Source organism: Promicromonospora sp. NPDC023805 (assembly GCF_040639635.1).
GTDB lineage: Bacteria > Actinomycetota > Actinomycetes > Actinomycetales > Cellulomonadaceae > Promicromonospora.
Genome location: NZ_JBFAAH010000036.1, coordinates 1 through 48,977 on the forward strand (window position 1 = coordinate 1; position 48,977 = coordinate 48,977).

A 48,977-nucleotide genomic window follows, 5' to 3' on the forward strand; every position below is an offset into this window, starting at 1 on the left:
CGATACTCTCGGCCGTCCTGAGTAGTGAATTGGTGAACGAGCCTGTGTTGTTGCCGGGGTGTCCACCTCGCTGCCTGTCTACTTCGCGGCGTGACTCAAGGCCAGGGTGCGCAAAAGGGTCATTTCTACACCAGAACCCCTCGTGAACTCCATGCTTGGCCGTGATTTTTCCCGAAGTTCACCCAGGCCACGCCGGGCCGCGTCCGCCGTGTGACAGCCCCACCCGGGTGAAGATTGGGTGGTGAGCGCACCACCCCGCCCCAGCTCGGCCACCCGCACTCCCGGCGCCCGGACGAGCCGACCGGCCAGCAGGCCGACCGCCCGCCGCAGCCGGCTGGTCGAGGAGCCGACCCAGGCGGAGCACGAACCGCCGACGGTCTCCCACATCGTCGCCGGTGTCCTCGCGGCCGGTCAGGCGCTCGTGCTGTCGCTCGCCGTGGTGGTCCTCCCCGCAGTCGTCGCCTACCTCGTCGGCACAGCCGCGACGTCCACGGCCGCCGGCACGCCCGGCGACGGCGCAGAGGTCCGCTCGGCCGTCGACGTCGCGATGGGCCTCTGGCTGCTGGGCCACGGTGTCCCGCTCACTGCCGACACGGTCACCGTCTCCCTCGCGCCGCTCGGCGTCACGGGCCTGGCGCTGTTCCTCACCTACGTCTCGGCCAAGCGCTTCGCCACCACCTCGGTGGCCGCGTGGGCCGCAGGCACCGCCACCTACGCCCTCTGCACGACGGCGGTGGCCGCCATCGCGGGGAGCGCACCCGGCTGGACGTTCGCGACAGCGCCCCTGGCCGGCCTGTTCATGGGCGGCCTCGGCATGGCGCTCGGCATCCTGGCGCGTCCGGATGCTCCGGCGGCCACGGAGTTCGGCGAGCGAGCGGAGGCACTGGTGCACCGGGTCACCGGCGTCGACCTGGTGCCCGCGACGCTGCGGCTCGGACTGCGGGGCGGAACTTTGGCCAGCGCGCTGCTCCTCGGCGGTGGAGCGCTCCTCGTGGCGGCGTGGGCGCTGGCCGGGCGTGCCACGTCGTCGGACATCATCACCGCTCTCGAACCCGGCTGGACCGGCGGGATCGTGTTCGCCGTCGCGCAGCTGGCGTTGCTGCCCAACATGGTGCTGTGGGCGATCGCCTGGCTCGCGGGGCCGGGTTTCGCCATCGGCGAGGGGACCAGCTTCACGCCGTTCGGCACGATCTCCGGACCGCTGCCCGCCATCCCGCTCCTCGGCGCGCTGCCGGGGGAGGACTGGGCCAACCCGGTCAGCGCCTGGGCACCCGTGCTCGTGGTCGTGTGCGGGGTGGCGGCGGGCCTGTTCGTCTGGCGCCGGCTGGAGCCGTCGCTGGTTCGCTGGTCCGACGTCGGATGGGTGCTCGGCGGGATAGTCCTCACCCCGGCCGTCGTCATGCTCCTCGGGCAGTGGATGGCGGCGGGTGCGGGCGGTCCGGGCCGGCTGGCCGACGTCGGCGCGAACGCGCTGCTGACCGCCGGCCTCGTGGCCGCGGAGATCGGTGGGGGAGCTGCCGCGGTGCTGCTCGGCGCCAAGCTGGACGCCGTCGGCCTGCCCGCGCGCCTGCGGGACCGGGTCGAGGAGGTTGGGCAGGGTCCCGAGAGCTCCGTCGTCGACCTGCTGCATGACGAAGGATCAGGCGACGTCGACGCCCCCGAGCGATCCGAAGGAGCCGGCGACCCCGACCGCTCCGAGCCCGACGGACCCGATCCCGACGGATCTGTCGAGCCCGACCGACCCGGCGAACCAGACGGACCATGGGGTCCTGACCGGAGCAGGTGGCCCGACCGGCCCGAGTCTGACGGACCCCAGCCCGAGCGGCCCGAGCCCGGTCGGCCCGTCACAGGAGCAGACGACCCCGCGCCTGCGTGAGCCCGCGTCAACGCTCCGCACGTGGGGGCGCGGTACCAGGCGGTTTCTGGCCCAGCGGTGGCGGGTCGTTGTCGCGGTGGTCGCGGTGGCTGCCGCGGTCGTGCTGGTCGCGCCTGTCGGGATGGGTCTCCTGGTACGGGCTGACGCTTCCCGGCTCGTGGACGAGGCCGACAGCCTGCATGCGGACGGGAACTGTGCCGGTGCCATCGCGGCGCTGGACGAGCTGGATCCGCCGCACCGCCGGGAGAGCAAGTACCTGGGCGTCAACTTCGTCCAAGGGTTCCCGGAGGAAGCCTTCCCGCTGTTGGCGAAGGCGCTCGACGAGAACCCGGAGGAGTCGCAGAGCGTCCGCGGCCTCATGGAGGCGTACCTCGAGCGTTTTTCGGCGGAGAACGCCCGCTACGGCGAGTCGAACATCGAGGAGGGCTATTGCATGACCCGTGACGAGCATCTTGACCTGCTCGACGGCGGGTGGACACAGCCCGAGCTCGCCGAACCGATCGCCCGGACGGCCGACCTGCGCGACGAGTGGCTTCTCGCCTGCGCGGACGAGACGGCCGGTGCCGAGCCCCTCGCCATGGAGTCGACGGAGCTCGGCTCGATGGCCGGCCTGGAGTCGTTCATCGACGTCGAACCGTTGAAGGACGCGCGTGCCTTGTACGACGAGTACCTCGAGGAGTACGGCGACGAGCCTTCCGCCAAGCAGGCCGGGCAGTCGCGCGACCAGATCGTCCGGGTCCTCGACCATGTGCGGAAGGACGCAGAACGTTCCGCCCGGCACGAGTGTGCCAGGGACAAGGCCGTCGTCCGTGCCGACCGCCCGGCCGACGGGTCCGACCACGGGGCCTGTTCCGACGGAAGGTGTCAGGTGTGGGTCGAGGAAGGTGAGGTGCTGACGTTCGGCGGACCTGGCGGGCCCTACGAGATTCTGCTCGCGAGCGTGGAGGACGGCTCCGCCGACATGAGCCTGGGCGGGATGCTCTACTCGTACGCCAACACGAGCGGGAGCATCTCGATGGGCGACAGCTATGCAACGTGGAGCAGCGAACCGCGTGGCGAGCTGACGCTGAACGGCGAGGTCGCGGTCGGTGTGGACGGCGTCCGCGGAGGCCGGGCGACCCTGAGCGTGTGGCGCGTCGGCTGACGGCGCCGCCCGCGGTCCGGTCCACGTAGGCTGGGTCTCGTGCAGACGCCCTCCGGTCACCCCGTCGAGTCCAGTTCCGCCAAGCGTCTGGTCGTGCTCGCCTCTGGCGGCGGATCCAACCTCGGTGCGCTCTTGGCCGCGCACGACGACGCCGCCTACGGCGCGCGCGTGGTCGGCCTCGTGACGGACCGTCCGGACGCCGGCGCGCTCGATCTCGCGCGCGCCGCGGGTGTGGCCTCCGCCGTCGTCGCCATGAAGGACTTCGACGATCGTGCGGCCTGGAACGACGGCGTGCTCGAGGCCGTCTCGGTGTTCCAGCCGGACTACCTGGTCCTGGCCGGGTTCATGCGCATCCTCGCGCCGAGCGTCGTGCGGAAGTTCGAGGGACGCATGATGAACACGCATCCTGCCCTCCTGCCGAGCTTCCCCGGGGCGCACCCCGTCCGCGACACGCTTGCTCACGGCGTCAAGGTCACCGGCAGCACGGTGCACCTGGTGGACGACGGCGTGGACACCGGCCCGATCATCGCGCAGACGGTGGTGCCGGTCCTCGATGACGACGACGAGCCGACCCTGACCGAACGGATCAAGGTCGCCGAGCGGGCGCTGCTCGTCGAGACCGTAGGCCGCATCGCTCGCGAGGGCTTGTACGTCGCGGGCCGGAAGGCCTCGATCGGCCGCTGAGTTCCTGGCGGGACGCGCGACGGTACGCCGACCTTCCCGAATGTGTCGTCTGGTGTGCTTGGAGACCTTCAGTACAATTAATTCGAGAGAAAATTGTACCTCGGGCGTAGGCTCGCACCATGGCAACACTTTATGGTCCGGATCCCGTGGTGGAGGCACTGCAGGAGGCACTGGCGATCCTGGCGGACGGCGGCGCGGTGGTCGAGCATCAGCAGCTAGACCTCAAGGAAGAGGCAGGTCGACGTGGTCCGGGCGGTGTCGTTCTGCCAGGGTCGGCGCGCAACGACGTGGCGGCGCGAGCGCTGGCGGGAGAGTGCGCCTGTATGGCGAACACTCCTGGTGGTGGGGCACTGCTCGTCGGTGTTGCGGACGACTCCACCCTCATCGGTACCGAGCTCGACCCGGAGTGGCTGCGCGCCCGCATCTTCGAGCTGACGCAGCGGCGGATCACCGTTGATGCGAGAGACGTCTTCGTCCGTGGATCGCGACTTCTCGCGGTGCGGGTCGTGGAAGCGATCGAGCCTGTTCGGTGGAACGACCGGATCAGCTGGCGGGTGGCAGACCGGTGCGTCGAGATCGACGCGGCAACGTGGCATGAGCGCCGCGCACACGGGCTCCTGGTCGACTGGTCCGCACAGCCGAGCAATGTGCTGAGCGAGTCGGCACGCCCTACGGCGGTCGAGATCGTACGGACCTTCTTGCGTGAGTCGGTCGACTCGAGCGCGAACGACCTCGCCGAGGCGGCAACGCCTGACCTCCTTCGTCGCCTCAACGCCGTGACCGGAGACGGGCATCTCACGAACGCGGGGTTCCTTGTCTTTGTCGGAAGGGGCATTCCAGCGATCGACTACATCCGGCGTGACCGAGCCGGAGCGGACAGCACGGACCGCGTCCGTGACGCGGGACTCTCGCTGATCGAGGAGCTGCAGGCGGTCTTCAGTACCGCGCGCGCTCACAATCCGATGGTCCACGTGAGTCAGGGGCTCGCCATCGGGCAGACGCGCCGGATCCCCGAGCGGACACTGCGCGAGGCGGTCGTGAACGGCGTGGCGCACCGGGAGTGGGGAGTTGACGACCTCACGGTTGTGGAGCACCTGGGAAACAGCCTCAAGGTGACGAGTCCTGGAGCGTTCTTCGGCGGCGTCACTTCGGACAACATCATCAATCACCCCTCCCGGTCCAGGAATACCGCGCTGACCGAGCTGCTCGCGGCCATCCGTGTGGCTGAGCGGGAAGGAATCGGTGTCGACCGCATGGTCGCTGACATGCTTCGCCTTGGTTATCCGCGACCCGAGATCACGGAGACACCGTCGCCGACCGTAATCGTCTCGCTGATCGCCGAGACGGTCGACGAGGGCTGGATGACGTGGCTCGCCGCGTTCAGCGACCCAGGTACCCCGCGTAACCTGCGACGCCTGATGGCACTCGACCTCTTGACCCGGCAGGGATGGATCGACCTGGCAACGCTCGCCACGTCACTTCAGGTGTCGGAGGGGGAGGCTCTGCCCGTGGTTGAGGAGCTCCTTGGGTTGACCGTTGCGCGCTCACCGGTGATCACTCCCGTGGACGGCGTTCCTGATGGCATGTCCGAGGCCTGGGCCTTGGTTGAGGGTGCGCGCAAGGCGCTCGACAGCGGATACGGGTCTCGCGCGCCGCGGCGTGCCCGGGCAAGTCGGGAATCGGTAGCGCTGAGCTACGTCCGCGCTCGGGGCCGCATCAGCTCGACCGAGCTCGGATCGCTCCTGAGCGCGCATCCGACCAACATGGGCCGGCTTCTCAGGAGCCTCGAAGATCAAGGGCTGATCGAGCCGTCGCGGCCGAATCGTCGCGGAGCCGGCCTCTATTACCTCCCGAGGGTCAGTTCGTAAGAGACCGCCTCGCCGGGGTGGTTGCGGACATTTCACCCGTTCGATGCGCCTAACGGCTACGTTGTGCCGCGTGGCCGCTGAGACACCGACCGTAGATACTCCGAGCGCTGCGATCCCAGTGGCAGCGACCCCGTCGATACCCGACGTCCCGCTCCGGCGGAACCGCGCCTACCTGCTCCTGACCACCGGGCGGTTCGCGCAGGCGATCGGGGCGGGCGTCGGTACGTTCGCGGTGCCGCTGCTCGCGTTCGAGCTCACCGGATCGGTCGCGCAGGCGGGCCTGATCAGCGGGATCGGCCAGGTCGGCGCGCTGGTGGCGACCCTGCCGGCGGGCGTCGTCGCGGACCGGGTGGACCGCCGTCGGCTGCTGGTGCTCGCTGCCACCACGGGAACTGCACTCTGGGTGACGGCGCTCGTGGCCGGCCTCGCCGGAGCCCTGAGCGGCTGGCACCTGGCGGCGGTGCTGTTCGGCTCCTCGATGGTGAGCGCGTTCGTGAACCCCGCGTCGGGGGGTGCGCTGCGCGCCGTCGTGCCGCCTGCCCAGATGGCGAACGCCATGGCCGTGAACCAGGGGCGGATGGCGGCGGTCGGGCTGTTCGCGGGGCCGATCGGGGGACTGCTCTACGGCATGGCCCACGTGCTGCCGTTCGTGGCCTCCGTGATCGGGCACGCGGTAGAGGCGGTAGCGGTCTCGCTCGTGCGCGAGCCGCTCAACCGCGAGCGGACCGAGCTGAGCCACCCGCTGGCCGACCTGCGCGAGGGGCTGCGCTTCGTGGGCGCCGTGCCTCTCTTCCGCGCCGTGCTGGTGCTGATCACCCTGCTGAACCTGACGGCGATCTCCCTGATCGTGGTCGTCAACCTGGAGCTCGTCCGGACCGGCACCGATCCCCGGCTCATCGGGCTGGTCGACGCGTGTGCGGGCATCAGCATGCTGGCGGGAGCCGTCGTCGCCGGACCGATCGTGCAGCGCACCAGGGTGGGCCGGTTCGGGCTCCTGACCATCGGCCTGCTCGTCGTCGCCCTGGCTGTCATGGCGCTCGCGCCGACCTACTGGGTCTTCGTCTCGATGCTGGCGTTCGGGGTGTTCCTCTACCCGGCGCTCAACGCGGGCTTCACCGGGTACCTCACGGTGATCGTCCCGGACCGGATGATGGGCCGCGCCACGTCCCTGCTCGGGCTGACCGGGCTGATCGCCGCGCCGGCCGCACCCGTCCTGGGCAGTGCGCTGCTGGAGGGCCTCGGCATCGGCGCCAGCCTGTGGGTGATGGTGGGGGCGATGGTGTGCGTGCTCCTGGCGCTCTGCTGCACGCGGCCGCTCATGCGGATCGGCAAGCCGGACACCTGGGCGGCCGACGTGGTCGAGTGGCCGACGCCGCGCACGCCGTCGGTCACCCGGTCCGAAGCCGTCAGACCGCTGACCAGCCGCCGTCCGAGGCGATGATCGCGCCGTTGAGGTTCACCGAGTCCTTCGACAGGAGGAAGGTGATGGAGGCGGCCAGCTCCTCGGCCATGGCCAGGCTCGGGATGTTGGCCTGGTAGGGCCGCAGGACGGCGGCGCCGAAATCGGCGGCACCGGGCACCGGGATGCCCGTGGCGACTCCGCCGGGCGCAACGGCGTTGGTGCGGATGCCGCTCTTCGCGTACATCACGGCGGACGACTTGGTCAGGCCGACCACCGCGTGCTTGGAGGCGGTGTAGGCGACGCCCGCGGCCGAACCGCGCAGCCCGGCCTCGGAGGCGACGTTGACGATGCGCCCCTCCTTCGCCGCCAGCATGCTCGGCACGACGGCGCGGGTCAGGCGCATCGTGCCCTCAAGGTTCACGCGCAGCACGCGCTCCCACAGGTCGTCGCTGACCTCGTGGACCGCGGACATGTCGTCCATGATCCCTGCGACGTTGGCCAGCGCGTCGATGCGGTCGCCCGCGGCGAGGACGATCCGCTCGACGTCGCCCTGGTCGGAGATGTCGCCCGCGACGGGGATCACCTCGGCCCCGGCGGGGAGGTCGGTCAGCGCGGCCGCGAGCTCGTCGAGCTTCTCCTTGGAGATGTCGGCGGCGACGACCCGGCCGCCCTCGCGCGCCACGCGGGTGGCGACGGCCCGGCCGATGCCGGACGCCGCGCCCGTGACGACCACGGTCTGGCCGGCGAAGCGGCCGGCGGTGAGCTGCTCGACCCAGCCGGCCGGCTGCTCGCTGTCGGAGTCCGCGTCCGCCTGGGCGGCCTCGTCGGGCGCCGCTTCCCGGTAGGCCCCGACCAGAGCGTCGAGCGCCTCGGCGGGGAACTTGCCGCCGGACATGGCGACGAGCTGCCCCAGCGGCAGGCCGCGGGCGGGGGCCAAGGAGTCCGGCGTCGCCCCGCCCTGCGCGAGGAAGCCGGCGAGGATCTGACCACCGACCGGGTGATCCAGCCATTCGCCGACGGTGGAGTGAACGGTCAGTGCCATGGTGCGCTCCTGGGACGGGGACGATACCGGACAGTGTTGTCCGGTATCTAGGATAGCGCCATGACCGGTGTACTTCGCGACCCTCGACGCGGCGGCGTCCCGCACATGGCCGCGCGCCGCGGGGGAGTGCCCAACCTGGGGCCGCGCGCCGCGGCGGGCAACCGCGCCGCGCTGCTGGCGGCGGCTCGTGAGGTCTTCGGGTCCGCCGGGACCGGCGCGCCGCTGAGCGCGGTCGCCAAGCGCGCGGGTGTCGGGCAGGGCAGCCTCTACCGGCACTTCCCGGAGCGGATCGACCTCGTCGTCGCCGTCTTCGAGGAGCAGGTGGCCGCTGTGGAGGAGCTCGCGGCGACCCCCGGCGTCGGGCTGCCCGACCTGCTCGGGCTGGTCACGCGCCATGCCGTCGAGTCGGTCGGGTTCGTGGACCTGGTCCGGTCAGGCGTGCCCGACGGGCGGCTGGCCGACCTGGGTGACCGGGTCGCCGTCGCGCTGGGGACCCGGCTCGAGGATGCGAGGGCTGCCGGTGACGCCCCGCCCGGGACGACGTCGGACGACCTGCTGCTCGCCGTCTCGATGGTGGCCGGCGGGCTGTCCGGGGTGGCAAGGGACGACCGGGTGCCCAGGGCTGCGCGGGCCTGGGAGCTGCTGGGATTCGAGGTGCGGATCCCGGCCTGAGGGCTACGCGCTGCGGGCCAGTGCGCCGGTGCGCCGGAACGTGCTCGGGCTGACGCCGCGCACCCGCTTGAACGCCACGCTGAAGGCGAACGGGTCGGAATAGCCGACGACGCGGGCGACCTCTGCGACGGTCGCGCTCTCGCGTTCGGTCAGCAGGTCCGCGGCGAGCGTCATCCGCCAGCCCGTGAGGTAGGTCAGCGGCGGTTCGCCGACCAGGTCGGCGAACCGCTTGGCCAGGGTGGACCGGGACACCCCCGTCCGGGCGGCCAGCGTGGCGACCGACCAGGACGCCGCAGGCTCGGCGTGCAGGAGGCGCAGGGCGTCACCGACCACCGGGTCCCGCTGGGCGGCGTACCAGGCAGGAGGCTCGCCGTCGGGCCGGTCGAAGTAGTCGCGCACCGCGCAGACCAGCAACCAGTCCAGCAGCCGGTCCAGGACCACCTGCTGCCCAGGGGTGTCGGTGGCGACCTCTGCGGCAAGGTGGTCCAGCACGGCGTCGCTCGCGCCGCCCGCACCGACGCGCAGCACCACGGGCAGCGCGTCCAGCAGCCGCCGGCTGATCTCCCCGCGTACCGGGTAGGCGCCGACGACGAGCGTCGTCGCGCCCTCGCCGCAGCCGCTCCAGCCGCGTCGGTACCTGGTCCCGCCCAGCTCGGGCACCGCGCAGTGCTCGCCGCACGCCACCGGTTCGGCGGTCGTGCCGACCTCGTCGACGAACAGGAACGGCGCGGGGCCGCGCACGACCGCCGTCTCGCCGGCGCGCAGCTCTACCGGCGGCTGGCCCTCTGTGACTATCCAGCCCGCTCCGCTGATGGCCGCGCACAGCGTCAGCGGCGCACCGTCGACGAAGTCCAGCGCCCAGGGCGGCGACAGGGTCGAGCTGCCGAACAGCGAGCCCTGGGCGCGCATCCCGCGGAAGAGATCACCGAACGAGTCCATCCACCGAGGTTAGACGATCACAAAGGTAATCCGGCTCATCGCCCATGGATACGTCCGGTCAGGTCGCGTTGAATCGCTGTCATGACCACCAGCGCGAGCCTGACCACCGAAGACCTCGAGTTCCTCGCCCGCCCTCTGCACGGGTTCCTGTCCGTCGCCGGACGCACCACCGTCGAGGCCGACGGGGCGCACGAGCTGGGCGCCCGGCTCGCGGCTCGCTACTGGGACCTCGACGACCCGGCCCAGGCCAGGAGCCTCGCGACGATCCTGGCCGGCGAGCTGACCCGCGTCGTCATCCACCCGGAGACCGTCCACCGCTACGTGTACTGACGTCCGGCTACACTTCTTGTGGCCGTGACTGGCGAGGGTGGGTCACCACCGGGGAGCGGCCGAGCGACCCGTGATGCGCGCCGCCCGCCTGGGTGCCAGGGTTTTCCGCGAAGCTCACTCCGAGGAGAACCGCCATGTCCGGCGCCCCGTCCACACCCGATGTCCAGCTCACCGACAGCTCGCAGCGCCCCGTCCGGCGCGCCCTGCTGAGCGTCTACGACAAGACCGGCCTGATCGAGCTCGCCACCGCCCTGCACGACGCAGGGGTCGAGCTGGTCTCCACCGGCTCCACCGCGTCGCGCATCGCCGACGCCGGGATCCCCGTCACCCCCGTCGAACAGCTCACCGGGTTCCCCGAGTGCCTCGAGGGCCGGGTCAAGACCCTCCACCCCCGCGTGCACGCCGGCATCCTCGCCGACACCCGCAAGCAGGACCACCTCGACCAGCTCGTCGAGCTCGAGATCGCGCCGTTCGAGCTGGTCGTCGTGAACCTCTACCCGTTCGCGGCCACCGTCGCGTCGGGCGCCGGGCCGGACGCCGTCGTCGAGCAGATCGACATCGGCGGGCCGTCCATGGTGCGCGCCGCGGCGAAGAACCACCCGTCGGTCGCCGTCGTCGTCGACCCGGCGCGGTACGCCGACGTCGTCGCCGCCGTGCAGGCCGGCGGCTTCACCTACGCGCAGCGCAAGGCGCTCGCGGCGGCGGCGTTCGTGCACACCGCCACGTACGACGTCGCGGTGGCGTCCTGGATGGGCTCCGTGCTCTCGCCCACCGACGCGGTGGACGGTGCAGAGGGTCCCGTGTCCACGGGCTTCCCGGCCTGGGCCGGCGGCACCTGGGAGCGTGCGGACGTGCTCCGCTACGGCGAGAACCCGCACCAGCGGGCCGCCCTCTACACGCGCGGCGACGGGGTCACGGGCCTGGCCCAGGCCGAGCAGCTGCACGGCAAGGCCATGAGCTACAACAACTACGTCGACGCCGACGCCGCGTGGCGGGCCGCCTGGGACCACGAGGGCCCGGCGGTGGCGATCATCAAGCACGCCAACCCGTGCGGCATCGCCGTCGGCGCTGACATCGCGGAGGCCCACGCGCGGGCCCACGCGACCGACCCGGTCAGCGCGTTCGGCGGCGTGATCGCCGCCAACGGCGTGATCTCCGCGGCGGCGGCCGCGCAGATCGCCCCGGTGTTCACCGAGGTCGTCGTGGCGACCGGCTTCGAGCCGGAGGCGCTGGAGATCCTGCGGGCCAAGAAGAACATCCGGCTGCTGGTCGTCCCGGAGGCGCCGTCCGGTGCTGTCGAGACCCGGCCGATCTCCGGTGGGCTGCTCATGCAGGCGACCGACCGGTTCCAGGCCGACGGCGACGCCCCGGAGAACTGGACGCTGGCGACCGGCGCGGCAGCGGAGCCCGAGGTCCTCGCCGACCTCGCCTTCGCGTGGAAGGCCGTGCGCGCCGCCAAGTCGAACGCCATCCTGCTGGCGCACGACGGTGCGGCTGTGGGTATCGGCATGGGCCAGGTGAACCGTGTCGACTCGTGCCGTCTCTCGGTCGAGCGCGCGAACACCCTGGCCGACGGCACCGAGCGGGCCCGTGGCGCCGTCGCGGCGTCCGACGCGTTCTTCCCGTTCGCGGACGGCCTGCAGGTGCTGCTCGACGCCGGGGTCACCGCCGTCGTGCAGCCGGGCGGCTCGATCCGCGACGAAGAGGTGATCAAGGCGGCAGAGGCGGCGGGCATCACGATGTACCTCACGGGCACCCGCCACTTCGCCCACTGACCCCCGGCCCCACTTTGAGGTCTAAGTTTCTCCGCCCTGAACCGATTCAGCAGGGAGAAACTTAGACCTCAAAGAAGACGGCCACGGGCGGCGGGATGCGCGCCGAGGATGGCCGGCTGGCCGTGGTCGTCGTATGCCCCGGCGATCCAGCCTGATTGGCGGAGCAGCTCGGACAGGGTAGTGGTCATGCGGGAGCGGATGTCCTTGCCCGTGAAGCGCAGGATCCGTGAGCCACCGGCCGACACCAGCGAGTTCTGCCTGTTTCGGTCGCGGAAGACGGCTTCGGGCGTGCCGTGCACCTCGGCGCCGTCGATCTCGACGAGGAGCCAGGTTCCGTCCGGGAGCCGCCAGGCGAGGTCGATCCGGCCCAGGAACCTGCCGTTCGTGTCTCGGACCACCAGCTGGAGGGCATCTGGCGGGATGCCGGCATCGAGGCAGGCCAGCCGCGCCGCGGACTCGAGAGGTGACTCCGACCGGCCATCTGCCAGACACCACCAGGGATGCGTCGCCTCGACGTTCCTGTGCCCGCGGGCGAGCTCGTGCGCGCGGGCAAGGTCGTCGACGGTGATCTTCCCGGCATGCAGCAGGTCATCCATGACGGCGACCGCGTCGTCCCGGCGCAGCTGCGCGACGCCCCGTGCAAGTGCGTGCGTGACGCTCGCGATCCGGAACGTGTCGCGGAGCTCGGTCGTGGCCAGGTTGCCGAGCTTGCGGAACACGATCCCGTCCCGCGGCGGCCGCCACTTTCCGTCCGGAGCTACCACCTCGGGCCGAATCGTGCGCGGAAGGCCCTTGGCCTCATAGAGCGCGAGAGCGCAGACGCCGACCGCCGTCGAGCCCGGGCCGCCCGCGAGAAGACCGAGCCACGCGGGGCGTCGTCGGAGGTGATCCAGGACGTCGGCCCGCGACCTCTGCTCCGGAGGAACCAGGACGGTGTCGAACACACCCTGGGTGACCCGGGTCAGGCGGCACTGGCGCACCAGCCGGTAACGCCACGAGGCGTCCACGCCGATCTCGTCAAGCTGCTTGGCGGAGATCAGCCCTTCCTGCCCGGAGGCGATGACCTGCAGCTGCGGAGGCAAAGCTCTGAGCGGTCGCATAACCCAATAACAACACGCAACCACCCCCAACATTGACGAAGCACCAGCACCCTGTGGATACCGGTTCCGTATGCCTCCCTTTGAGGTCTAAGTTTCTCCGCTCTGAAACGGTTCATAGCGGAGAAACTTAGACCTCGAAGGGGGCGGCGACGCCCGGGAGCGGCGAGGGAAGATGGCCGCCGGGATCGGTCAGACGACGGCGTCCCTGAGCTTGGCCGCCGGGTCCAGGGCGCGGTCCAGCTCCAGCTCCAGCGGGACGCCCCGGTTCATCAGCTTGCGCACCTGCCCGACCTCGCGGGGCGAATCGACGAGCAGTACGGCCCGGACGGTCGCCACCCGGTGGCCGTCCGTGGTCTGGCGGGGATGCCGGTCCAGCGCGTTCTCCAGGTAGAGCGCGGCCCAGCCGCCCGACGCCGCGGGGTCGCCCCGCAGCACCACCTCGTCGAACGGGGACGGTGCGCCGAACAGCGCCAGGTCGTGCCCCAGCTGCTGCGAGAAGACGTACGGCGCGTGTGCCGGGATCGGCGCGAGCCCGAGCCGCGCGCGCACCCGCTCCGGCTCGGCGGCGCGCTCGTCGAGCCCGAGCAGTGCCCGGACCGTGACGTCAGGGTCGTGCAGGGCCGCCGACCAGTGCCCGCCCGGGACCGGCCCGAACACCGGGTGCTCCCGCGTCGCGATGTCGCCCACCGCCCAGACCCGGCGCAGCGCGTCGAGGTGCAGCCCGCCCGCCGGGTCGGTGGGGGAGCGCAGCCCCATGAATCGGCCCGCGCGGTTGACCCGCAGCCCGCCGTTCGACTCACGGGGCAGGGTGCCGGCGAGCCAGCCCGACGCCGGCCGCGCGCCGACCGCCGCCAGCACCAGGTCCGCCTCGAGCACGTGGCCGTCGGCCAGCGTAACGCGCGCGCCGTCCTGCGTGTCCTCGTGCGCCCCGGGCAGCACCTGGTCGACGGCGACGCCCGTGACCAGGGTGACCCCTGCGGCGTCGTACCAGGGGGTGACCAGGCCGCCCACCCGCCGACCGAGCTGCCGTTCCAGCGGAACCGGACCCGCCTCCACCACCGTGACGCGGGCGCCGGCGCCCGCGGCGACGCCGGCTACCTCCGCCCCGATCCAGCCGGCGCCCACCACGACGAGCCGCATCCCGGGCGCGAGGGCCGCGCGCAGCCGCTCGGCGTCCGCGGCGGTGTGCAGGGTGACGGCGGCCTCCCAGCCCGCCGGCCGGACGGGCTCGCTGCCGAGGGCGAGCACGACGACGTCGGCCGTCACGTCGTCGCCCGACGCCGTCCGTACCACCACGCGCTCCCGGTCCACCGAGAGGTGGACCGCCGGATCGGCGAGCCGGAGGTCGTCGGTGAGGGCGGCCAGGTCGATGCCGAGGTCGTCGGCGAGCCAGACCGGCTCCGTACGCTTGAGCAGCTCCTTGGACAGCGGCGGCCGGTCGTAGGGCGGCAGGCCCTCCGCCCCGAGCAGCGTCACATGACCCTCGAAACCGTGCTTCCGCAACGCCGCGGCGGTTTGTGCACCGGCCAGTCCCGCACCCACGATGACGACGCTGCTGGGGACCTGTGCTGAAGGCGTGGGCATGGACCTCACGGTAGCTCGGAGGGTCGCCAACCTGGGAACGGACTGGTATTCAGGTTGCAAGCAGGTCACGGCCCTGCAGAATCGCGACGTTTCGGTTGTAGTCTCGTGCCGTGGATCTCAGTGAGACGCGGACTGCCTCCGGCGCATCGGGTGGCGCTACGGCGCTCCTCGAGCCGGTATCCGCCGGAACGGCTACGCTCGAACGAACCGGAGAGGCACGTCTGACGACTGCCACCACGACGACGACCAGCCAGGAGCTCGACCGCAGTGAGCCCTCCAGCGGCGAGGCATCCGATATGACGTCACCCGAGCCGCAGCGGAGCAATCTCGCGATCTGGCTCGTGCTGATCGGCGTCGCCCTCTCGGTGCTGCTCGGCCTGACCGCCGGGGCACGCGTCGGGGCGATCGGCATCGGTGTGGTCCTCGTGGTCTGCGCGATCTTCCGCGCGGTCCTCGACAGCCCGGTCGGGCTCGTCATCCGCACACGGACCGTCGACATAGTGCTGTACGGCGTGACGGCGGTGCTGATCGGCATCCTCGCCGTGGCGACGCCCAGCATCTGACGCCGTTCCGCCGGGCGGGCGCCCCGCCGGGCGGCCGGAGCCGCCCGGCGTGCGTCAGCGGTCCGCGCCCTTGAGGGAGCCCGTCACCGGCTTCTCCGACTCGACGACGCACAGGATGCGCCGGTCGCCCTCGGCCCAGCTCTCCTCCGACGGCGCGATCGGCCAGTACAGCAGCTCCGACCTGGCCCATCGCATGCCGACGAACTTCGTGAACTCCGGGTAGCAGTACGCGTCCGCGGCGTCCCAGAGCGCCTGCTGTGTCGGCGTGCTGCCGTTCCGCGCGAGGCTGTCGGGCGCCGTCGTCTCGGCGTAGATCTCGCCGCCGTGCGCGGTGCTGCAGGCGACCACCGGGATCCGGTAGAGCGTCGTCTGGCCCGACGTCCCCGACGTGTCGAAGCAGTCGCCCACCGCGAGGTCGGGGATCTCCGCCCCGGCCGTGGCGGTCTCGTCCAGCTCCGGGATCGTCGGGTCCGAGTCCGAGTCCGGGTCGGAGTCGGAGTCCGGGGTCGGTTCGCCGGACGGTTCCGTCTGGCCCTCCACCGGAAGGTCCCCGTACGGGTCCGTGGCGGACGGTTCGGGGGCGTAGGGGTCGGCGGCCCCGTACAGGTCTTCGCTCGGGCTGGGGGACGACGTCGGCGCGGCGAGCTCGGCACCGTCGTCGGGCAGGGTGATGCCGAGCGGGCCGGCCAGGGCCGGCGGGACGAACGACCGGACCGCCGAGACGAACCCCGCGGGGAGCGACGACGCGTAGGTGGGGGCGGCCACTACGCCGACCGCCAGCCCGACCATGCCCAGCACTCCCAGGGTGACGGCGCCCAGGGCGAAGTCGAGCGTGCGGACGGAGGACTTCTCCGCCCTGCGGACGTTCCCCGTGCCGTTGGCCTCGGCGGTCCGCATCGACAGCACGAGCGCCGGGATCGCCAACGGCCAGAAGAGCAGGAACGCGGCCACCACCCAGCCCACCCGGGTCGGGTAGGGGCCGGTGGGCCGCTGGTCGTCGGCGTCGGCGTCGGCGTCGGCGTCGGCGGAGCTTGCCGGCCCGGCGTCGGGCAGGGCGGGCGTTGCTTCTGCGGCCTTCGCAGCGTCGTCGACGACGTCGCCCGCCGGGCCTTCTACGTCGTCTTCTGCGGCGTCAGTCGCGGCGTCAGCCGCGCCGTCCGCGTCGTCGTCCGCCAGGTCGGCCGTCTCGGGTTCCGTAGCCGGCTCCGGCTCGTCACCGGGTGTCTGCTTCTTGTCGGCCATGATCCGGGATCGTAGCGCCGGGAAGCTCCGACCCGGCAAACGGCTGCCGATCGGCGCACGGTCTGCACAGTGCCCGCACGACGCCGGGGCCGCACCTCCCGTACGGAAGGTGCGGCCCCGGCGTCGTGCAGGTGCTGCGGTGGATCAGGCCTTGTCGTCGGCCTTCTTCGCGGGCTCCGGCGTGGCGACCTCAGCCTCGGCCTCGGCCTCCGCCTTGGCGGGGGTCTCCACGGCGACGATCTCCGTCTCCTCGACCACTACGACGCCGTCGTCATCGAGATCGTCGTCCTCGTCGAGGTCCAGCTCGTCGGTCTCCTCGAGCTCGCTCGAGCCGAACGCGCGGTAGAAGAGGGCGGCCAGGGCGGCACCGACGAGCGGGGCGACCCAGAACAGCCAGAGCTGGCCCCACTCGCCCGCGAAGATCGCGGCGGCGGTCGAGCGAGCAGGGTTCATGCCGGTGTTGGTGACGAACCACGAGACCAGGGTCAGCGCGGCGATGGCGCTACCGACGGCAAGCGGACCGTAGCCGATCGGACGGCGCGGGTCGTTGGCGCCCAGGTACACGCCCACGAGCACCGCGGAGATGATGACCTCGATCAGCAGCGCAAAGCCCCAGTCGAACTGGGCCCCGCCCTGCGTCTGCAGGTAGAGCGGGGAGAGCTCCCCGAAGCCGTTCACCGCCGAGCTGAAGACGCCGGCCGTGTCCTCCTTGCCGAGCAGCTCGACGAGAGTGCCGGGAAGCGTCACGAAGAGCACGGCGACGGCCAGGATGGCGCCGACGAGCTGCGCACCCCAGTAGCTGAACATGGCGCCGACCGAGATACGTCCACCGAGCCAGGCGCCCAGCGAGATCGCCGGGTTGAAGTGTGCGCCGGAGATGCGACCGACGGCAGCGGCACCGGCGATGTACGCGAAGGCACCACCGAGCGCGACGCCGAGTGCCTGGGCCGAGTTCAGCGGGCCGTAGACGAGCATCCCCACGATCACGAGCGTCAGCAGGAACGTGCCGAAGGTCTCGGCGAGCAGGCGGACGAGCAGGCTCGGAGACCGCTCCTCGACCTCGGTGACGCCGCGGGTCGCGGCGAGGTCCTGGGACATGAAGTCAGATCCTTTCAGTGGCACACCGATTCGGTGCGCGTTGTGGCGGCGTGCGTGCGATGTCGCGCACATCCTGCCATTACCTGGCTGAGCAATACCTGAATGCGCGCAGGTATTTTCATCACCGTACCCATGCTGTGCCCTACGGCATCGTCTAGAGCCGGTCTCCGGCGGTCGTCAGGGCCCTGCGCACGGATGTTGCGTGGGGGCTGGGCGAGGCGGGCCGGTCGATGCAAGAGTGGGGTCATGACTGAACCCGTGAATGTCACCGTCACCGGAGCCGCTGGCCAGATCGGGTACGCGCTGCTCTTCCGCATAGCCGCGGGCGAGATGCTCGGCGCGGACACGCCAGTACGGCTCCGCCTCCTCGAGATCCCCCAGGCCGTCGCCGCAGCAGAGGGTACGGCGATGGAGCTCGACGACTGCGCCTTCCCCACCCTGGCCGGCGTCGAGATCTTCGACGACCCGGTCAAGGCCTTCGACGGGGTGAACGTGGCGCTCCTCGTCGGTGCCCGCCCGCGCGGCGCCGGTATGGAGCGCGCGGACCTCCTGGAGGCCAACGGCGGCATCTTCGGCCCCCAGGGCCGTGCCATCAACGACGGCGCCGCCTCCGACGTCCGCGTGCTGGTGGTCGGCAACCCCGCGAACACCAACGCGCTCATCGCGGCGACGAACGCGCCCGACGTGCCGGCCACGCGGTTCACCGCGATGACCAGGCTCGACCACAACCGCGCGCTCTCGCAGGTCGCGGCCAGGACCGGGACCGCCGTCGCGGACATCAAGAAGCTCACGATCTGGGGCAACCACTCCGCCTCGCAGTACCCCGACCTGTTCCACGCGGAGGTCGGCGGGCGTCCTGGCGCCGAGATCGCCGCGGACACGACCTGGCTCACCGACGACTTCATCCCGACCGTGGCGAAGCGCGGGGCGGCGATCATCAAGGCGCGTGGGGCCTCGTCGGCGGCCTCGGCGGCCAACGCTGCGATCGCGCACGTCCGCGACTGGACGCTCGGCACACCCGAGGGCGACTGGACCTCCGCGGGCCTCTGGTCCTCCGGCGAGTACGGCGTCCCGGAGGGGCTCGTCTCCTCCTTCCCCGTGACCTCTGACGGCACCGGCGAGTGGAAGATCGTCGAGGGCCTCGAGATCGACGAGTTCTCCCGAGCGCGGATCGACGCGAGTGTCGCCGAGCTGGCCGAGGAGCGCGACGCCGTCCGCTCCCTGGGCCTGGTCTGACCCGCACCCGACGTACCCGTTGGTCGAACCCGACCAACGGGTATGCCGGGGCGTGAGGTGCGTCTCGCAATTCCGGGGACCGCGGCACCCTCGGGTATCTTGATGTCGAGAGATCGGCACATTCCAATAACCCGGGGAGTCAGCCACACCCATGGCCAAGATCATCTATACCCACACGGACGAAGCCCCACTCCTGGCGACGTACTCGTTCCTGCCGATCGTCTCGGCATACGCGGCGAAGGCCGGTGTGGACGTCGAGACCCGCGACATCTCGCTCGCCGGCCGGATCATCGCGCAGTTCCCGGAGCGGCTCACGGAGGAGCAGCGTCAGGCCGACGCGCTCGCCGAGCTCGGTGAGCTGGCGCACGACCCGTCCGCCAACATCATCAAGCTGCCCAACGTCTCGGCCTCGCTGCCGCAGCTGAAGGCCGCCATCGCCGAGCTCCAGGGCCTCGGCTACGACCTGCCGGACTTCCCGGAGAGCGTCGAGACCGACGCCGAGAAGGACGCGCGCGAGCGCTACGGCCGCGTCATGGGCTCCGCCGTGAACCCGGTGCTGCGCCAGGGCAACTCGGACCGCCGGGCACCGGCGTCGGTCAAGAACTACGCGAAGGCGCACCCGCACCGCATGGGTGCGTGGACGCCCGACTCGAAGACGAACGTCGCGACCATGGGCCACGACGACTTCTTCTCCAACGAGAAGTCGGTGGTCATCGAGGCCGACGACACCCTGCGCATCGAGCACGTCGCCGCCGACGGCACCGTCACCGTGCTCAAGGAGTCGCTGCCCGTCCTCGCCGGCGAGGTGGTGGACGGCACGTTCATCGACGGCGCCGCGCTGGACGCGTTCCTGCTCGAGTCGATCGAGCGGGCGAAGGCCGAGGGCGTGCTGTTCTCCGTGCACCTCAAGGCGACGATGATGAAGGTCTCCGACCCGATCGTCTTCGGCCACGTGGTGAAGGCCTTCTTCAAGCCGGTCTTCGAGAAGTACGGCCAGGACCTGGCCGACGCCGGCCTGTCGGCGAACGACGGCCTGGGCGGCATCTTCTCCGGGCTCGCGTCCCTGCCGAACGGCGCCGAGATCCGCGCCGCGTTCGACGCCGCGCTGGCCGACGGCCCGAAGATGGCGATGGTGAACTCCGACAAGGGCATCACCAACCTGCACGTACCGTCCGACGTCATCGTCGACGCCTCGATGCCCGCCATGATCCGCATCGGCGGCCACATGTGGGGGCCCGACGGCGAGGAGGCCGACACCCTCGCGGTGATCCCCGACTCGTCCTACGCCGGTATCTACCAGACCGTCATCGACGACTGCCGCGCCAACGGCGCCCTCGACCCGGCCACGATGGGCTCCGTCCCGAACGTGGGCCTCATGGCGCAGGCGGCCGAGGAGTACGGCTCGCACGACAAGACGTTCGAGATCGCCGTGGACGGCACCGTCCGCATCGTGAACGGTGCCGGCGACGTCGTCATCGAGCACGCGGTCCGGGTCGGCGACGTCTGGCGCGCCTGCCAGACCAAGGATGCCCCGATCCGCGACTGGATCAAGCTGGCCGTCACGCGGGCCCGCGCCTCCGCGACCCCCGCCGTGTTCTGGCTGAACTCGCGCCGCGCGCACGACGCGAACCTGATCAAGAAGATCGAGCAGTACCTGCCGGAGCACGACACCGAGGGCCTCGAGATCCACGTCATGGACCCGTCGGAGGCCACGGCGTTCTCGCTCGCGCGCATCCGCCAGGGCCTGGACACCATCTCGGTGACCGGCAACGTGCTGCGCGACTACAACACCGACCTGTTCCCGATCCTCGAGGTCGGCACGTCGGCGAAGATGCTGTCGATCGTGCCGCTGATGAACGGTGGCGGCCTGTTCGAGACGGGTGCCGGCGGCTCCGCGCCGAAGCACGTCCAGCAGCTCGTCGAGGAGGACTACCTGCGCTGGGACTCGCTCGGCGAGTTCTTCGCGCTGGCCGCGTCCTTCGAGCACCTCGCGGTGAACGAGGGCAACGCCCGGGCCCAGGTCCTTGCGGACACGCTCGACCGCGCCACCGGGACGTTCCTGGGCGAGGACCGGTCCCCGGGCCGCAAGCTCGGCACTATCGACAACCGCGGCTCGCACTTCTACCTCGCCCTGTACTGGGCGCAGGAGCTGGCCACGCAGTCCGACGACGCCGAGCTCGCCACCACGTTCAAGCCCCTCGCGGAGGCGCTGGCCGCGAGCGAGCAGGCGATCGTGGAGGAGCTGCTCGCGGTCCAGGGCAAGCCTGCCGACATCGGCGGGTACTACCGCCCGGACGAGGCGAAGGTCAACGCGGTGATGCGTCCGAGCAAGACGTTCAACGAGGCACTCGCGTCCCTCTGACCCCGCCGAGGTAGTCCTCTGGCGAGGTAGTCGTCCGGCGAGGTAGTCACCCAGCGCACGCTGGGTGACTACCTCGCCGGACCTCGCGGTGGGGGCGTGACGTTGGTCGCTCCGTGGAAAAAGAGGCGGGGACTGTCGGTGTCTCGACGTAGCCTCAAGAAACCATGATCGACGCACCGCGGACCCCTGAGACCACGCCCTTTCCCGAGGCGTCGCCTCGCCCTGCGCCCGTGCTGACGGACGACCCGGACCGCCGGCTCGACTGGCGCCGGCTGCGCGGCGCGGCCGCGGTCATCGCCCTGCTCGCGCTGACGACGGGCGCGGTGGGCCAGGCCCTCGGCGCGGCCGCGGCCGGGAAGCTGGCGGCCGACGCCACCGTCCTGGGGCTCGTGCTGCTCGCCCTGTGCGTGGTGGGCGGTGCGCTGTTCGATGGCCTCGGCCAGGTGGTCTGGGCGAGCGTGGTGGACCGGGCAGAGGGCAAGCTCAGGAGCGACCTGCTCAGCGCGGCGCTGCGCCAGCCGCTCGAGACACTCTCGGAGCAGGCGGTCGGCGAGGTCCTCGACCGGGTCGACGACGACACGCACGCGGTTGGCACGCTCGTGCGCCGCCAGCTGTGGGGCGCGGGCCGCACGGTCGCCGGTGTCATCCCCATGTGGATCATCGCGGGCATCACCTGGTGGCCGGCCTGGTTCCTGTTCCCCGTGCTCGGCGGGATCGTCGCCGTGCTCACCAAGCCGCTGCTCGGCGAGATCGCACGCCGCAAGGTGATCGAGGAGGCCGCGTGGACCGATCACGCCGCCGCCTTCGAAGAGGCGGTCGCCGCCCGGAACGATCTGCGCACCAGCCTCGGGCAGGCGTTCGCCGTGCGCCGGGTCGCGCAGCTCTCCGCGACGGTGCACGACAAGTTCCGCTCGGTGGTGCGCGTCGAGGAGCGCCTGCTCCGGCGCGCCGGCCTGGTGATGTACGCGCTGCTGGCCGGTACGGCCGTCGCGTGCGCCGTGGTGGCCGTCGGTGGTGGCCTGTCGGTGCAGCAGCTCGTCACGCTCTTCCTGGTCACCGCGATGTTCGTGGGGCAGATGGACAACCTGGTGCACCACCTGCCGGACATCCAGGAGGGATTCGGCGCGGTGCTGCGCATCCGCCAGATGCTGGCGGTCGAGCCCGAGCCCGACGGCGGCGACGACCTGCCGGACGGACCGCTCGGGCTCGAGCTGCGCGACCTGACCTTCGCCTATGCCGAGGGCACGTTCGCGCTGCAGGGCGTCGACCTGACGGTGCCCGCCGGTGAGACGATCGCGCTCGTCGGCCGCACCGGCTCGGGCAAGTCGACGCTGGCCGCGCTCATGTCGCGCGCGGTCGAGCCGGAACGGGGCTCGGTCTTCCTGGGCGGCGCCGACGTGCGCGACCTGGACCTGCAGAAGCTGCGGGCTGCTGTCGGCGTGGTCACGCAGCGCACGGAGATCATCGCCGGGACGCTCGCGGAGAACATCGCGCTGTTCGCGGACGTCCCCCGGGCCCACATCGAGGCGGCGGTGCGCGAGCTCGGCCTGACCGACTGGACGGCCGGCCTGCCCGACGGCCTCGACACCCTCCTCGGCCCCGGCGGCACCAAGCTCTCGGCGGGCGAGGAGCAGCTCGTGGCATTCGCCCGGCTCCTCGTGCGCGACGTTCAGCTCGTGGTGCTCGACGAGGCGACCGCGCGGATGGACCCGCTCACCGAGGCGCGCGTGGTCGCGGCGTCGGACCGGCTGCTCGCCGGACGCACGGGCGTGCTCATCGCGCACCGGCTCGGCACCATCGAACGAGCCGGCCTCGTGGCCGTCCTCGATCACGGCCGGGTGGTGCAGCAGGGGCGGCGCGCGGTCCTCGCCCGCAACCCGGGACCGTTCCGCTCGCTGCTGGAGGCGGGCGCGAGCGACGGGTCGCTGGACGCGCAGGGGGCAAGTCAGACGACCGACGCCACCGACACGGCACGCGCCCAGTCGGTCGCGGCTCCCGGCACGCTGCCGCGCGACACGGCTTCGTCCGACACGGCTTCGTCCGACACGGCTGAGTCCGACACCGCGGGGTCCGGCTCCACCGAGCCTGACAGCGCCACGGGCGAACCTGACGCGGTCGGCGGTCGCCGTCGCGCCGGAACCCCGCCCGACCTTGCCCGGCCCGGCGACGGGCCGAGCCTCGCGCGCGGTGTGCTGCACGCGCTGTTCGTGCGTCCGAAGTGGGGCCTGGTCGGCGCGGTCCTGTTCCTCCTCGCCAGCCTGGTCGCGGCACAGGGAGCCGTCACCGGGTTCCTGTGGGGCCGCACGGTCGAGCAGGTGGGCACCGGTGAGCTACCCGTGGCCCTGCTGGTCTCGCTCGCCGTCCTGCTGCTGATGCAGCCGCTGTTCGTCTCCCGGGCCATGGGCGTGTACCCGCGCTGGTGGATCGAGATCCTCCTGCGGATCCGGATGTCGGTCATGCGCGGGCAGACCCGGCAGTACCGCCTGCCCGAGACGCCGCCCGGCGAGGTCGTGGCCAGGTCCATGGACGCTGACCGGTTCGTGCGGTACGCGGACCGCTGGGTCGACTTCGTCAACGGGCTCGCGATCGTGGCGGTCACGGCCCTGATCAGCGGAACCTGGACCGCGGGCGCCGTCCTGCTGGCGGTCATGGTCGTCTCGGCGGCGGCGTCGGCCATCGGCCGGCCGATCGCGGGTCGCTCGGCGGCGGGCTCCTCGGCGGCGCGTGCGCGGTTCGGGCGCGCCCTGGTCTCGGCGCTCGACTCGGCCCGCACGGTGAAGCTCGCCGCCCGCACGCCCGACGTCCGCAGGCACCTCGGCGTGGTCGACTCCGGCCGCGTGCAGGCCGCCATCTTCGAGCACCGGGTGCAGGCGGTGCTCGACTCGGTGCCGCTGGTGGCCCTGTACGTGGGCGTGGTCGCCGCATGGGCGTTCTACCTCACCGACCGGTGGGACCTGGCCACCACGCTGCTCGTCTCGAGCGCCGTGATGGGCTTCGCCTGGTTCGGTGTCGTCGCCGGCGCCGTGGTCACCGAGGCGCCCGGGACCCGGGCCTGGCAGGTCGCGACGGCCCGCTTCGCGGGAGGCGCCGACCTCGTCTCGCGCGGGCGGGGCGTCGACCTGGTCACCGGCATCGCGCCGTCGCCCGAGCCTGCCCCGCGCGAGCCCCTGGACCGTCTGGAGCTGCGCAACGTCACCGCGCTGCACGACGACGGCACGATCGGTGTCTCCGACGTCGACCTCGTGATCCGGCGCGGCGAGCTCGTGCTCCTGCTCGGCCAGGTGGGCTCGGGCAAGTCGTCGCTGCTGTCCGCCCTGGCCGGGCTCATGGAGCACACCGGCGAGGTCCGCTGGAACGGCACCGAGGTGACCGACGCCCAGGTCTTCATGCGCCCCGGCCAGGTGGCCCACGTGGCCCAGGTGCCGCGCGTGCTGTCCGGTACGTTCTCCGACAACGTGGCGCTCGACCACGCCCGCGACATCGTCGGCCCGGTCCAGGGCGCGCGTCTCGCACAGGACATGGAGGAAGCGGGCGGCCCGCACGCCCTCGTCGGGCACCGTGGTGTGCGGCTGTCCGGTGGCCAGGTCCAGCGGCTCGCGCTCGCCCGGGCGCTCGCCGCGGACACGGAGCTCCTGCTGGCGGACGACGTCTCCAGCGCGCTCGACGCCTCGACCGAGATCGAGCTGTGGGCCGCCCTGCGTGAGCGGGGCACCACGGTGGTGGGCGCGACATCGAAGCGTGCGGCGCTCTCCCGAGCCGACCGTGTGGTGGTGCTGGTCGACGGCAAGGTCGCAGAGGTCGGGCCGTGGGCTGAGCTCGCGGCGAGGTGGAGCCACCTCGCCGGCTAGGCGGGCCGCACCCGGTCGTCGACCCGGCGGGGCAGCGTGAAGACCAGCAGGAACGCCGCCACGGCGAGTCCCGCGCTGGTCCCCATCGCCATGGTCGCGGCGTGGCCGAAGGCGTCGGCGACCACCTCCGGCGTCGGGCGGCCGGGCGGGAACGTGAGCGACCCGAAGAGCACGGAGCCGACGACGGCGATACCGGCCGCCGACCCGACCCGCTGCATCGTGCCGATCACGCCGGACGCGGCCCCTGCCTGGTTGCGGTCCACCGTGGCGACGATGAACTGGGAGTTCGGGGCGATGAACATGCCGCTGCCGATGCCGCCGACGAGCAGTGGCGCGGCCAGGGTCCAGTGCGTCAGGTCGCCGGTCGGCACCAGCCAGAGCACGAGCCACAGCGACACGAGCCCGATGGCGACCATGCCCGTGCCGAGCACGAGCACCGTGCGACCCAGGCGGTGCGTCAGCCGCTCGCTCTGCGACGCGCCGACTATCGACCCGATGGCGAACGGCACCGACACGATCCCGGACGCCAGCGCGGAGTGGCCGAGCCCGGACTGCCAGAAGATCGAGATCGTGAAGAAGATGCTGGTGAACGCCGCGAAGTAGACCAGCGCGAGGACGGCGCCGCCGGTGAACGCGGCGTGCGCGAACAGGCGCGGCGGGACTAGCGGGTTGCCGCCCCGTGCCGCCACCCGGCGCTCCCAGGACGCGAACGCCACGATCAGCAGCAGCCCGCCCGCGAGGGACGTCCAGGTCCACCACGGCCAGCCGGCGTCCTCACCCTCGATGAGCGGCACCAGGACCGCGAGCAGCGCCGCCGTGACGATCAGCAGTCCGACGACGTCGATCCCGCGCGCGGTGGCTCCCACGACGATCCGGGGAAGCAGAACGATCGCCGCGACGACCGCGATGACCCCGAACGGCAGGTTGACGAAGAAGATCGAGCGCCAGCCCTCGTTCTCGCCGAACGCCTCGATGAGCAGACCGCCGACGATCGGCCCGAGCGCCGTGGAGAACCCGATGGCCGCGCCCATCACCGCGAACGCCTTGCCCCGTGTGCGCCCGGCGAACATCAGCTGGATCAGCGCCGTCACGGCCGGGAAGAAGATGCCGCCGCACAGGCCCTGGACCACGCGAGCCACGATCAGCTCGGTGGCGCCGGATGCGAGGCCGCACCAGAGGCTCGCGAGCGTGAACCCGGCCAGGCCGACGACGAACACCCACTTGTGGCCCACCCGGTCACCTACCCTGCCGGCAGGGATGAGGGCCAGGCCATAGGCGAGCGCGTACCCGGAGATGATCCAGGACAGCGTGCCCTCCGAGGCGTCGAACGACGTGCGGATGGTCGGCAGCGCGACGTTCACGATCGTCGTGTCGAGCAGCGCCATCGAGACGCCGAGGATGAGTACGGCGAGCGCGATCCACGAGCTGCGTGGAGTGGGGTCAGCGTTCGTGCCTCCGCCGGGTGATCCTCGGCCCGGCTCCGGGGTGGGCGTGCTGGTGCTGGTCATGGCTTGTCCTCTCGGCTCAGCTCGTCGGCCACGATCTGCGGCACGGCGGCGAGGAGTCGTTCGTGGAAGGTGATCTCCGCGCGGAGACGGTCGGTGGTGTGGGTGATGGTCACGAGCTCGACCGTCCTCAGGTGCTGCGCGATGCTCTCGCTGTGCGCCTCGCGTTCCGCGAGGCGGCGCCTGAGCTCGTCGAGGCGGTCACGGACGACGGCGTCGAGCTCGTCGAGCGATGCCGTGTCGAGGCGGGTCAGGGCGAGGTCCAAGGGGTCGGGGCGCAGCTCGACGCGGGTCAGCGCATCGGCTCGTACGTCGGCAAGGGCTCCACGGCCGGCCTCGGTGATGTCGTAGACCTTGCGTTCCGGATAGTTCCCCGACCGCTCGGTGCGGACGGTGGTGATCAGTTTCTCGGACTCGAGGCGCTTGAGCGCGCCGTAGACGGCACCCACGGTGACGCCGGTCCACCTGTCGATGTGTTCCTCCTCGGCGAGGAGGCGCATCTGGTGGCCGTGCATCGGGCCGCGGCGGTCGAGTGAGCCGAGGACGAAGAGGCGGATGGCGCTCATGCGACTACTCTCGCACAAGTAGTCGTCCACATGCCAGTCGATGGTCACTGTGTGCTTAGGGTGGCGCCGTGGACCTGAACTTTCGTGAGGCCGAGCGCGACGACCTCGAACGCATCGTCGAGCTCATCGCCGACGACGCCGTGGCTGCCGCCCGCACCGGCAGCTACGGCGAGCTGCACATCAAGGGCTTCGAAGCCGTCACCGCGAGCCCGGACAACGAGCTGGTGGTCGTGGAGGCCGACGGCGAGGTGATCGGCGTCATGCAGCTGACGTTCATCCCGGGGATCTCGCGCAACGGCGCCTCCCGGCTGCTGGTCGAGGCGGTCCGCGTGAGCAGCGAGCTGCGCGGCCAGGGCATCGGCCGGCTTCTCATGGAGCACGCCCACGAGCGCGGCCGGGCCCGCGGCTGCGCGCTGGCCCAGCTGACGTCGGACAAGCAGCGGTCCGAGGCGCACCGGTTCTACCGGAGCCTCGGTTACGAGCAGTCCCACGAGGGCTTCAAGCTGCCGCTCTGACGCCCGCGGTCGAAAGTCCGGCCACCAAAACCACTATGCATGGATCCTTGCTGCAAAGTTCTGCAAGCGTTACAGTCGCGCTCGGACCACACATCCTGGTTCCGGACGACGAAGGGGTCATCCATGTCTCGCACCGCGCGCCCGCGCCTCACACAGCTCGGCGCGGCCGCCGTCGCGACAGCCCTCGCGGCATCGGTCGGGCTCGCCGCCTCGGCATCGGCGGTGACCGGCACGGTCGTACCCGTCGCGATCACCGCGACCGAGGCGGCGGACCGTACGGCCGCCCTCGTGGGCAGCCTCCAGGACGAGCTCGGCTGCGCCGCCGACTGGGATCCCGCGTGCGCCGCGACCGAGCTGGTCGCCCAGGGCGACGGCACGTTCGTCGCTGAGTTCGAGGTTCCGGCCGGAACCTACGAGTACAAGGTCGCGATGGACGACGCGTGGGACGAGTCCTACGGCCGCGACGGCGGCCAGGACAACATCCCGCTCCACCTCGAAGGCCCCGCGACGCTCCGCGTCACCTACGACGACGCCACCCACCGCACCGCCCTGGCCCCGCTCACCCTCGCGGGCGAGTACACGGAGCAGGACGGCGCCCTCGTGCGCGAGCCCGTCCGGCAGCCGGGCAGCGACGAGCGCTTCTACTTCGTGATGACCGACCGGTTCGCCAACGGCGACCCGGCCAACGACGAGGGCGGTCTGACGGGCGACCGGCTCACCACCGGCTTCGACCCGGCCGATAAGGGCTTCTACCAGGGCGGCGACCTCGCGGGCCTGCGCCAGAACCTCGACTACATAGAGGACCTGGGCACGACGGCGATCTGGCTCACCCCGAGCTTCCTCAACCGCCCCGTACAAGGCGAGGGCGACGACGTGAGCGCCGGGTACCACGGCTACTGGATCACCGACTTCACGCGCATCGACCCGCACCTGGGCACCAACGCCGAGCTCGAGGCGCTGATCGACGACGCCCACGCGCGCGGCCTGAAGGTCTACTTCGACATCATCACCAACCACACGGCCGACGTCGTCGACTACGCCGAGGGCACCTACGACTACGTGGACCAGGCCACCGCCCCGTACACGGACGCCGCCGGCAACCCGTTCGACCCGGCCGACCACGCGGGGACGGGCAGCTTCCCCGAGCTCGACGCCGCCACGAGCTTCCCGTACACGCCGGTGATCGACCCGGCCGACCAGGACGTGAAGGTCCCCGCCTGGCTCAACGACCCGACGCTCTACCACAACCGGGGCAACTCGACGTGGGCCGGCGAGTCCGTCACCTACGGCGACTTCAGTGGTCTGGACGACCTCATGACCGAGCACGGAGACGTCGTCGACGGCTTCGAGGAGATCTACAAGGCGTGGATCGACCTCGGCATCGACGGGTTCCGCATCGATACCGTCAAGCACGTGAACTTCGAGTTCTGGGAGGAGTGGTCGGCCGAGATCGAGGAGTACGCGCACGCCCAGGGCCAGGACGAGTTCTTCACGTTCGGCGAGGTGTACGACGCCGACGCCGCCAAGACCTCCCCGTACGTGCGCCGCACGGACATGAGCTCCGTGCTCGACTTCTCCTTCCAGTCCGCCGCCACGAGCTACGCGAGCGGTAACAGCGCACAGCGGCTCGCGGACCTGTACGCCTCCGACGACCTGTACACCACGCCGCACAGCAGCCCCGCCGCGCTGCCGACGTTCCTCGGCAACCACGACATGGGCCGCGTCGGCTACATGCTGGCCGGCTCCGACGACCCGCTGGCACGCGACGAGCTGGCCCACGAGCTGATGTACCTCACGCGCGGCCAGCCGGTCGTCTACTACGGCGACGAGCAGGGCTTCGCGGGCACCGGCGGTGACAAGGACGCCCGGCAGACGCTCTTCGCCACGCAGGTCGACGAGTACGCGAACCAGCCCCTGGTCACGGGTGGGCAGGCCGGGAGCGTCGACCGCTACGGCACCGACGCACCGCTCTACGAGCACATAGCGGCCCTCGCCGACCTGCGGGAGGACCACCCCGCGCTCGCCACGGGCGCCCAGAGCGAGCGCTTCGCCGCCGATGGCGCAGGCGTCTACGCGTTCTCCCGCGTGCACCGCGACGAGCTGGTCGAGCACCTGGTCGCCGCCAACAACGCGGCCGCCGAGCGCACGGTCACGTTCGACGCCCTCACGCCGGGTGCGACGTTCGCCCCGCTGTACGGCACCAGCACGCCGGTCACGGCCGACGCCGACGGCGCGGTGACGTTGGCCGTCCCGGCGCGCTCCACGATCGTCCTGGTCGCCGATCGCACAGTGGACGCCGACACGGCGGGAACAGTCACAGTGGTCCCGGGCGTCAGCGCCCGGGCTGGTGCCGCGGTGTCCGGCGTCGCCCCGGTCGCCGCAGGCATCGACGACGCCTGGGCCGAGACCTCCTTCGCCTGGCGCGCGGTCGGCACGGACGAGTGGCACCACCTCGGCACCGCCGAGGACACGACGCCGCGCGTGTTCCACGACGTGGGCGCGGGCGGCGACGCCCTGCCGGACGGCAGCCTCATCGAGTACCGCACGGTGACCCAGGACGCCGATGGCGACCGCGCCGCGGCCAGCTCGTACGCGTCGGTCGGCGTCGACGTGAGCGGCGTGGTGGACGACGGCACCGACCCCGACATCGACATGGTCACCGTCGCCGGCTCGCACAACAGCGAGATGGGCTGCGCCGGCGACTGGACCCCGGACTGCGAGGCCGCGCGCCTCACCCTCGCCGACGACGGCACCTACACCGGCACGTTCGAGCTGCCCGCCGGCTCGTACGAGTTCAAGGTCGCGCTGAACGGCTCCTGGGCCGAGAACTACGGGGCGGACGGCGTCCGCGACGGCGCCAACATCTCGTACTCCACGGGCGGCGGCCCGGTGACGTTCACCTGGGACCCGGAGACCAAGGTGCCGACCGTGCAGGTCGGCACACCGGGAACGCCGGGGGAGGGGCAGCAGGCCGCGCACTGGGTGCGCGAGGACCTGGTCCTGGTGCCGACCGAGGACTTCGGCGCCGGCGACCGCTGGGCCCTCGAGACCGGCGATCCGGGGGACCCGACGTCGTACGCGCTGCACCCGGGCGAGCTGCCCGCGGACGTCGCCGAGGACTTCCCACACCTGGCCGAGCACCTCGCCCTGGAGGTCGAGGGCATGGACCGGGCCGCGGCGACGTCGGCCCTGCGCGGAGCGCTCAAGGTGACCCGGCACGACGGCGAGACGCTCACCGCCGCCACCGGCGTGCAGATCCCCGGCGTGCTGGACGACCTGTTCGCCACCGACCGCGCGCTCGGGGTGACGTGGCGGGGCAGCAAGGCGTCGTTCGGCCTGTGGGCGCCGACTGCGCGGGCGGTGCGCCTGCAGGCCTGGCCCGCGGGCACGTCGCTCGACGCCGAGCCGCGCATCGTCGAGATGAAGCGGCAGGATGACGGCGCCTGGACGTTCGACGGCGGGCGCGGCCTCGACAAGCGAACGGGCTGGCAGGGGGCTCGGTACCGGTACGCCGTCGAGGTGTACGTGCCGAGCACCGGCCAGGTCGAGACCAACGTCGTGACCGACCCCTACTCGGTGGGCCTCACGCTCGACTCGACGCACTCGGTGGCGGTGGACCTCGACGTGGCGGACTGGCGGCCCAAGGTCTGGCGCACCACGCCCGCGCCGGTCGTCGAGAACCCGGTGGACCAGACGATCTACGAGCTGCACGTGCGCGACTTCTCGATCACTGACGAGACCGTGCCCGAACGTCTGCGCGGCACCTACGGCGCATTCGGCGCGAGCCGCTCGGACGGCATGACCCACCTGCGCTCGCTGGCCGACGCCGGTCTGACCACCGTGCACCTGCTGCCCACGTTCGACATCGCCTCGATCCCCGAGGACCGTGCGGCCCAGGCCACGACCGGCGACCTGTCCGGCTTCGCGCCCGACAGCGAGGAGCAGCAGGCCGCCGTCGCGGAGGTCCAGGGGCAGGACGGCTTCAACTGGGGCTACGACCCGTACCACTTCATGGCGCCGGAGGGCTCCTACGCCGTCGAGGCCGAGGGCGGCAAGCGCGTCGCCGAGTTCCGCTCGATGGTCGGCAACCTGCACCGGGCGGGTCTCCAGGTGGTGCTCGACCAGGTGTTCAACCACACGGCGGCGTCGGGCCAGGACCCGAAGTCGGTGCTGGACCGCGTGGTCCCTGGCTACTACCACCGGCAGAACCCGGTCAGCGGCGCGGTAGAGACCAGCACCTGCTGCCAGAACGTCGCCACGGAGCACGCCATGGCCCAGAAGCTGATGGTGGACTCGGTGGTCACCTGGGCCCGCGACTACCGCGTGGACGGCTTCCGGTTCGACCTCATGGGACACCACTCCACGGCGAACATGGAAGCGGTCCGGGCGGCGCTGGACGAGCTCACCCTGCGACGCGACGGTGTGGACGGCAAGAGCGTGTACCTGTACGGCGAGGGCTGGAACTTCGGCGAGGTCGCGGACAACGCGCGGTTCGAGCAGGCCACGCAGGGCCAGCTCGGCGGCACGGGCATCGGCACGTTCAGCGACCGCCTGCGCGACGCCGTCCACGGCGGCTCCCCGGTCGACGGCGCCTCCCTGTTCACGCAGGGCTTCGGGACGGGGCTGTTCACCGACCCGAACGGCAGGGACGCGCGGCTCGACGACCCGTCGACCGTCAACGACGGCGGAGCCGACGAGGCGGCCGACCTGGCGCACCAGAGCGACCTCGTGAAGCTCGGGCTGGCCGGCAACCTGCGGTCCTACGAGGTCACGACCTCATCGGGGGAGCGGGTCAGGGGTGACGAGCTGGACTACCGGGGCTCGCCGGCGGGGTACGCGGACTCGCCCGAGGAGGTCGTCACCTACGTCGACGCGCACGACAACGAGACGCTGTTCGACCTGCTCACGCTCAAGCTGCCGGCGGACACCCCGATGACCGACCGGGTGCGCATGAACACCGTGTCGCTCGCGACCGCCGCGCTGTCGCAGTCGCCGTCGTTCTGGCACGCGGGCACCGACCTGCTCCGCTCGAAGTCGCTGGACCGCAACTCGTACGACTCCGGGGACTGGTTCAACGCCATCGACTGGTCGGGGCGGGACAACGGGTTCGGGCGCGGCCTGCCGATGGCGGCCGACAACGAGGACAAGTGGCCGCTCCAGGGCCCGCTCCTGGCCGACCCAGCGCTCAAGCCCACCCCTGACGACATCGCGTTCGCCTCGGCGCAGGCGAGCGAGCTGCTGGAGCTGCGGCACTCGACGGACCTGTTCCGACTGGGTTCGGCCGAGCTGATCCGGCAGAAGGTGACGTTCCCCGGTTCGGGCCCGGACGCCGTCCCTGGCGTGATCACGATGTCGATAGACGACCGCGCGGGCGGGTCCGACGTCGACCGGCGGCTGGACGGCGTGCTCGTGGTGTTCAACGCGTCGCCGACGTCGGCCACCGTGGAGGTGCCCGAGCTCGCGGGCCGCGACTACGCCCTCTCGCGGGTGCAGGCGCGCGGTGCGGACGCCGTCGTACGGGAGGCCGAGTGGAACGCGGCCGACGGGACCGTCACAGTGCCCGCGAGGACGGTCGCGGTCCTGACTGACCCCCGCGGCTGACCTCCGACTGCACTTGTCACCCGCGTGATTTGTCGTCTGCGGACTTGGTTGCGGCTACAGGCTCTGTCACCGCAACCAAGTCTGCAGTCGTCGGTGTGGAGACAGGCCAAGTCTGCGGTCGTCGCAGAGGGGTCCGGCTGACAGCGCTGACAGCCAACCCTTGACTCTGACCCGTCAGGGGTGAATCGTGTGCCTCAGATGGTCCGGCAGCGCTGCCGGACTTCGCACGACGCAAGGGAGCTTCATGCGCACGGCACGATTCCTCATCGCACCCGTCACGGCAGTGGCACTCGCCCTCTCGCTCGGTGCCTGCGGCTCGGGCGGAGGCGGCTCCGACGACGGCACGATCAAGGTCGCCTACCAGAAGTTCGGCAACTTCACGCAGGCGGACGAGCTGTTCAAGGACGTCAAGGCCGACTTCGAGAAGGCGAACCCGGACGTCACCGTCGAGCTCGTGCCCATCGAGGCGCAGCAGAACGACTACTTCACGAAGCTCGCGCTGATGAACCGGTCGCCCAGCACCGCGCCCGACGTCATGTACGAGGACACGTACATGATCAAGTCCGACGTCGAGGCCGGGTACCTGGCGCCGCTGGACGACTATCTCGCCGAGTGGGACGAGTGGGACCAGTTCGTCGACGGCGCCAAGGAGGCCGGCGCGGGCGACGACGGCAAGACCTACGGCGTCTCCATGGGTACCGACACCCGCGGCCTCTGGTTCAACAAGGACGTGCTCGCGAAGGCGGGCCTGCCCGAGGACTGGGCCCCGAAGTCCTGGGACGAGCTGCTGGAGGCGGCCCGGGCCATCAAGGAGTCCGACCCCGACGTCGTGCCGTTCAACATGTACTCCGGCAAGCCCCAGGGCGAGGCCGCGGTGATGCAGGGCTTCGAGATGCTGCTGTACGGGACGGGCGACACCCTCTACGAGGACGGCAAGTGGGTGCTCGGCTCGCAGGGCTTCGTCGACGCCCTTGGCTTCGTCACCACCGTGTTCACCGAAGGGCTCGCGCCCACGCCGCAGCAGGCGCTCGACACCAACATCGCCAACACGGTCCAGGCCGAGTGGCTGCCCGAGGGCAAGGTCGGCATCTCGCTGGACGGCTCGTGGGTCGCCGGCACCTGGCTCGAGTCCGGTAACGCGCCCTGGCCCGAGTGGTCCGAGAAGATGGGCGCCGCGCCCATGCCTACCCAGGACGGCGCAGCGCCCGGAGCCGTGAGCATGTCCGGCGGCTGGACCCTCGCCATGGGGTCCGGTTCCAGCAACCCCGACGCCGCCTTCGAGTTCATCTCGATGGCCCTGAACCGCGAGAACTCCCTCTGGTTCGACGTCGCGAACAGCCAGATCGCCGTGCGGACCGACGTCGCGGAGGACCCCGAGTACACGAAGACCAACCCGACCACCGAGTTCTTCACGGGTCTCGTCGACGTCACCCACTTCCGGCCCGCCACCTCGGACTACCCGAAGGTCTCCAACGAGATCATGGTCGCGATGGAGTCCGTGATGACCGGGCAGCAGACGCCTGAGGAGGCCGCTGCGGTCTACGACGAGGCCGTCACCGGCATCGTCGGCGAAGAGAACACGACCCAGGGCTGACCTGTGGCCGTCACGTCTCGCGGCGCGGCGCGGGTGATTCCACTCGCGCCCGCCGTCGTCCTTCTTGCGCTCTTCATGCTGGGCCCCGTGATCTGGTCGTTCTACGGCTCGTTCACGGACGCCGCGCTCACCGGACCCGCCGCCCTGAACCCGGAGTGGATAGGGCTCGACAACTACACCGCCCTGTTCGGCGACCCGGACTTCCCGAAGTCGCTGTGGCTCACCGTCGTGTTCGTGTTCCTCTCCGCGGTCGTGGGGCAGAACGTGATGGGCATCATGCTCGCCGGGCTGCTGCGCTCGGCGGTCAAGCCCGTGCGGTCCATCGCCTCGACGGTGGTGGTCGCCGCCTGGGTGCTGCCCGAGATCGTCGCCGCGTTCGCCGCGTACGCGTTCTTCCACTCCGAGGGCACGCTCAACGCCATGCTCGGCGGCATCGGGATCACCGGGCCGGACTGGCTCTACTCCACCCCGATGCTCGCCGTGATCATCGCGAACATCTGGCGCGGCACCGCCTTCTCGATGATGGTCTACTCGGCGGCGCTCGCCGAGGTGCCGCCGGAGCTCACCGAGGCCGCGCAGCTCGACGGCGCGAACGGGCTGCAGCGGCTGGCGTGGGTCACGCTGCCCGTCATCCGGCGCAGCATCTCGACCAACCTCATGCTCACGACGCTGCAGACCCTCTCCGTGTTCACGCTGATCTACGTGATGACCGGCGGCGGCCCGGGCACCGACAGCTCGACGCTGCCGATCCTGGCGTACCAGGAGGCGTTCAAGTTCGCGCAGGTCGGCTACGGCACGGCCATCGCGACGGTGATGATCATCGTGGGCGCGGTCTTCTCCGTGATCTACATCCGCGCGCTCCGACCGGAGGTGGACTGATGGCCGGCCAGACGACAGCGCCCGTCGTAAAAACGAGGCGTAGCGGGACGGTCGGCCGGCTGGCGGGACCACGCGTCAAGCCGACCAAGGTGGCGGCGAACCTGGTGCTGCTCGTGATCGCGCTGCTGTTCGTGCTCCCGATGGCCTGGGTGCTCGTCGCGTCGTTCGACGCGGAGGCGACGCTCTCCTTCGGCCTGCCCGACGCCGTGACGACCGCCAACTTCTCCGCGATCCTGACGCCGGAGCTGACGTGGCTGCCGTTGTGGAACGCGTTCGTGCTGTCCGCGGGCTCCGGGGCCATCACGGTGGTCGTGGCGGTGCTCGCGGCCTACCCGTTGTCGCGCTACCGCATGCGGTTCGGCAAGTACTTCCTGTACTCGGTGCTGTTCGGGACGTGCCTGCCGATCACGGCGATCATGGTCCCGGTGTACGCGCTGTTCGTGCAGCTCAACCTGCTGGACTCCCTGCCGGGCACCATCTTCTTCATGGCGGCGACCTCGCTGCCCATGGCGATCTGGATGACGAAGAACTTCATGGACTCCGTGCCGATCTCGCTGGAAGAGGCGGCCTGGACCGAGGGCGCGTCGGCGATGCAGGCGCTCCGGCGCGTCGTGCTCCCGCTCATGCGGCCGGGCATCGCGGTCGTGTTCATCTTCGTGTTCGTGCAGGCGTGGGGGAACTTCTTCGTCCCGTTCGTGCTGCTGCTCTCCCCGGAGAAGCAGCCGGCGGCCGTGAGCATCTTCGCGTTCTTCGGGCAGTACGGGTCGGTCGCGTACGGACAGCTCGCGGCGTACTCGCTGCTCTACGCGGCGCCGGTGCTGGGGCTGTACGTGCTGGTCACGAGGATCTCCGGGTCGGCATTTGCGCTGGCGGGCGCGGTCAAGGGCTGACGGCGCGATCCTGCGCTCGCGCAGCCCGAGCGCGCCGACCAGCCCGGGCTCCTCGCCCAGCCCAGTGATTAGGTCCGAACTCGGCGTGAGTTCGGGCCCAATCGCTGGGCTGCGGCGCGCGCGTCATCGGCGCGCCCTCTACCGCCGCGGGTCGAGCGCGTGCTTGCCGCTGCTCGCGCGCAGCTCCAGCTCTCGGAGCACTGCGGGCCCCTCGCCCAGCGGGTGGCTCTCCGGCGTACCCGGCGGGTAGACGCCGTCGTCGATGAGCGTCTCGAGCTCCATCACGAGCGACCGGTACAGGGCTGGGGCAGCGGAGGCCAGCGCGCCGATGTGCAGACCCTTGACCTGTACCGGGTGGCTGAAGACGAGGTCGTGCGTGGTCAGGGTGGCGCTCCCGGAGGCGTCACCGAACACCACCACTCGTCCGGTGAACCTCTTGGTGACCGCCAGGCTGGTCTCGAACGTGTCCCGCCCGACGGACTCGAGGACCAGGTCGACGCCGCCGGTGAGATGGGCGAGCGCTTCCGCCAGATCGGGCCGCGTGCTGTCGAGCACCTCGTCGGCGCCGAGCGCCCTGACGGCGTCGTGCTTGGCGGGCGACGCCGTGGCGACGACGCGCGCGCCGTAATGCCGGGCGAGGCGGACGGCGGCCTGGCCGACGCCGCCGGCCGCGGCGTGGACGAGTACCGTCTCGCCCGCCCTGACCGCACCGAGAGGCCGCAGGGCCGCCAGCGCTGTCGCCCAGTTCAGGACCATGCCGAGCGCTGCGGCGTCGCTCCAGCCCGACGGCACGGGCAGCACGCCTTGGTGCGGCATCACCATGTACTCCGCGAACGCACCCGGCCCCGTCCCGACGACGCGGGTGCCGACCGGGTACGGCTCCTCGACCTCCGGGCCGACGCCGACGATCTCGCCGGCGGCTTCGAAGCCCGCCACGTAGGGCGGCGTCGGCCCGCCTCCGTAGGTCCCCCGGGACTGCATGACGTCGGCGAAGTTGACCCCGGCAGCGCCGACCCGGACGAGGTAGTCGCCAGGCCCCGGCGCCGGACGGCGGCGGCTGGTAAGGACCAGGTCGTCCGGACCGTGGTGGGACTGCTGGACCAGCGCTCGCATCGTGTCTGCTGTGTTCTCGTGCTGGGTGATCGCGTCCATGTGGGGAACGTAGAACCCTCACGCTTGCGTCAACGTCAAGCCCGCCGCGGTCATCGACGGGCGCGTCCGGCCTCGTTCAGGAAGGCGTCCAGGGCGGACCTCTGGGTATCGAGGACCGTGATCCGCGCGGCGAGCCGGTCGCGGTACGCCTGCACCTCGTCCAGGAACTCGGAGCGCAGCTCGTCGGCGGTGGCTTCGCGGCCGTCGGCCGGCTCGGGCAGCAGCTCCCGGATCATCCGCACGGGCAGCCCGGACTCCAGCAACGAGCGGACGGCGATCACCCGGTCGACCGTAACCCGGCAGTAGTCCCGGTAGCCGTTGCTGCACCGGCCGGGGACGATCAGGCCCTCGTCCTCGTAGAACCGCAACGATCTAGCACTCGCGCCGGTGACCCTTGAGGCTTCGCCGATCTTCACACCACCGCAACGTCGAGGGCCCGCTCGATCTTCCGCCGGAGCAGTGCTCCCGCGTCCTCAGCGGAAGACGACCGTGCGGCGTCCGTCCATCAGCACCCGGCGCTCCGCGTGCCAGCGGACGGCGCGGGCGAGCGTGCGCCGCTCGACGTCCTCGCCGATGCCGACCAGGTCCTCGACCGTGCGGGAGTGGTCGACGCGCTCGACGTCCTGCTCGATGATCGGGCCCTCGTCGAGGTCGCCGGTCACGTAGTGGGACGTGGCGCCGATGATCTTGACGCCGCGGTCGTGCGCCTGCCGGTACGGACCGGCACCCTTGAACGACGGCAGGAACGAGTGGTGGATGTTGATGACCTGCCCGCTCAGGTCGCGGCACAGCTCGTCCGACAGGATCTGCATGTAGCGGGCCAGCACGACCACCTCGACGTCCAGCTCCTTGACCAGGCCGCGCAAAGTGGCCTCGGCCTCGGGCTTCGTGTCCTTGGTGACCGGGACGTGGTGGAACGGCTTGCCGTAGAACGTGGCGATGTCCTCGAGGTCGCGGTGGTTGCCCACCACGCCCACGACGTCGATCGGCATGCGCTGCGAGCGCTCGCGGAACAGCAGGTCGACGAGGCAGTGCGCGGCCTTGGACACCATGATCAGCGTGCGGATCCGCCTGCCGACGACGTCGAGCGTCCATGTCATCGCGAACCGGCCGGCCACCTGCGTCATCGCGGTGCTGAGCTCGTCGCGGGACGCCGTCGACTCGACCTGCACGCGCATGAAGAACAGGCCCGACGTCGGGTCGCCGAACTGCTGCGACTCGGTGATGTTGCCGCCGTGCTCGGCGAGCATTCCCGCCACCGCGTGCACGATTCCCGGCTGGTCCGGGCAGGACAGGGTGAGGATCCAGTGGGTGGCTGCGGTCGCGTCGTTCACGCGGTCAGGCTAACCCGCCACGGACGAGGCGGCTCCGCCGTCCACGACGAGCTCCTTGCGCATCACCCAGCGCCGTCGGCCCCCGCTGACGCCGCTCGTCTCCGCCGCGCGTTCGAAGCCCGCCTCCTCGAACATCCGCACGGTCCCGACGTAGCCGCTGATCACGTCGACGCGGTCCGGGCCGACGTCGGCCGGGTAGCCCTCGACCACCTCGGCGCCGTGCGCCCGGGCGTGCTCCACGGCCCCGGCGAGGAGGTGGCGCATGAGGCCGCGCTTGCGGTACCCCGCGCGGACCACGAAGCACACCGCCACCCAGGCGTCACGGTCATCGACGAACGGGATGGTGCGGGTGTTCATGAGCCGGCGATAGGTGGACCGGGGCGCTATCGAGCACCAGCCCGCCACGACGTCGTCCACATACACCAGGACGCCCGGGCCGGGCTCGGTGGCGCAGAGGTCCCGCATGTAGCCGGGGCGCTCCTCAGCGGGCACCCTGCTGTCCCGGTACGCCATGCACCAGCAGCCCTTGCCGCCGGGCTTCTTGACTCCCACCACCTCGTAGAAGTCGTCGTACCGCCCGACGGCAGGTCGCACGTCGATCCGTGGGCCTGGCTCGGCCGGCTGGTGAGTTCCCTCGTCTCCCATGCCCCGAACCTACTCCGGGCCACCGACACGACCGTCTGCACCGCGAACACCGTCGACCCGGGCGCGCCAACTCTGCAACCATGGACCCATGAGCAACTCCACCACGACGATCGCGCTGGTCGAGGACGACCACGCGGGCGAGCTCCTCACGTTGCGGCGCGCCGCGTTCGTGACCGAGGCCCAGCTGTACGACGACCCGCACATCCCGCCCCTGACCCAGACGCTCGCCGAGCTGCGGGACGACCTGGCCCGCGACGACGTCGTGACCATCGGCGCGTGGGAGGGCCACCGGATGATCGGCTCGGTACGCGTCGAGATCGAGGGCGAGAAGGCGACGCTCGGCCGGCTCGCCGTCGCGCCGGACAAGCAGGCCCGCGGTATCGGCACCGAGATGCTCTTCGCCGTGCTCCCGTACCTGCCGGAGCAGACCAAGGAGATCTGGGTCTTCACCGGCAAGGACTCGAAGCAGAACCTCGCGATGTACACGAAGCACGGTTACGAGGAGCAGTACGACAAGGCCGCGGGCGACCTGACGTACACCTACCTGCGGCGCGTGCTGGGTGCCGCGGGTGCGCAGCAGGTGCCCCAGGACAGCTGAGGTCAGTAACCCCAGGCGTGGTAGGACTCGATCTCCAACCACGCGTCGACCCGCGGGTTCTCGCGGTTCGGGTACGGGCTGCCCGTGTAGTGCGTCGCGAGCCGGTCGATGCCGGCCAGGGTCTCGTCGGGCGTGATGGTCACGCGGCCCTGGATGCTGATGTGCCGGTACCAGGTGTCGCCGTCGAGCACCGTGAGGGAGACGCGCGGGTCCGCGCGCAGGTGCTCCAGGCGCTTGCGGGTGGCGTCGAGATTGAGCAGCACCCTGCCGTCCTCGTACAGGTACCAGGTGGCCACGGAGACGGGCGCGCCGTCGGGCCGGACGGTCGCCATGACGGCGGGGTTCGGCTGGGCGAGGATCTTCGCGATGTTCTCGGGGACCGGGGGCGTTGCCACTGTGTGCTCCTTCGACGTCGGACAGTCCGAGCAGCCAATCAGGTATCGAGCCCCAGGCCAAGCGTGTCGAGCGACCTGAGCAGCAGGTTACGTCGTCCGTTCTGGTGGTCTGCCCGGTCCAGGGCCAGCCGCGTCGCCCGGATCCCGGCGGCCGCCACCGGCTCGGGCGGGAACGGCGCGGGCATCCGCCGCACCGTCCGGAGCCTCGTGCGTTCGGTGTCGGGGGCGCCGTCCATGACGTCGAGCCGGTCGAGCATCACCTGAGCGGCGAAGTGGCCGGCGCCGACGCCGAGCCCTGCCAGCCCTCCGGTGTGCTGGACGCGACCGCCCGCGGCCTGGGCGAAGTACGCGCCGGACCGGGTGGCCGTGTCGACGGTGCCCGCCCACCTGTGCGTGAGCCGGATGCCCTCGAGCTGCGGGAACGTGGTCAGGAGGTGCTCGGTGAGCCGCCGGAACGTCGCGGGCCGGTCCTCGTACGTCCTGCTCATGCGTCCGCCGTAGTGGTAGACGGCGTCGTGGCCGCCGAAGACGATCCGGTCGTCGGCCGTGAGCCGGTAGCGGTGGGACCGGTTCGCCAGGTCGGTGAGGCCCTGCCTGCCGCGCCAGCCGATGGCGCCCAGCAGGTCCGCGGGCAGCGGCTCCGTGGCGATCGCCGACGCGTAGACGGGCACCGTGTGGTGACGGTAGCGCCGTAGCAGAGGCGGGAACGAGCTGGTCCCGAGCAGCACGCGGTCCGCCTGCACGCTCGCCTCACCGCTGGGCGAGAGGGTGCGCAGCACGACGTCGTGCGCGCCACTTCGCGGCAGGGCGAGCCCGGTTACCCGGGTCTGCTCGAAGATCTCCACGCCGAGCTCGCTCGCGGCCCGCGCCAGCTCCGCGGCCAGCCGCGCGGGGTGCGCCAGCGCGGCGTCGTCGGGCCGGATGAGACCGGCCTCGTAGGTGGGGCTCGCCACCTCGGCGCGCATCTTCGCCCGGTCGAGGAAGGTGTGCGGAGCGCCGGTGCGGGCGGCGCGCGCGGCGGCGTCGAGCAGCCAGTCGATCTGGTGCGGCTCGATCGCGAGATCCACCAGGCCGGTGCGTTCCCACTGGCAGTCCAGACCAAGGGTGTCCACCGCCGCTCCGATGGCCGCGAGGTTCTCGTGGCCGAGCCGGGTCAGGAGGTCGTGCTCGTCGGGTCCGTCCAGGCGGTCCGGGACGTCGGGCGGGCGTCCGCTCTTGGGGCCGTGCGTGAGGTTCGCCGCGCAGAACCCACCGTTCCGGCCCGACGCCGCCCACCCCACCGAGCGGGCCTCGACCAGCACGACCCGCGCCACGGGGTGACGCTGCTTCGCGCGGAGCGCGGACCACAGGCCGGTGTACCCGCCGCCGACCACCGCGAGGTCGGCCCGGACCGGCGCCGACAGCGCCGGGTAGCCCGCGCGCTCACCCAGGTCGTCCAGCCAGAACACCGCGTGGTGCGTCCCAGCCAGGGCGTGGTCGACGACGGCGCGGGCCGGGACGTTGCGCTCGAAGACGGTCTGCTGCAGACGTGCCATACAGCGAATCTAGCCAATGTCCGGTGACTACCGGTTTCGCCGGGATGAGCGTCAGATGACGGTGCAGGTCAGGCGGCTCAGGCGCCGAGGCAGATCGTCTCGTAGCTGCGCTGCGCGTCGAAGCCGAGCCGGAGCTCGTCCTTGCTGCCCTCGGGGCACTCGACGCCCCCGACCGTCAGGCCGGTGACCGGACGCGCGCCGTCGGACGAGCACGCCACCTCGGCGCCGTCCTTGTCCACGCAGTCGCCGGCCATGAGCTGCCCGCCACCCATCCCCGGATCACCCGGGTGGTCGTCGGACAGGTTGCGGGCACAGACCGCCTGGGTCTCCCCGCCGGCATGGCCGTCCTTCTGGAAGGCGAGGTCCGTGCCCTCCGGGCAGTGCAGCTGGCCCACCGACACGACGTCCTGGATGTCGAGGACCGTGACGGTCGCACCCGGGTCGTCGCAGGGCAGCGCACGGTAGGTGTCCGTCTCGCCCTCGGTGCTCTCCACCGCCGGGTCCGGTCCGGCACACGAGTCGACCGCCCAGGTCGCGGTGGGCGCCTCGGCGGGGTCGGGGCCGAAGAAGTAGAAGCCGACAGCGCCGATGACGGCCGCGGCGACGAGGAACGCGACGACCGACCAGATCCGGTCCCGCCCGCCGCTCTTCCTGCGGCGGCCGTCGCTGCCGCCGTCGCCGGTCGGCACAGGGCCCGTGGCCGGCCAGCCAGGCTCCGGATCCTGGCCCGCACCGGGGCGGGCAGGGAACTGGCCCGACGGGGGCCGGCTCGCGGCGAACGGGCCGGACGGCGGCTGACCGCCGGTCCACTGGCTGTTCGGGCGGCGCTGATCACGCTGGTGTTCCGGAACACCAGCGTCCGGTGACACGGGGTATGGCATGGGCCGCACCATAGCCACGTCCGGCTGAATCGCGAAAGGGTCTCAGGTACTTTCGTTGCAATACCGGGCTTTTCGCCCCGCATGGTCGAGGACGGGATCGCCGGGTGGTCGTCGAGCACGGGTTCGTACGCGCCGCTGCTACGATCTTCGGGTCGCGACTGGCGTCAGGTGGATCACCACCGGGGAGCGACGAGTCATGCCGACGAGGGGTCGTTCGCCTGGGCCCCGGGTCACCTCGTGAAGGTGTGCGCCCGGGCAGTCGTGTCGCGGCGCGTGTGCTTTCCACCGCCGTCCGACAATCCCCGTCCCGCATGAATCGAGGAGCTTATGAGCGCATCGACTCCCGACCCGCTCTCCACCCCGCTCGCGGAGCTCGACCCCGAGATCGCCGCCGTCCTGGACGGAGAGCTGGCCCGCCAGCGCGACACTCTCGAGATGATCGCGTCCGAGAACTTCGTGCCGCGTGCAGTCCTGGAGGCCCAGGGCTCGGTCCTGACGAACAAGTACGCCGAGGGCTACCCCGGCCGCCGGTACTACGGCGGCTGCGAGCAGGTGGACATCGCGGAGAACCTCGCGATCACCCGCGCCAAGGACCTGTTCGGCGCCGAGCACGCCAACGTCCAGCCCCACTCCGGCGCCCAGGCCAACGCGGCAGTGCTGCACGCCCTGATCAACGCCGGCGACAAGATCCTCGGCCTCGAGCTGGCCCACGGCGGCCACCTCACGCACGGCATGAAGATCAACTTCAGCGGCAAGCTGTACGACGTCGGCGCCTACGGCGTCGACCCGGAGTCCTACCGCATCGAGATGGACGAGGTCCGCAAGAAGGCCCTCGAGCACCGGCCCGACGTGATCATCGCTGGCTGGTCCGCCTACCCGCGGCACCTCGACTTCGCGGCGTTCCGTGAGATCGCCGACGAGGTGGGCGCCAAGCTGTGGGTAGACATGGCGCACTTCGCCGGGCTCGTCGCGGCGGACCTGCACCCGTCGCCCGTGCCGCACGCCGACGTCGTCTCCTCGACGGTGCACAAGACGATCGGCGGGCCGCGCTCCGGCTTCATCCTGTCGAAGCAGGAGTACGCCAAGAAGATCGACTCCGCGGTGTTCCCGGGCCAGCAGGGCGGCCCGCTCATGCACGTGATCGCCGCCAAGGCGGTCTCGTTCAAGGTCGCGGCGACCGAGTCGTTCAAGGACCGCCAGGAGCGCACGCTGCGGGGTGCCTCGATCATCGCCGAGCGCCTCTCGCAGCCCGACGTCGCGGCGGCCGGTGCCTCCGTGCTGACCGGCGGCACCGACGTGCACCTGGTGCTCGTCGACCTGCGCAGCTCCCAGCTCGACGGTCAGCAGGCGGAGGACCTCCTGCACGACGCCGGGATCACCGTGAACCGCAACGCCGTCCCGTTCGACCCGCGGCCTCCGCGCGTCACCTCGGGCCTGCGGATCGGCACGCCGGCGCTCGCCACGCGCGGGTTCGACGACGCCGAGTTCACGGAGGTCGCCGACATCATCGCGACGGCCCTCAAGCAGGGCGCAGGCACGGACGTGGACGCCCTCTCGGCTCGCGTCTCAACCCTGACGGCCAAGTTCCCGCTCTACCCGGGTCTCTGACAATCCGCTGAGTGCTGGGTATTTGTTGATCGAGACGGTTTCAGGCCGCAAATATCCAGCACTCACCGAGGGAGGTATGCATGAGCGCTCAGATTCTGGATGGGAAGAGTGTTGCCTCGGCCATCAAGGGCGAGCTGAAGGAGCGGGTCACCGCGCTGCGCGAGCGCGGCGTCGTGCCAGGGCTGGGCACGCTGCTGGTCGGCGACGACCCCGGGTCGCAGTGGTACGTGGCGGGCAAGCACCGTGACTGCGCCGAGGTCGGCATCGCGTCGATCCGGGAGGACCTCCCGGCCGACGCCACGCAGGAGGACATCGAGGCGGCGGTGCGCCGGCTGAACGAGGATCCGGCCTGCACCGGGTACATCGTGCAGCTGCCGCTGCCGAAGGGCATCGACACCAACCGCGTGCTCGAGCTCGTCGACCCCGACAAGGACGCCGACGGCCTGCACCCCACCAACCTGGGGCGCCTGGTGCTGCGGGTCAACGAAGAGGTCACCTCCTCGCTGCCGTGCACTCCGCGCGGCATCATCGAGCTCGTCGAGCGGCACGGCATCAAGCTCGCGGGCAAGGAGATAGTGGTCCTGGGCCGCGGCGTCACCGTCGGCCGCCCGATCGGCCTGCTGCTCACGCGGCGCGCGGTGAACGCCACGGTCACCCTGACGCACACCGGCACGCAGGATCTCGCCGCCCTCGTGCGGCGGGCCGACGTCGTCGTGGCCGCCGCGGGCGTCAAGGGCATCGTCTCCGGCGACATGGTGAAGCCGGGCGCCGTGCTGATCGACGTCGGCGTCTCGCGCGAGACCGACCCGGAGACGGGCAAGTCGCGCGTCGTGGGCGACGTGTCGCCCGAGGCCGCGGAGATCGCGGGCTGGGTGTCGCCCAACCCGGGCGGCGTCGGCCCGATGACCCGCGCGATGCTCCTGTCCAACGTGGTGGACTCGGCGGAGCGGACGCTCGGCGTCTGACGGCCGACTGTCGTTCAGCACAGCAGCTGCTGCCAGATCGGCTGGTTCCTGGCAGCAGCTGCTGTGCTGAACGACAGTCAGTTCGGGCCTATGTCTGCTGCGGGTCGGTAGAAGAAGCCGGGTCCACGGCGTGCCTGCCTCCCCGGTTCCAGTTGGCCTTGGTCCTCGAGCTTTCGCAGCACCGGACCGACGTTGGGCGGTGCTGCGCCAACGATGCTCGCGAGCTCGGTCGAGCTGATGCGGCCGCGGGCGCGAGCCCAGTCCATTGCGATCTCGGGCCGCGGGGTTGCTCGGCGGGTGCGGTCGGCTCGGAGTCGTTCGTCGTCGAGCGCGGATCGCGCGGCCTTGGAGAATGTCCACGCGGGCGCTGCGTCATCGGGCACACCAAGGACTGGTGTGACGATGGGTGCGCCCGCGATCTCGACGTCGGCGAGATCCTCGACAACGCTCTCGGCCTGTGCGAGGCCCCGTTGAAGCACCGGAGCGGCGTGCTCGGCGTCGACCCACCCGCGGCTGGCCAGCATGCGGAGCAGCAGGACTGCGTCGAGGTCCTGCCGGACCGTGGTGGGAGCGAGACGGGACAGGAAACCGATCCAGGCCTCGTCCGGGCGGCCACCATAATTTAGGTGCAGGATTTATTATGCCTTAATGATGGTTAGATCGGCATCTGCGCTCGCATCATCATTTCGAGCGAGTTGTCAGTGGCGGCCGTTGGATGCCTGCCAAGTAGAAGCACAGCAGCCCTCGCCGGAGGCGAGGGCTGGGGCGGGACGCTCAGGATTGCTCCCTATCGCGTCCCCAGATCTCAGGTGAAGTCCGCGCTGGCCGTCGATCGGTCGTGTTGTGAACGGTTCCGGCGTCGAGGCAGCGACGGCCGATTCCCGCCAGACCCTCTGCCGGGGTGCGGTCAGGCTTGGGAGCATGCACAAGACCATCGATCTCAAGGTCATGTACTTCGGCACGCCGGTGGTGCTCATCTCGACACGGAACCCGGACGGGACGGCGAACCTCGCGCCGATGTCGTCCGCCTGGTGGCTGGGCGACCACTGCGTGCTGGGCCTCGGCGACTCCGCCCGGACGGCCGCGAACCTGCACCGTGAGCAGGAGTGCGTGCTGAACCTCGTACCGTCCGGCATGGTCGAAGTCGTGGACCGGCTGGCGCTCACCACCGGGGCTCCCGAGCTGTCGCCGCGCAAGGCGGCGATGGGGTACGAGTACGTCCCGGACAAGTTCGCCCGGGCCGGCGTCACCGAGCAGGCGTCGGACATCGTGCGGGCGCCCCGGGTCGCCGAGTGCCCGGTGCAGCTCGAGTGCGCACTGGTGCAGGAGAACGTCCTCGGCTCGCCGAGCGCCGGAGCGGCGGTCTTCCAGGTACGCGTGCTGCGCAGCCACGTCGCCGAGGAGCTGATCATCCCGGGGACCCAGTACGTGGACCCGATGGGCTGGGACCCGCTGATCATGAAGTTCTGCGAGTTCTTCGGCGACGGCTCGGCGGTCCGGCCGTCGCGCCTGGCCGAGGCGTGGGAGATGCCGCACGCCGGGGTGCTCACGCGCTGACACCACCCGTGGCGTACCCGCGGCCCGACGGCCGATGAGTTTCCGGCGGGCGCGGGGTCGAATCAGGTGACGGGGCCGACGGCGGTCCCCACCGACTCAGGAGGACACGATGGCTACCGTTCGAGCGCATCTCTGGTTCGCGAACAACGACGCCGGCGAGGCGGCCGCGTTCTACGCCGAGCACATCCCCGGCTCGTCGGTGGACAACGTCGTGAAGGCGCCCGACGACGCACCCGGTGCCCAGGCGGGCACCGACTTCGTCGTGGAGTTCACGGTGGGCGGGCTGCCCGTGACCGGGCTGAACGCCGGCCCGCATGTCACGCTGAACGAGGCGTTCTCGTTCTACCTGTCCGTCGAGGGCCAGGAGGAGGTCGACCACTACTGGGACCTCCTGACCGCCGACGGTGGCGAGCCCGGTGCCTGCGGCTGGTGCAAGGACAAGTTCGGGGTCTCGTGGCAGGTCATCCCCAAGGAGCTCGAGCAGCTGTCGGGCACCTACTCGACCCCTGGCGAGATCGCCACGATGAACGCGATGCTCAAGATGGGCAAGATCGACGTCGCCGCGCTGCAGGCGGCGCACGACGGGGCGTGACGTAGCCGGGCGACAGCCGATGTCAGAGGCGCCAGTTAGGCTTCCCGGGTGCCTCTGATCGTCGCTACAGCCAATGTCAACGGGATCCGCGCCGCCGTCCGCCGCGGCATGGATTCCTGGATCGCCACCCGAACGCCGGACGTGCTGCTGCTGCAGGAGGTGCGCGCCCCCGACAAGGTGGCCCGCGAGCTGCTCGACGGCTGGCACGTCGCGCACACCGAGTGCGAGGTCAAGGGGCGCGCCGGGGTGCTCGTCGCGTCCCGGCTGCCGATCGGCGAGGTGCGTGCGGGCCTGGCCGCCTACGGGCCGGACGGCGAGGTGGAGGCCGGCGGCGACACCGGCCGCTGGATCGAGGCGGACATCGAGCTGCCCGACGGCGGGACGTTCACCGCCGTCTCCGCCTACCTGCACTCCGGGTCCACGAACCCGGGCCAGGAACACACGATGGTGGCCAAGTACGCCTACCTGGAGAAGGTCACGGCCCGCCTGGCGGAGCTCTCGACGGCGCAGGCCCCGGCAGTGGTCGCGGGCGACCTCAACATCGCCCACCAGAACGTGGACATCAAGAACTGGAAGGGCAACCTGAAGAGTGCGGGCTTCCTACCGGAGGAGCGCGCCTATGTGACCCGCTGGCTCGACGAGCACGGCTGGGCGGACCTCGGGCGGGTGCACGCCGGCGACGGACCCGGCCCGTACACGTGGTGGTCGTGGCGCGGCGCGGCGTTCGACAACGACTCCGGCTGGCGCCTCGACTACCAGCTCGCCAACCAGGCGCTCGCGGGTGCGTGCCGCAAGATCGAGGTCGACCGCGCGCCCACCTACGCGGAGCGCTGGAGCGACCATGCCCCGCTGGTGGCCACCTACGAGCTCTGATCCGCCGATCTCTCAAGAGACGAAATATCTCTAGAGGCTAAACCTGGCCAGGACCGTGCGCCGCCCGATAGGGTCCGGCCACCGACGGACCGCATCATCGGCGAAGCGGGCCGCACGATCGAAGGGACAACGCTGTGGGAATTCTCGGCTGGATCCTCATCGGCTTGATCATGGGCGCCATCGCGCGCGCCATCCTGCCCGGCAAGGCCAAGGGCGGCTGGCTCATCACACTGGTCATCGGGGTGCTCGGGGCTCTCCTGGGCGGTTGGCTCGGCGGCGAGCTCTTCGGCGTCCAGACCAACGAGTCCTTCTTCTCCCTGACCACCTGGCTGTGGGCCCTTATCGGGTCGCTGCTCGTGCTGGCCATCTGGGGCGCGGTCACGGGCAGAAGGCGCTGAGCTCTGACACTGCCGCTGGTGGGGGGGGGGGGGGGGGGCGGGGGGGGGCCCCCCCCCCAACCCGTGGGTTGGTGGTCGGGGCGGTGTGTGTGGAGTCACGGTACCTGGGGTAGCGCCGGGGTCGGGCGG

At 71.2% G+C, this 48,977-nt stretch carries 40 protein-coding genes and 2 riboswitches; of the genes, 24 read left to right on the forward strand and 16 right to left on the reverse strand.

The genetic code is table 11. The features are described from left to right. Positions 1–241 precede the first annotated feature (241 nt). The 5 genes from AB0F70_RS24965 (at position 242) to AB0F70_RS24985 (ending at position 7,013) form a co-directional block, all read left to right on the forward strand. Positions 242–1,876 (forward strand): DUF6350 family protein, encoded by a 1,635-nt coding sequence (locus AB0F70_RS24965; RefSeq protein ID WP_357455075.1) that lies wholly within the window; start codon positions 242–244, stop codon positions 1,874–1,876. Positions 1,877–1,961: 85 nt separating this feature from the next. Then, complete coding sequence (locus AB0F70_RS24970) at positions 1,962–3,020, forward strand: hypothetical protein (protein WP_357455078.1); 1,059 nt, start codon at positions 1,962–1,964, stop codon at positions 3,018–3,020. 39 nt (positions 3,021–3,059) lie between these two features. Further along, complete coding sequence (gene purN, locus AB0F70_RS24975; protein WP_357455081.1) at positions 3,060–3,704, forward strand: phosphoribosylglycinamide formyltransferase; 645 nt, start codon at positions 3,060–3,062, stop codon at positions 3,702–3,704. A gap of 119 nt (positions 3,705–3,823) precedes the next feature. Further along, positions 3,824–5,572, forward strand: coding sequence for an ATP-binding protein (locus tag AB0F70_RS24980; protein WP_357455084.1), 1,749 nt, complete (start codon positions 3,824–3,826; stop codon positions 5,570–5,572). 70 nt (positions 5,573–5,642) lie between these two features. After that, the gene (locus AB0F70_RS24985; RefSeq protein ID WP_357455087.1) at positions 5,643–7,013 is read left to right on the forward strand and encodes an MFS transporter; all 1,371 of its coding nucleotides are present in this window, start codon (positions 5,643–5,645) and stop codon (positions 7,011–7,013) included. Here AB0F70_RS24985 and AB0F70_RS24990 read toward each other — a convergent pair. Beyond that, positions 6,979–8,016: an SDR family NAD(P)-dependent oxidoreductase gene (locus tag AB0F70_RS24990; RefSeq protein ID WP_357455091.1), complete on the reverse strand. Its 1,038-nt coding sequence runs from the start codon at positions 8,014–8,016 to the stop codon at positions 6,979–6,981. The two genes, AB0F70_RS24985 and AB0F70_RS24990, sit on opposite strands and share 35 nt — an antisense overlap. Positions 8,017–8,076: 60 nt before the next feature. On the opposite strand from AB0F70_RS24990, the gene AB0F70_RS24995 reads away from it, so the two are divergent. Then, entirely contained in the window at positions 8,077–8,688 is a 612-nt protein-coding gene (locus AB0F70_RS24995) for a TetR/AcrR family transcriptional regulator (protein WP_357455094.1), read from the forward strand. 3 nt (positions 8,689–8,691) lie between these two features. Here the strand turns inward: AB0F70_RS24995 and AB0F70_RS25000 are convergent, their stop codons facing one another. After that, complete coding sequence (locus AB0F70_RS25000; protein ID WP_357455097.1) at positions 8,692–9,627, reverse strand: AraC family transcriptional regulator; 936 nt, start codon at positions 9,625–9,627, stop codon at positions 8,692–8,694. Between the two features lie 81 nt (positions 9,628–9,708). On the opposite strand from AB0F70_RS25000, the gene AB0F70_RS25005 reads away from it, so the two are divergent. Continuing rightward, positions 9,709–9,957 carry a hypothetical protein gene (locus tag AB0F70_RS25005; protein ID WP_357455101.1) on the forward strand — a complete coding sequence of 83 codons (249 nt, stop codon included), beginning with the start codon at positions 9,709–9,711 and terminating at the stop codon, positions 9,955–9,957. A 14-nt stretch (positions 9,958–9,971) separates the two neighbouring features. Continuing rightward, a riboswitch (ZMP/ZTP riboswitch) is annotated at positions 9,972–10,058 on the forward strand. Between the two features lie 33 nt (positions 10,059–10,091). Beyond that, entirely contained in the window at positions 10,092–11,732 is a 1,641-nt protein-coding gene (gene purH, locus AB0F70_RS25010; RefSeq protein ID WP_357455104.1) for a bifunctional phosphoribosylaminoimidazolecarboxamide formyltransferase/IMP cyclohydrolase, read from the forward strand. A gap of 68 nt (positions 11,733–11,800) precedes the next feature. Here purH and AB0F70_RS25015 read toward each other — a convergent pair whose 3' ends face one another. Further along, entirely contained in the window at positions 11,801–12,814 is a 1,014-nt protein-coding gene (locus AB0F70_RS25015) for a hypothetical protein (RefSeq protein ID WP_357455107.1), read from the reverse strand. Positions 12,815–13,021: 207 nt separating this feature from the next. After that, positions 13,022–14,416, reverse strand: coding sequence for an FAD-dependent oxidoreductase (locus AB0F70_RS25020; protein WP_357455110.1), 1,395 nt, complete (start codon positions 14,414–14,416; stop codon positions 13,022–13,024). A 296-nt stretch (positions 14,417–14,712) separates the two neighbouring features. Here AB0F70_RS25020 and AB0F70_RS25025 point away from each other — a divergent pair, with 296 nt between their 5' ends. Then, complete coding sequence (locus AB0F70_RS25025) at positions 14,713–14,979, forward strand: DUF3017 domain-containing protein (protein ID WP_357455113.1); 267 nt, start codon at positions 14,713–14,715, stop codon at positions 14,977–14,979. A 54-nt stretch (positions 14,980–15,033) separates the two neighbouring features. Here the strand turns inward: AB0F70_RS25025 and AB0F70_RS25030 are convergent, their stop codons facing one another. Together AB0F70_RS25030 and AB0F70_RS25035 are read right to left on the reverse strand one after the other, a co-directional pair. Then, on the reverse strand, positions 15,034–16,221 hold the full coding sequence (locus AB0F70_RS25030; RefSeq protein WP_357455116.1) for a septum formation family protein: 1,188 nt from the start codon (positions 16,219–16,221) through the stop codon (positions 15,034–15,036). Between the two features lie 144 nt (positions 16,222–16,365). Further along, the gene (locus AB0F70_RS25035) at positions 16,366–17,319 is read right to left on the reverse strand and encodes an aquaporin (RefSeq protein ID WP_357455119.1); all 954 of its coding nucleotides are present in this window, start codon (positions 17,317–17,319) and stop codon (positions 16,366–16,368) included. A 246-nt stretch (positions 17,320–17,565) separates the two neighbouring features. Here AB0F70_RS25035 and AB0F70_RS25040 point away from each other — a divergent pair, with 246 nt between their 5' ends. The 3 genes from AB0F70_RS25040 (at position 17,566) to AB0F70_RS25050 (ending at position 24,765) form a co-directional block, all read left to right on the forward strand. Further along, positions 17,566–18,555: a malate dehydrogenase gene (locus AB0F70_RS25040; protein WP_357455122.1), complete on the forward strand. Its 990-nt coding sequence runs from the start codon at positions 17,566–17,568 to the stop codon at positions 18,553–18,555. Between the two features lie 151 nt (positions 18,556–18,706). After that, positions 18,707–20,917 (forward strand): NADP-dependent isocitrate dehydrogenase, encoded by a 2,211-nt coding sequence (locus AB0F70_RS25045; protein WP_357455125.1) that lies wholly within the window; start codon positions 18,707–18,709, stop codon positions 20,915–20,917. A 164-nt stretch (positions 20,918–21,081) separates the two neighbouring features. Beyond that, complete coding sequence (locus tag AB0F70_RS25050; protein WP_357455128.1) at positions 21,082–24,765, forward strand: ATP-binding cassette domain-containing protein; 3,684 nt, start codon at positions 21,082–21,084, stop codon at positions 24,763–24,765. On the opposite strand, the gene AB0F70_RS25055 is transcribed toward AB0F70_RS25050, so the two are convergent. Both AB0F70_RS25055 and AB0F70_RS25060 read right to left on the reverse strand, forming a co-directional pair. After that, entirely contained in the window at positions 24,762–26,273 is a 1,512-nt protein-coding gene (locus tag AB0F70_RS25055; protein WP_357455132.1) for an MFS transporter, read from the reverse strand. The genes AB0F70_RS25050 and AB0F70_RS25055 overlap by 4 nt on opposite strands. Then, positions 26,270–26,836: a PadR family transcriptional regulator gene (locus tag AB0F70_RS25060; protein WP_357455136.1), complete on the reverse strand. Its 567-nt coding sequence runs from the start codon at positions 26,834–26,836 to the stop codon at positions 26,270–26,272. The genes AB0F70_RS25055 and AB0F70_RS25060 overlap by 4 nt, the downstream gene beginning before the upstream one ends. Positions 26,837–26,904: 68 nt before the next feature. On the opposite strand from AB0F70_RS25060, the gene AB0F70_RS25065 reads away from it, so the two are divergent. From AB0F70_RS25065 to AB0F70_RS25085, 5 genes are all read left to right on the forward strand, one after another. Beyond that, complete coding sequence (locus tag AB0F70_RS25065; protein WP_357455140.1) at positions 26,905–27,351, forward strand: GNAT family N-acetyltransferase; 447 nt, start codon at positions 26,905–26,907, stop codon at positions 27,349–27,351. A 123-nt stretch (positions 27,352–27,474) separates the two neighbouring features. Continuing rightward, positions 27,475–32,952 carry a pullulanase-type alpha-1,6-glucosidase gene (pulA, locus tag AB0F70_RS25070; protein WP_357455143.1) on the forward strand — a complete coding sequence of 1,826 codons (5,478 nt, stop codon included), beginning with the start codon at positions 27,475–27,477 and terminating at the stop codon, positions 32,950–32,952. Positions 32,953–33,196: 244 nt separating this feature from the next. Then, positions 33,197–34,546, forward strand: a complete 1,350-nt coding sequence (locus AB0F70_RS25075; protein WP_357455146.1) for an extracellular solute-binding protein — start codon at positions 33,197–33,199, stop codon at positions 34,544–34,546. Between the two features lie 3 nt (positions 34,547–34,549). Further along, a complete protein-coding gene (locus tag AB0F70_RS25080; protein WP_357455149.1) occupies positions 34,550–35,425 on the forward strand; it encodes a sugar ABC transporter permease in 876 nt (291 codons plus the stop codon). Further along, positions 35,425–36,315, forward strand: coding sequence for a carbohydrate ABC transporter permease (locus tag AB0F70_RS25085; RefSeq protein WP_357455152.1), 891 nt, complete (start codon positions 35,425–35,427; stop codon positions 36,313–36,315). The genes AB0F70_RS25080 and AB0F70_RS25085 overlap by 1 nt, the downstream gene beginning before the upstream one ends. 138 nt (positions 36,316–36,453) lie before the next feature. Here the strand turns inward: AB0F70_RS25085 and AB0F70_RS25090 are convergent, their stop codons facing one another. From AB0F70_RS25090 to AB0F70_RS25105, 4 genes are read right to left on the reverse strand one after another with little or no spacing between them, the layout of a single operon-like run. Next, positions 36,454–37,467 carry an NADPH:quinone oxidoreductase family protein gene (locus AB0F70_RS25090; RefSeq protein WP_357455155.1) on the reverse strand — a complete coding sequence of 338 codons (1,014 nt, stop codon included), beginning with the start codon at positions 37,465–37,467 and terminating at the stop codon, positions 36,454–36,456. Positions 37,468–37,517: 50 nt separating this feature from the next. Next, positions 37,518–37,883, reverse strand: coding sequence for a MerR family transcriptional regulator (locus tag AB0F70_RS25095; protein ID WP_357455158.1), 366 nt, complete (start codon positions 37,881–37,883; stop codon positions 37,518–37,520). A gap of 57 nt (positions 37,884–37,940) precedes the next feature. Further along, positions 37,941–38,801 carry a formyltetrahydrofolate deformylase gene (gene purU, locus AB0F70_RS25100; RefSeq protein ID WP_357455161.1) on the reverse strand — a complete coding sequence of 287 codons (861 nt, stop codon included), beginning with the start codon at positions 38,799–38,801 and terminating at the stop codon, positions 37,941–37,943. Positions 38,802–38,810: 9 nt separating this feature from the next. Beyond that, positions 38,811–39,446 (reverse strand): GNAT family N-acetyltransferase, encoded by a 636-nt coding sequence (locus AB0F70_RS25105; protein WP_357455164.1) that lies wholly within the window; start codon positions 39,444–39,446, stop codon positions 38,811–38,813. Between the two features lie 88 nt (positions 39,447–39,534). On the opposite strand from AB0F70_RS25105, the gene AB0F70_RS25110 reads away from it, so the two are divergent. Beyond that, positions 39,535–40,044: a GNAT family N-acetyltransferase gene (locus AB0F70_RS25110; protein ID WP_357455167.1), complete on the forward strand. Its 510-nt coding sequence runs from the start codon at positions 39,535–39,537 to the stop codon at positions 40,042–40,044. Positions 40,045–40,046: 2 nt separating this feature from the next. Here AB0F70_RS25110 and AB0F70_RS25115 read toward each other — a convergent pair whose 3' ends face one another. The 3 genes from AB0F70_RS25115 to AB0F70_RS25125 form a co-directional block, all read right to left on the reverse strand. Beyond that, entirely contained in the window at positions 40,047–40,439 is a 393-nt protein-coding gene (locus tag AB0F70_RS25115; RefSeq protein WP_357455170.1) for a PPOX class F420-dependent oxidoreductase, read from the reverse strand. 38 nt (positions 40,440–40,477) lie between these two features. Further along, the gene (locus AB0F70_RS25120; protein ID WP_357455173.1) at positions 40,478–41,974 is read right to left on the reverse strand and encodes an FAD-dependent oxidoreductase; all 1,497 of its coding nucleotides are present in this window, start codon (positions 41,972–41,974) and stop codon (positions 40,478–40,480) included. Positions 41,975–42,051: 77 nt separating this feature from the next. Continuing rightward, positions 42,052–42,855 (reverse strand): hypothetical protein, encoded by an 804-nt coding sequence (locus AB0F70_RS25125; protein WP_357455176.1) that lies wholly within the window; start codon positions 42,853–42,855, stop codon positions 42,052–42,054. A gap of 144 nt (positions 42,856–42,999) precedes the next feature. Further along, positions 43,000–43,086: riboswitch (ZMP/ZTP riboswitch) on the forward strand. Positions 43,087–43,182: 96 nt separating this feature from the next. Here AB0F70_RS25125 and glyA point away from each other — a divergent pair. Both glyA and AB0F70_RS25135 read left to right on the forward strand, forming a co-directional pair. Beyond that, complete coding sequence (gene glyA / locus AB0F70_RS25130; RefSeq protein WP_357455179.1) at positions 43,183–44,463, forward strand: serine hydroxymethyltransferase; 1,281 nt, start codon at positions 43,183–43,185, stop codon at positions 44,461–44,463. Positions 44,464–44,543: 80 nt separating this feature from the next. After that, positions 44,544–45,428: a bifunctional methylenetetrahydrofolate dehydrogenase/methenyltetrahydrofolate cyclohydrolase gene (locus AB0F70_RS25135; RefSeq protein ID WP_357455182.1), complete on the forward strand. Its 885-nt coding sequence runs from the start codon at positions 44,544–44,546 to the stop codon at positions 45,426–45,428. 77 nt (positions 45,429–45,505) lie between these two features. Here AB0F70_RS25135 and AB0F70_RS25140 read toward each other — a convergent pair whose 3' ends face one another. Beyond that, positions 45,506–45,952: a hypothetical protein gene (locus AB0F70_RS25140; RefSeq protein WP_357455185.1), complete on the reverse strand. Its 447-nt coding sequence runs from the start codon at positions 45,950–45,952 to the stop codon at positions 45,506–45,508. A 397-nt stretch (positions 45,953–46,349) separates the two neighbouring features. Here AB0F70_RS25140 and AB0F70_RS25145 point away from each other — a divergent pair, with 397 nt between their 5' ends. From AB0F70_RS25145 to AB0F70_RS25160, 4 genes are all read left to right on the forward strand, one after another. Beyond that, positions 46,350–46,985, forward strand: a complete 636-nt coding sequence (locus tag AB0F70_RS25145) for a flavin reductase family protein (RefSeq protein WP_357455188.1) — start codon at positions 46,350–46,352, stop codon at positions 46,983–46,985. Positions 46,986–47,094: 109 nt separating this feature from the next. After that, positions 47,095–47,577, forward strand: a complete 483-nt coding sequence (locus tag AB0F70_RS25150; RefSeq protein ID WP_357455191.1) for a VOC family protein — start codon at positions 47,095–47,097, stop codon at positions 47,575–47,577. Positions 47,578–47,625: 48 nt separating this feature from the next. Beyond that, positions 47,626–48,450 carry an exodeoxyribonuclease III gene (locus tag AB0F70_RS25155; RefSeq protein WP_357455194.1) on the forward strand — a complete coding sequence of 275 codons (825 nt, stop codon included), beginning with the start codon at positions 47,626–47,628 and terminating at the stop codon, positions 48,448–48,450. 134 nt (positions 48,451–48,584) lie between these two features. Continuing rightward, positions 48,585–48,848 (forward strand): GlsB/YeaQ/YmgE family stress response membrane protein, encoded by a 264-nt coding sequence (locus AB0F70_RS25160; protein WP_357455197.1) that lies wholly within the window; start codon positions 48,585–48,587, stop codon positions 48,846–48,848. The last annotated feature ends 129 nt before the right edge of the window (positions 48,849–48,977 follow it).

Coding starts and splice junctions, on each gene's coding strand:
- AB0F70_RS24980 (WP_357455084.1), top strand. CDS start 3,824: ATGGCAACACTTTATGGTCCGGATCCCGTGGTGGAGGCACTGCAGGAG.
- AB0F70_RS24990 (WP_357455091.1), bottom strand. CDS start 8,016: ATGGCACTGACCGTTCACTCCACCGTCGGCGAATGGCTGGATCACCCG.
- AB0F70_RS24995 (WP_357455094.1), top strand. CDS start 8,077: ATGACCGGTGTACTTCGCGACCCTCGACGCGGCGGCGTCCCGCACATG.
- AB0F70_RS25000 (WP_357455097.1), bottom strand. CDS start 9,627: ATGGACTCGTTCGGTGATCTCTTCCGCGGGATGCGCGCCCAGGGCTCG.
- AB0F70_RS25005 (WP_357455101.1), top strand. CDS start 9,709: ATGACCACCAGCGCGAGCCTGACCACCGAAGACCTCGAGTTCCTCGCC.
- purH (WP_357455104.1), top strand. CDS start 10,092: ATGTCCGGCGCCCCGTCCACACCCGATGTCCAGCTCACCGACAGCTCG.
- AB0F70_RS25020 (WP_357455110.1), bottom strand. CDS start 14,416: ATGCCCACGCCTTCAGCACAGGTCCCCAGCAGCGTCGTCATCGTGGGT.
- AB0F70_RS25025 (WP_357455113.1), top strand. CDS start 14,713: ATGACGTCACCCGAGCCGCAGCGGAGCAATCTCGCGATCTGGCTCGTG.
- AB0F70_RS25030 (WP_357455116.1), bottom strand. CDS start 16,221: ATGGCCGACAAGAAGCAGACACCCGGTGACGAGCCGGAGCCGGCTACG.
- AB0F70_RS25035 (WP_357455119.1), bottom strand. CDS start 17,319: ATGTCCCAGGACCTCGCCGCGACCCGCGGCGTCACCGAGGTCGAGGAG.
- AB0F70_RS25040 (WP_357455122.1), top strand. CDS start 17,566: ATGACTGAACCCGTGAATGTCACCGTCACCGGAGCCGCTGGCCAGATC.
- AB0F70_RS25045 (WP_357455125.1), top strand. CDS start 18,707: ATGGCCAAGATCATCTATACCCACACGGACGAAGCCCCACTCCTGGCG.
- AB0F70_RS25050 (WP_357455128.1), top strand. CDS start 21,082: ATGATCGACGCACCGCGGACCCCTGAGACCACGCCCTTTCCCGAGGCG.
- AB0F70_RS25055 (WP_357455132.1), bottom strand. CDS start 26,273: ATGACCAGCACCAGCACGCCCACCCCGGAGCCGGGCCGAGGATCACCC.
- AB0F70_RS25060 (WP_357455136.1), bottom strand. CDS start 26,836: ATGAGCGCCATCCGCCTCTTCGTCCTCGGCTCACTCGACCGCCGCGGC.
- pulA (WP_357455143.1), top strand. CDS start 27,475: ATGTCTCGCACCGCGCGCCCGCGCCTCACACAGCTCGGCGCGGCCGCC.
- AB0F70_RS25075 (WP_357455146.1), top strand. CDS start 33,197: ATGCGCACGGCACGATTCCTCATCGCACCCGTCACGGCAGTGGCACTC.
- AB0F70_RS25085 (WP_357455152.1), top strand. CDS start 35,425: ATGGCCGGCCAGACGACAGCGCCCGTCGTAAAAACGAGGCGTAGCGGG.
- AB0F70_RS25090 (WP_357455155.1), bottom strand. CDS start 37,467: ATGGACGCGATCACCCAGCACGAGAACACAGCAGACACGATGCGAGCG.
- AB0F70_RS25105 (WP_357455164.1), bottom strand. CDS start 39,446: ATGGGAGACGAGGGAACTCACCAGCCGGCCGAGCCAGGCCCACGGATC.
- AB0F70_RS25110 (WP_357455167.1), top strand. CDS start 39,535: ATGAGCAACTCCACCACGACGATCGCGCTGGTCGAGGACGACCACGCG.
- AB0F70_RS25120 (WP_357455173.1), bottom strand. CDS start 41,974: ATGGCACGTCTGCAGCAGACCGTCTTCGAGCGCAACGTCCCGGCCCGC.
- AB0F70_RS25125 (WP_357455176.1), bottom strand. CDS start 42,855: ATGCCATACCCCGTGTCACCGGACGCTGGTGTTCCGGAACACCAGCGT.
- glyA (WP_357455179.1), top strand. CDS start 43,183: ATGAGCGCATCGACTCCCGACCCGCTCTCCACCCCGCTCGCGGAGCTC.
- AB0F70_RS25135 (WP_357455182.1), top strand. CDS start 44,544: ATGAGCGCTCAGATTCTGGATGGGAAGAGTGTTGCCTCGGCCATCAAG.
- AB0F70_RS25140 (WP_357455185.1), bottom strand. CDS start 45,952: ATGCTGGCCAGCCGCGGGTGGGTCGACGCCGAGCACGCCGCTCCGGTG.
- AB0F70_RS25145 (WP_357455188.1), top strand. CDS start 46,350: ATGCACAAGACCATCGATCTCAAGGTCATGTACTTCGGCACGCCGGTG.
- AB0F70_RS25150 (WP_357455191.1), top strand. CDS start 47,095: ATGGCTACCGTTCGAGCGCATCTCTGGTTCGCGAACAACGACGCCGGC.